Source organism: Dyadobacter sp. OTU695, from assembly GCF_038440355.1.
Classification (GTDB): Bacteria; Bacteroidota; Bacteroidia; order Cytophagales; family Spirosomataceae; genus Dyadobacter.
On record NZ_JASATN010000016.1, the window covers coordinates 57,672 to 115,342 of the forward strand.

Sequence of the window (57,671 nt, forward strand, 5' to 3'; positions counted from 1 at the left end):
TTCTGTTCAGTAGGACGCGTAACTTTCAGTTCGCTACCCTCTACTTCAACGGTGATATCGCTATCCACCGCCTGGGTAAGGGTGCCTTTCGGCCCTTTTACAGATACTACGTTATCTTCCGCAACCGACACAGATACACCTGCGGGCAAAACGATAACTTTATTTCCTATTCGTGACATTTCCTGAATAACTTTTAAATATTAATACACGAAACATAACACTTCACCACCCACATTCAGTGTCTTAGCTTCTTTATCTGTCATTACACCTTTCGATGTAGAGATGATCACTGTTCCTAAGCCGCCCAATACACGTGGCAGTGTTGATGAACCTGAATATTTACGAAGTCCAGGCTTACTAACCCTCTCCAATTTCACAATTGCAGATTGCTTTGTCACAGGATTATATTTCAAAGCTATCTTGATAACTCCCTGAGGACCAACCTCGTCGAATTTATAGCTCTGAATGTACCCTTTGTCAAAGAGTACCTTTGTAATCTCTTTTTTTATGTTGGATGCAGGTATCTCAACAACCCGGTGCTTCGCTTTGATAGCGTTTCTGAGTCTCGTCAGATAGTCTGCTATGGGATCCGTTAACATGTTTATGCCAAGTTTAAACACCCCCTTTTGAACGGGAGTGCAAAGTTAAGTAATTGAAATCAGAATTGAAAGTATTCTTACCAACTTGATTTTGTAACTCCTGGAATTTTTCCATCTGACGCCATATCGCGGAACAGAACCCGGGAAATTCCGAATTTACGCATATAACCGCGAGGTCTTCCAGTGATTTTACACCGGTTGTGCAGGCGTACAGGAGAAGAGTTACGTGGTAACTTGTCAAGACCAACCCAGTCACCGGCTGCTTTCAACTTGGTGCGCTTTTCAGCGTAACGTTCTACTAGTGCTTGTCTTTTTCTCTCCCGTGCTTTTACTGATTCTTTTGCCATTGTCGGTAAATAATCTTAGTAGTATTTTCTTATTTATTCGCGTTGGTGAAAGGCATTCCCAATGCTTTCAGCAATTCATAGCTCTCTTCGTCAGAGTTGGTAGAGGTCACGAAAGTGATATCCATACCAGTGATCTTAGCCACTTTTTCGATGCTGATCTCAGGGAAAATAATCTGCTCCTTCACACCGAACGTATAATTTCCACGTCCATCGAACCCTTTGTCGCTGATACCTTTGAAGTCACGTACACGTGGCATTGCAATGGTAGTAAGGCGGTCAAGGAATTCGTACATCTTGTCACCACGAAGCGTTACTTTCGCTCCGATAGGCATGTTTTCACGCAACTTGAAGTTGGAAACCGCCTTTTTAGAGATAGTAGCTATTGCTTTCTGTCCTGTGATCAGGCTCAACTCTTCCACACCGGTGTCAACAAGTTTCTTATCTGCCACAGCAGCTCCGATACCTTTGTTGATAACAATCTTTGTCAAGCGGGGAACCTGCATGCTTGATTTATACTGGAATTTCCCCTTCAATTGCGAAACGATTTCGCTAACGTATTTCTCTTTTAATCTAGGCGTCGCCATGTTTGAAAGTGATTATGTGGATTGCCGACCCACGCGCTTGGTTATAAAAATTAACTGCCTTTTTCGGCAAATCCGGATTATAACAAGTTTCCGGATTTCTTTGAATAGCGTTGCAGTTTTCCTTTGTCGTTCGCTTTACGGCCTGTTCTTGAAGCTTCACCTGTTTTAGGATCAACTACCATCAGGTTGCTGATGTGAATGGCGCCTTCGCGTTTTTCGATGCTACCCTGCGGATTTTGCGCATTTGGCTTAACGTGCTTGGTGATCATATTCACACCTTCCACAGTAGCTCTCTGTTTTTCTACAAGCACCTTGGTGATTACGCCGGTTTCGCCTTTTGCGTTACCTGAAATAACTTTCACGGTATCACCCTTGCGAACGTGCAATTTTGCCGGTGCTTTTTTATTTGTACTTTCCATTGAGGTATTCTCTTAACAGTTTAAAGAAATACTGATGTTTTGATTTCTTACAACACTTCTGGTGCCAGTGATACGATTTTCATGAATTGCTTCTCGCGCAACTCCCGGGCAACCGGTCCGAAAATACGTGAACCCCGTGGCTCATCGTTGTTGTTCAATAAAACTGCCGCATTATCTTCAAACCGGATGTAGGTACCATCCTTACGACGTACTTCTTTCTTCGTACGTACAACAACGGCTTTAGAAACCGTTCCTTTTTTCATATTGCTCGAAGACAGAGCGGATTTCACTGTCACGACGATCTTATCGCCCACCGAAGCGTAACGCTTTCCAGTTCCGCCCAATACCCGGATTACGAGTACTTCCTTTGCGCCACTGTTATCGGCTACTGACAGTCTTGATTCTTGTTGTACCATGATTACTTCGCTCTTTCAAGGATTTCTACTAATCTCCAACGCTTGTTTTTGCTAAGCGGACGAGTTTCCATTACGCGGATCGTGTCACCGATTCCAACCTGGTTTGTTTCGTCGTGAACCATCAGCTTGGTAGTTTTAGTCATAAACTTACCATACTTCGCGTGTTTCACTTTACGCACGACAGTGATCACACAGGATTTCTCCATTTTGTTGCTCACTACCTTGCCAACTCTCTCTTTACGTAAATTTCTTTCTGTTGCCTCCATAATTTCTAAACTGTTTACTGTTGGTTAGATTTAGCCGACAGCTCGGTTAAGAGTCTTGCAATTTCCTTACGTGAGGCGCGAATACGCAAAGGGTTCTCAATTGGAGAAATAGCATGCGCAAATTTCAACCGGAGTAAGCGCTCTCTCTCTTGGGCGATCTGCTCTTTCAGCTGATCCTGCGACAGATTCTTGATTTCTTTACTAGTCATTGCTTTAAATAATTAGCGTTCTAAATACGTTCGGACTAACTTCTATTCCTGATAATCCCGGCGTACGATGAACTTTGTCTTAATTGGCAACTTTTGTGCTGCCAAACGCAATGCTTCGTTTGCGGTATCCAGCGCAACACCAGTCGCTTCGAAAATGATAGTTCCAGGTTTAACAGGGGCTACCCAATACTCAGGGGCACCTTTACCTTTACCCATACGAACCTCTGCAGGTTTCTTGGTGATCGGTTTGTCAGGGAATACACGGATCCAAACCTGACCTTCGCGTTTCATTGCACGTGTTACCGAGATACGGGCTGCTTCGATCTGGCGAGCAGTCAACCAACCTGGTTCCAGCGCTTTTATTGCAAACGATCCAAAAGCGATCTCATGTCCGCGGGTCGCGAGACCGTTGTGCGAACCTTTGTTCTTTTGTTGCTTGCGAAATTTTGTCCTTTTCGGCTGTAACATGATTCTAATCTATTTGAACCGGTCTGATACCGGAAAGTATCTGATTACTTCTTCTTGTTCTTATTGCGTTTGCGACGATCTGCGTCACCTCCGCCTCCTCCTTCACCACGTGGAGCGCCGTCGTTTCTGTCACGACCGCCGCCTCTTCTGTCACCACGTCCGCCACGGTCATTACCGCCACGTTCGCCACCTTGTGCGCTTCTTTCAGCTCTGTCAGATGCCGCAGTTGCTGCACTTGGAGTAAGGTCACGCTTTCCGTACAATTCACCTTTGAAGATCCATACTTTGATACCGATCTTACCGTAGATAGTTTGTGCTTCGGAGATAGCGTAATCGATGTCCGCTCTCAATGTATGCAAAGGAATACGTCCTTCTTTGTATTCTTCTGTACGGGCCATTTCAGCACCACCCAGACGACCTGCCAAACGGATTTTGATTCCTTGTGTTCCTACACGCATTGCAGAAGCGATCGATTGCTTCATTGCACGACGGTAAGAGATACGAGCCTGCAATTGCTGAGCGATAGCTTCGCCTACCAGTTTTGCATCGATTTCAGGACGTTTGATTTCGTAGATGTTGATCTGAACATCTTTTCCTGTAATCTTTTTAAGCTCTTCCTTGATTTTATCAACCTCGCTACCACCTTTTCCGATCACAATACCCGGACGGGCAGTGTGGATAGTCAAAGTGATGCGTTTAAGTGTACGTTCAATAACTACTTTTGAAATCGATCCTTTCGGGATACGTGCTTTGATGTAGTTACGGATTTTTTCGTCTTCAACCAGTTTGTCAGAGAAGTCTTTTCCTCCGTACCAGCTAGATTCCCATCCTCTAACAATTCCTAGTCTTAGACCTATCGGATTAACCTTTTGTCCCATTCGAAATAGATCGTTTTACTTATGATTCGCTAATTACTGCTTCATTTACTGACACCGACGCGTCGTCTACCACGATTGTGATGTGGTTGGACCGTTTACGGATCCTGTGTGCTCTTCCCTGGGGTGCAGGGCGCAAACGCTTCAACATGCGTCCACCGTCAATGAATACGGTTTTAACGATCAGGTCAGCGTCTTCCAGTTTCGATCCTTCGTTCATTTGCTGCCAGTTGGCAACAGCAGAAAGAAGAACTTTGTGCAAAACCGGCGATGAAGCTCTCGGTTGGAATTTCAAAAGTGCCAACGCTTTGCTGACCTTCTGTCCGCGAATCATGTCGGCCACCAATCTCATCTTACGAGGAGAAGTAGGCACATCCTTTAATATAGCTCTTGCTTCCATGTTTCTTTTCAGATATCGGCTCGTCCGTTAGGACCAGCTACGTCGACAAATTATTTTCTTCCTTTATCTTTTTTAGCGGTGTGGCCACGGAAGTTACGGGTTGGAGAGAACTCGCCCAGTTTGTGTCCTACCATGTTTTCAGTTACATAAACAGGGATAAACTTGTTTCCGTTATGTACTGCAAATGTGTGCCCGATAAAATCAGGCGAAATCATTGAGCGCCGCGACCAGGTCTTGATGACAGATTTACGCGACGAGTTGTTCATCGTTTCAACTTTGGCTTCGAGACGAAAGTCGATATATGGTCCTTTTTTTAATGAGCGTGCCATGTTCTACTTATTTTTTACGACGGCTGATAATCAATTTCTCAGAATGCTTGTTGCGGTTACGTGTCTTGAGACCCTTCGCGAACTGACCATTTCTAGAACGAGGCTGACCTCCTGACGAACGGCCTTCACCACCACCCATTGGGTGATCAACAGGGTTCATAGCAACACCACGTACGCGTGGACGACGTCCCAACCATCTTCTGCGTCCTGCTTTTCCAAGCGAAACGTTTATGTGGCTAGCATTGGAAACAACTCCAACCGTTGCGATACAGGTTGAAAGTACCATGCGCATTTCGCCAGATGGCATTTTCAACACCGCGTATTTACCTTCTCTCGCAACCAGCTGCGCGTAAGCACCGGCGCTTCTTGCAAACTGACCACCTTTACCAGGCGTCAATTCGATGTTGTGTACAATCGTACCGATCGGCATTGATCCAAGAGGAAGCGCATTTCCTACCTCAGGAGCTACTGAATTTCCGGACACGATAACCTGTCCTACTTTCAGACCGTTTGGTGCGATGATGTAACGTTTTTCTTCGTCCTCAAACTGGATCAGGGCGATGCGCGCTGAACGGTTTGGATCGTATTCGATCGTAAGGACTGTAGCGGGAGCGTCGAAACGATTTCTTTTGAAGTCGATAACGCGGTATTTTCTTTTGTGACCGCCACCAATATATCGCATGGTACGATGTCCCTGGCTGTTACGACCACCTGTTCTCTTGATGGTTTCCAGAAGACTTTTCTCAGGCTTCGCCGCGGTGATCTCCTCGAACGTAGGAGCCGAGCGGAAACGCTGACCAGCACTTGTAGGTTTTAATTTTTTAACTGCCATTTGCTATTAACTCGTCTAATGATTTGAAATCGTTCAACTAGGCTTCACCGTAGATATCGATGGCTTCGCCTTCGGCTACTGTAATGATCGCCTTTTTGATAGTTGACGTTTTTCCAGTGACAAACTTACCTCCCGATGTGCGGGATTTGCTTTTACCAATGCTACGCATGGTATGAACGCTTTCTACGGTAACCCCGAACAGTTTCTCAACAGCCTTCTTGATCTCTACCTTGTTTGCAGTAAGGGAGACTTCGAAAGCGTATTTACCTTGACCACCCTGAGCCGTTACCTTTTCGGTTATAATCGGACGTTTCAGTACACTCATTGTTATTTGTTCAATTGGGTTTCCAAAATAGAAAGAGCAGATTCACTTATCAGAAGACGGTCTGCATTCATCAGGTCATATGTATTAACCGCATCCACTGTTGTAACTTTCGCTTTCGGAATGTTACGGCTAGACAGGTATACATTGTTGTCGATCTCTGGGAGGATCAATAATGTTTTGGTATTCACAAGAGAAAGTGAATTCAATACATTCAGGAAAGACTTCGTTTTTGGCGCTTCGAAAGTGAATGCTTCCAAAACCGAAACGGCGTTAGATTGCGCCTTAACAGAAAGTGCAGAACGGCGAGCCAATGCTTTTACTTTCTTGTTCACTTTGAAACCGTAGTCACGTGGACGTGGACCAAAAATACGGCCACCACCTACGAACACCGGAGACTTAATGCTACCTGCACGAGCTCCGCCGGTTCCCTTTTGGCGTTTGATTTTACGTGTAGAGTGACTTACCTCTGCACGCTCTTTTGATTTGTGCGTTCCCTGACGCTGGTTAGCCAGGTAAAGCTTCACATCGAGATAGATCGCGTGCGTGCTAGGTTCAATGCCGAAAATTTCCTCAGACACATTTACCTTCTTGCCGGTATCTTCTCCTTTTATATTTAATACGGACAGTTCCATCGTACTACTTCTCAATGATTAGAAATGAATTCTTCGAACCCGGTACTGAGCCACTCACTACGAGAATGTTTTGCTCAGGTATCACTTTCAGAATACGCAAATTCTGAATCTTTACACGATTGTTACCCATGCGTCCACCCATACGGATACCTTTGAATACGCGTGATGGGAATGAACAAGCACCAATCGAACCTGGGTGACGGGCTCTGTTGTGCTGACCGTGCGTCTGACCACCTACCCCGCCGAATCCGTGACGTTTTACAACGCCTTGGAAACCACGACCTTTGGCAGATCCTACAACGTCAACAAACTCGCCTTCTTCAAAGATGTCCTGAACGGACAGTGAAGTTCCAAGTTCATGTTCCACTTCAAATTCCTTGAACTCAACCAATTTTTGCTTGGGAGTCGTATTGGCTTTTTTGAAGTGGCCAATCAGAGGCTGGGAGGTGTTCTTTTCTTTCTTCTCACCAAAACCTAACTGGATAGCCTTATAGCCATCCTTTTCTTCGGACCTAACTTGTGTAACAACACAAGGACCAGCTTGGATCACAGTACATGCCAGAGCCTGCCCGTCAGCATTGTACAAACTAGTCATTCCGATTTTTTTACCAATTAAACCAGACATGTTTGAAATTTAAATTTAGCAGGTAAAACCCCCTTATTCTTTAAAACGGACTGCAAAGGTAGAAAAAACGATTTTAACATCCTAACAGCCCTAAAATATTTCTCGCTGATAATCAGCAAAAAAGGTCAGATGAACGAACATCTGACCTCATTTTTTGAGAAGCTGACTGATCCTTGGCATAATCCAGTGCCTGTCAGGCTTTTCTGAGCTCAGATGTGGTTTCCAGAGGAACCCGGACCTTCATCCAATTTATGTGTTGGTCTAAATCATTAGACCGGCATTTACTATACTTTGATCTCTACATCAACACCGCTTGGCAATTCAAGCTTCATCAGGGCGTCAACAGTTTTAGCACTTGTCGAGAAAATATCCACCAGACGCTTGTAAGTACAAAGCTGGAATTGCTCTCTCGATTTCTTGTTTACGTGCGGCGAACGAAGAACAGTGAATTTCTCTGTCTTTGTCGGCAAAGGAATTGGGCCACTTACCACAGCGCCTGTTGCCTTTACTGCCTTAACGATTTTCTCAGCTGACTTGTCAACCAAGTTGTGGTCGAATGACCGAAGTTTGATACGGATCTTTTGATTCATCTTACTTGTTTGTTTCCGGTTCAGAAAATCAGGCCGGTGTTACCCGACCGCCGATCCAGTGAAAGAACCATTTACTTCACTGGGCGATATCTATAAAGAATGCGTCACCTGGCTGCCCCGGTGACGCATTGAATTGCATTAAGCTTTAACGAGACCTTTCGCCTTCTCGATAACACCTTCTGCGATGTTATTAGGTACGATTTCGTAGTAAGCGAATGTCAGGGATGCAGTAGCACGGCCCGATGACATTGTACGAAGGTCAGTTACATAACCGAACAGTTCAGAAAGAGGTACGTCAGCTTTGATAACCTGGGCACCGTTACGGGTGTCCATACCGCGCATGATACCACGACGACGGTTCAAGTCACCTGTGATAGGTCCGGTGTATTCGTCAGGAGTCAGAACTTCCACGTGCATGATAGGCTCCATCAATTTCGATCCGGCGTGACGAGCAGCTTCTTTGAAACCAAGCTTCGCAGCCAATTCGAAAGAGAGTGAATCTGAATCGACATCGTGGAATGAACCGTGGAACAAACGCACTTTCATCGAATCCAATGGATAGCCTGCAAGGGCACCGTTGATCATCGCAGCTTCGAAACCTTTCTGAACCGGAGCAATGAATTCGCGAGGGATAGCACCACCTACTACTTCGTTTACAAACTGCAAACCTTGTTTCGGCTCTTTTCCTTCTTCGTTGTCATCACGTGGTCCGATTTCGAATACGATATCAGCGAATTTACCACGACCACCCGTTTGTTTCTTGTAAACCTCGCGGTGTTCGTAATTCTTGGTAAGGATCTCTTTGTAAGCAACCTGAGGAGCACCCTGGTTTACTTCCACTTTGAATTCACGACGCATACGGTCGATGATGATTTCAAGGTGAAGCTCACCCATACCTTTGATGATCGTCTGACCAGTTTCTTCGTTAGACTCAACCTGAAGGGTTGGATCTTCTTCGATCAGCTTGGTGATTGCTTTCGAGAAGTTATCGCTATCAGCCGCTTTCTTAGGCTCGATCGCATAACCGATTACCGGTTCTGGGAACACCATTGATTCGAGGATGATCGGTGCTTTTTCTTCTGAAAGGGTATCACCTGTCTTAATATCTTTGAAACCTACTACCGCACCAATATCACCTGCTTCAAGTCTATCGATTTGATTTTGCTTGTTAGCGTGCATTTGGAAAATACGGGAGATACGCTCCTTGTTTCCTGAACGGTTGTTCAATACATATGAACCTGATTCAAGTACACCCGAGTAAGAACGGATGAAGCAAAGACGACCTACGTAAGGGTCAGTTGCAATTTTGAACGCAAGGGCACAGAAAGGATCTTTTTCAGATGGCTGACGGCTGATTTCGTTACCTGTACGTGGATCTGTACCGATAATGCTTTCGCGATCCAATGGTGAAGGCAGGATAGCCATCACGTAATCAAGCATTGTCTGAACCCCTTTGTTTTTGAAAGAAGAACCACAAACCATAGGAACGATCTTCATGCTGATCGTCGCAGCGCGCAATGCAGCAAGGATTTCGTCTTCTGTGATCGAGTTAGGATCTTCGAAGTATTTCTCCATCAAACTTTCATCGAACTCAGCAACCGCTTCGAGCAATTTCTCTCTCCATTCGGTAGCTTCCTCGATCATATCGTCAGGAATAGGCACCTCGGTGAAAGTCATACCTTTATCAGCTTCGTTCCACTCGATACCACGGAAGTTAACGAGGTCAACCACGCCGCGGAAAGTATCTTCTGCACCGATAGGCAATTGAAGAGGTACAGCGTAGCTGCCCAGCATTTCTTTCACCTGCGTACAAACTTTCAGGAAGTCAGCACCGGAACGGTCCATTTTGTTTACGAAACCGATACGTGCTACATTATAGTTATTAGCAAGGCGCCAGTTTGTTTCAGACTGAGGCTCAACACCATCTACTGCACTAAAAAGGAACACAAGACCATCCAATACGCGAAGGGAACGGTTTACCTCAACGGTAAAGTCAACGTGACCTGGGGTATCGATGATGTTGATGTGGTATTTTTCGTTACGGTAGTTCCAGTTAACAGTCGTAGCAGCGGAAGTAATAGTGATACCACGCTCCTGCTCCTGCTCCATCCAGTCCATCGTAGCTGCACCATCGTGCACCTCTCCGATTTTGTGGCTTACCCCTGCGTAGTAAAGGATACGCTCCGTTGTCGTTGTCTTACCGGCATCAATGTGCGCAGCAATACCTATGTTTCTTGTTAATCTTAAATCACGTGCCATGACAGATGGTGATGTGTTTTTATATATTCAAAGTGCAATTCTATGCGAAGCGGTTTGAATTTTTCCCTCAGCGCAATCCACTGGTTTTCAAAATTCAGAGCGCAAAAGTATAAATTGTTGATTATAAAAACAATTAAGGAAAAGTTATTTTTATAAAAACCTTAAAATAAAAATCGGGAACCCGGATAAAACCGAGCTCCCGACCTTAATATGTCTGCGCTTTCGCTTAGAAACGGAAGTGCGAGAACGCTTTGTTGGCATCTGCCATACGGTGCGTATCGTCTTTCTTCTTCACAGCAGCACCTTCACCTTTTGCAGCAGCGATAATTTCGCCGGCCAGACGGTCAACCATTGTCTTCTCGCCACGCTTGCGGGAGTAATTGATCAACCATTTCATGCCCAGTGACTGCTTGCGCTCAGGACGAACTTCGGTAGGAACCTGGAAAGTAGCACCACCTACGCGACGGCTCTTAACCTCAACGGAAGGAGTTACGTTGTTCAATGCCTTTTTCCAGGTTTCAAGGCCATTTTCGTTGGTTTTTTTCTCAACCAGCTCCAATGCATCGTAGAAAATAGTGAAGGCAATGCTCTTCTTTCCTTCGTACATCAGGTTGTTAACGAATTTGGTAACCTGTACGTCCCTGAACTTAGGATCAGGGAGGATATATCTTTTCTTAGGTTTCGACTTTCTCATTTTGTCTTAATGTTTTTAACGAGGTTTCGTTTTGCAACTTATTCACCCTGGGGTAATTACCAGGATTACTTCCCTTTTATAAGAATTGAATTACTTAATAAAAGCAGAGAGAGTTACTTTTTATTTTTTCTTACCTTTTACTGGCGCTGCCGGAGCTTGTCCTGGTTTCGGACGTTTCGCACCATATTTAGAACGGCGTTGTTTACGTCCGTTAACACCGGCGGTATCCAATGCACCACGGATGATGTGGTAACGAACACCTGGCAAATCCTTCACACGACCACCGCGGATCAATACGATCGAGTGCTCTTGCAGGTTGTGGCCTTCACCTGGGATGTAGGCATTCACCTCTTTGTTGTTCGAAAGACGAACACGCGCTACTTTACGAAGTGCGGAGTTCGGTTTCTTAGGCGTAGTTGTGTACACCCGGGTGCACACGCCCCTGCGCTGAGGGCATGAATCCAAAGCCGGAGACTTGGATTTCCATGTAATGGTCTCTCTACCTTTACGGACTAATTGTGAAATAGTAGGCATTTAACAATTTGATTTTGATTCGGTTACCTAACCGATCGTTTGTTATATAAACACTTTTCCCGAAAAATCGGACTGCAAAAGTAATAATCTATCCTTGATTTACAAACCGTTAACAACTTTTTTTACTTGCCTCCCACCATTCTTTGTCAGGAATTGTCAGGTTGTGGTCAGGAGGCAGTCAGGAAATAGACAGGAAGTAACCGATGAGTTTTGGACGAATGGCTGGTTTTGGCGGGCAAATGCACCTGAAATTCCTAAAAAGCTCATTTTTTGAATAAAATTCTTCCTATATAGTATCCTGAATTTTATTTCCAATCGTTGTTTATTAGTATTGTTTTTCAGAAACCCAGTGCGCGTCGAATCGTTTGATTTTATACTCTACATTATGAAACTTTTACGGAGTTACTTTACTCTCATAGTTTGTTTTGCAATCTGTTTATACTTGTCCGGCTGCAACTCGGCGATGCAGGCATATAAAGACGGCCAAAAGAAGTTTGCGAACGGAGAATACGACCTCGCCATCAAGGGTTTCCAGAAAGCGGCCGAGGCTAATATCGAGCCCGTACAGACGAGCTACCTGATCGCAGAGTCGTACCGCCTCTCCAACCGTTTCAAGGAAGCCATTCCCTACTACAAAAAAGCCATCGACGGCGGTATTACCAATGCTGACGCACAGTTTCAATATGCATATGCATTAAAAACCGCCGGGCAATATGATGAAGCTTCCGCACAGTTTGCCGCATTTGCCAAAAGCCCGAATGTCCCGCAGAACTTGCAGGAAAGAGCGTCACGGGAAGTCGAGATCATCCGCATTGCCGACCGTTTGAAATCAACTAAAATGGAAGTCGCGCTGAAAGACCTTCCGTTGAACACTGTCGGCGCCGAGTTCGCACCCACGATAATTGGCAGCGAGCTGGTATTCTCTTCTTCCAAAAAGGAAAAGATTTATAAGAACAACGGCCAGCCAATGCTGGGCCTGTATAAAATCAACATTGCATCGGATCCCGGTAACACGCAGGGAAATCCTGTTTTGTTCAGCCAGGACATTTTCTCTCCGGATGCTAACGAAGGTTCACCGGCGTTTTCCCCGGATGGCAAGACGCTGGTTTTCGCAAGAGGAAATACCGGCAAGAAAAACAGCAGCGTCGATGTCGACCTTTACATGAGCCGCAATATCAACGGTCAATGGACGCCTCCTGCTCCCCTTCCGGTCAATGACTCGCTCGCATGGGACGGCTCCCCCGCATTTTCGCGAGACGGCAAAACACTCTATTTCGCATCCAACCGTGCAGGCGGTGTGGGCGGTATCGACATTTACCGTACCAATATGGACGCGTCCGGCCGGTTCAGCCGCCCGGTGAATATGGGCAGGGACATTAACACGGCCGGCGACGATATGTTCCCGTATGTAGCCGAAGGAGGAAAGCTCTACTTTGCTTCCGACGGCCATCCCGGTCTCGGTAAACTCGATCTCTTTTCAGCAACCAGGACACAGGGTGTGATCACGATCGAAAACATGGGGCTGCCATTTAACAGCCCGCAAGATGATTTTGGACTGGTATTTTACCAAAACCTGAAAAAAGGCTTCTTTGCTTCAAACCGCGATGGCGGCAAGGGCGACGATGACATTTATTACTTCGCGGCACCGGAAGAAGAGGATACGACAACCGTCGCAAAACATACCGACCCGAACGACCCGCTTAATCCCAACAACCCGAACTATATTAATGGTAAAAGGAAAGTAGTGCGTTACTTCCTGGCCGGAACTGTTATTGCCAATGGAGAAACACCCACCCCGATCGATTCGGCGGTGGTACGCATTCTGCCTGATACCTCGGATACGCAAATCGCGGAATTCCCAACGGCGAAAGACGGCAAGTTTGGTCGGCAGCCAGTGGAAGAAGGCCAATCTTACCAGTTGCTCGTGCAGCGTAAAGGCTATATCAGCAAACGAGAGCCGTTCTCCATGTCGGGGCGAAACATTCCGCCGATATTCCTGACGAAAGAACTGACGGATACGACATTTAATGTAACTATCAAGCTCGACAAGCTGGAATTGAACAAGACCTTCGTTTTGGAAAACATTTATTACGATTTGAATAAATACAATATTCGCCCGGATGCCGCGGTGGAGCTTGACAAACTCGTTCAAATCCTGAAAGATAACCCGACGATGACCATTGAGCTCAGCTCTCACACGGATGCGCGCGCAACAGACGCCTATAACATGACGCTCTCGCAAAACCGCGCCGAATCCGCGGTCGCCTACCTCAACTCCAAAGGTATCGAAGCCGACAGGATGGAGGCAAAAGGTTACGGAGAAAGGGAGCTCATTGTGCCGAATGCCAAAACAGAGGAAGAGCACCAGCGCAACCGTCGCACCGAATTCACAATCCTGAGTTATTGATTTATTCAACCGTAGAAAAAGCCCGTTGCGAACCGATCGATTTCGCAGCGGGCTTTTCTCATATGGCCCGAGCCATCCTGGCCATTTTTTGTATACTTGCATTTCATAATATATCCCGAAGAGTAATTATCAGTATAGTATAAATGGCCCGACGCATAATCTATTGGTTCAGGAATGATTTGAGGTTGAAAGACAACCAGGCACTTTTTTCAGCTGTGGCTGCCGCCGACGAAATCCTTCCCGTATATGTTTTTGATGCCCGTCAATTTGAAAAAACAAAGCTCGGCTTCCGCCGGACAGGCGCATTACGCGGACGATTTCTCATCGAGGCAGTAAGCGAGCTCCGCGAAAATATACGGCAAAAAGGTGGTGACCTGCTTATTCGCTCAGGCACACCCGAGACCATCATTGCCAAGCTCGCCGAAGATTTTAATGCAGACTATGTTTACACCAGCAAAGAAATTGCCCCGCAAGAAACCCGCATTGAATCATCACTGAGTAAAAACCTCAAAACGGCTAACGTCGACATCAAGCTGTTCTGGATGGACACGATGATCAACGCATTCGACTTGCCGTTTCCGGTATCCAAGCTCCCCTCCGGTTTTCCCGACTTTGAACGCTTATTGAGCAACGATCTTAAAATAAAGGATCAGTTCCCAACGCCGGAGAAGATCACATTACCGGTAGACTTCGAGGCTGGTGCCATTCCGGGGTTACCTGAGCTTGGAATCGATCCGAATGAAATACCCGCAGAAACGGCGCACGTATCACCCGGAGGAGAAACACTTGCACTCGCTGGCTTAAAGGAATATGTGGAACAATATGTAAAAAAGGACATCGCCTACCCTTCGGCCGAGCCCCTTACCGATACCCGGCTTTCCGACTGGCTTTCGCTGGGCTGCATTTCGGCATCTTACATTTATCGTAGTGTAAAAACCGCCCAGTCGCACGCGGTAACGGAAGATGCCATCATTACCAATTTGCTTAAAAGGGAATTCCTGCATTGGACATTGCTACGGTACGGGCCGCGAATGTTCAAACCGAGCGGTGTCAGACACCATTTTGACCGTCGATGGAAGAACGATAACGCCCTATTTGAGAAATGGACAAACGGAGAAACAGAAAGCGGGGCTATCAATGCTATTATCCGGAAACTTACTACAACCGGTTTCATTACGGCATCGGAGCGTGAGGTCGCGGCGAAATACCTGGTCGACGACCTGGACATCAACTGGACCTGGGGCGCGATGTATTTTGAAAGCCTGCTGCTGGACTACGAAGCGTCCGTCAACTGGGGCCGCTGGAACACCATAGCCGGTGTCGGCGAAGACTGATCCCGCACAAACAAGGTAATATCGTCTCGGGAGACCGGCTATGTAGATTTTCTAACAGATTTTGCTAGCTTTGGTCAACTTTGAATCACATTCAATAACTCTAAACTGAATATTAAAATGTCAAAAGGACTCATTGCAGTTATCGTCGTTGTTCTGATTCTCGGATTCGTTGGCTGCGGTAAATATAATGGCCTCGTACAGAAAGATGAGGTTGTAAAAGAAGCATGGGCCGGGGTAGAAAGCCAGTACCAGCGCCGCGCCGACCTTATTCCCAACCTGGTAAATACGGTGAAGGGAGCTGCCGATTTTGAAAAAAGCACATTGACAGCCGTGATCGAGGCGCGTAGCAAAGCCACGCAAACCACGATCAGTGCAGACCAGCTTACTCCCGAAAACATCGCCAAGTTCCAGGCGGCGCAGGATCAGTTGAGCGGTTCATTGTCACGCCTGCTTGTTTCGGTTGAACAATATCCTCAACTGAAAGCCAACCAGAACTTTCTCGAACTGCAAGCTCAGCTCGAAGGCACTGAAAACCGCATTACGGTGGAACGCGGCAAGTTCAATACCGTCGTGAAAGACTATAACCAGGAGGTGCGTACCTTCCCGACCAACCTCTTCGCCGGGGTGTTCGGCTTCTCCCAGAAAGGCTATTTCACCGCCGCCCCGGGTTCCGAGAAGGCGCCTACCGTACAATTCTAAGTTTAGCGCCGGGTGCCTTTCGTACCCGGCGCCGTGTTTTTCCTCAATCCGTATCAACCCGGCTCCATGGCAACCGAACCCCTATTTTTCACGGAAGAAGAGCAGCAATACATTATTGAGGCTATTCAGGAAGCAGAAAAACAGACTTCCGGGGAAGTAAAAGTGCATATCGAAAAGAAATGTCCCCTGCCGGACGTCATGGAGCGCGCCAAGGAGGTGTTCCTGTTTTTAAACCTGCACCAAACCGCGGAACGCAACGGAGTACTGTTTTATCTTGCCTACGAAGACCGGAAATTCGCCGTACTCGGCGATAAGGGGATCGATGAAAAGGTAAATCCCGATTTTTGGGACAGCACCAAAGAGCTTCTCCGAAATCATTTCAGGGCCGGGGAATTTAAGGAAGGGCTTAGCCGTGGCATTCAGGAAGCCGGTCTGCAATTGAAAAAACACTTTCCCTACCAGTCCGGCGACATCAACGAACTTCCGGATGATATTTCGTTCGGCCATTAACTATGAGGCAATTCATCATTTACCTACTGCTCGCCGTCGCGACACTAACCGGTGTGCAGGCACAGGATATTCCTCCCAAACCCGACCCGCCAAGGCTCGTCAACGATCTTGCCAACCAGCTTAACCCCAGCGAACGGCAAATGCTGGAACAAAAGCTGATCGCTTACAACGACTCCACATCCTCCCAGATCGTGATCGTAACCGTTCCGACATTGGGCGACTACCCCATTGCCGACTACGCTTTCAAACTGGGTACCGAATGGGGTGTGGGCCAAAAGGGCAAGAACAACGGTATCGTGTTGCTTTGGGCACCGAAGGAAAGAAAAGTATTCATCGCCACAGGTTACGGCCTCGAAGGCGCAGTCCCCGACGCGATCGCCAAACGCATTGTTTCGCAAGTCATCACACCGCGGTTCAAGGCCGGACAATTTTACCAGGGCCTCAGCGACGGCGTCGACATGATATTCAAGTACGCGTCGGGCGAGTACAAGGCCGATCCGAAGGAGGATAGCGGAGATGGTGGCGGCTTCCCTCCCCTGCTAATTGTCGGGATCATATTCATTATCATCCTCATCATCATGTTCCGAAACAGGGGTGGCGGCGGAGGTAACCGCGGCTATCGTGATACCGGTATTCCACCCATTTTCTTTCCCTACACCACCCATTCCGGCCGTGGGAGTTCCTCAGGAAACTGGGGCGGATTCGGAGGAGGTGACGGCGGTGGCTTCGGCGGTTTTGGCGGAGGCAGTTTTGGTGGCGGTGGCGCCGGCGGCGATTATTAGTATTTCAAACAATGGCCATTCAAAAGCGGGCAGGAGCATAGTCTTCTGCCCGCTTTCGCTTTAACACCCAGCCCTGACGTATAGTAGTGGCACGCTTTTTGGTACAGAACCCATAAATTATATCACCAAAACCTAAACAAAGTTTTATGGAAAGGAAAAGCAATACCGGTCTGGTCATAGGATTGATCCTCATGACCATCCTTGCAGCAGTGTTCGGGTACCTCTATTATAAAGAACACAACATCACACAAAAGCAGGAAACTGACCTGGAAGCACGGGTGCAAGAGTTGGCAACCTCCGAAATCAAGCTGGATTCCATCTCCAAGCAGTTGGACGCACGCATTCTCGAAGTACAAGGACTTGGCGGCGATATCGCCGAACTGCAAAAAGTGAAAGCCTCACTCGAAAGCGACCGGGCTGCATTGCGCAAAGGCAATGTGTCGATGGGTCGGAAAATCAAGGAATATGAGGAATTTCTCACCAAAAAGGACACTGAGATCGCTCAGCTCCGGGAAGAAAACCAGCAGTTGATCAGCCAGAATGAAGGCCTTACCCAAGAAAAGAACGAGTTGCAAACCAGCCGCCAGGCAGTACGCGACTCACTGAGCGGCGTAGTAGCGCAAAAGACCGAGCTCGAATCGAAAGTAACCATGGCAGCGGCTTTGCGGGCGCGTAATGTGAAAGTATACGCGGTATCGTCCAAAGGCAAGATCCGGGAGGGCGAAAATGTCAAATCCAAAAGAGTGGACAAAGTACGCGTGGACTTCATTCTCGAAAAGAACCCGCTCACGATGACCGACGACAAAACAATTTACATGCGCATTATCGATCCAAGCGGTGCGACTATCTCGGATACCAAAACCGGCTCCGGTGTATTTCAGTACAATGGCCAGGAACAGGGTTACACCATCAGCAAGGATGTAACATATACCAACAATAACCAGGACGTAAGCATCCTCTACGACCGCGACGCACCATTCACATCGGGCAAGTACACCATAGAACTCTATTCGGAAGGATTTTCGATCGGGGAAGGCTCTTTCTCCGTTAAATAACCAGTCGTCCGGACCGTTTTCGAAGCGGTAGCAGTTGATACAAACTGCTACCGCTTTTATTTTGCCTGTTGATTGATATTTACCCATAATTCCTATCTTGCACGATAAAAACGTATTGTTTACAACCCCAAAAACCAAATAAAACACTTCTCTTCTATGTCTTCACAGATTTCCCAAAAACACCCCAAAGGACTGTATGTCTTGTTCTTTGCCGAAATGTGGGAGCGTTTCAGCTACTATGGCATGCGAGCCATTCTTCTGCTTTTTCTACTTGATAACATCAAAGGTGGAATGGGAATGAGTGCGGCCGAAGGGACGGCCGTTTACGGTCTTTATACGGCATCGGTATACCTGCTCACGCTGCCCGGCGGTTGGCTGGCGGATAATATCCTGGGACAGAAAAAAGCGATATGGTATGGAGGTATCGTCATTATGCTGGGGCACATTATCCTGGCAATACCGGCGGGCTCAGCCATCTTTTTTCTCGGCCTCTGCACCGTCGCCGTTGGTACCGGACTTTTGAAACCGAATATCAGTTCCATTGTAGGTGAGCTTTATCCTGAGGGCGGTGCCCGGCGCGATGCGGCATTCTCGATCTTTTATATGGGAATTAACCTGGGCTCGTTCCTGGGTATTGCCATCGTGGGTTACCTTGGAGAAAAGATCAACTGGCATATGGGCTTTGGTGCGGCTGCGGTCGGAATGTTACTCGGCCTGATCGTATTCCGATATGGAAGCGCCACATACCTGAAAGGCCTTGGAGACGTTCCGGCGGCGAAAGATCCCGGTGAAAAAGCCGTTGAACAGGCATCGGGCAACAACAAAATGCTCGGCTACGGATTGATTGCATTGCTTGTGGTATTCCTCGTCGTGCTGCAAACAACAGGTACTATTAATATGACAACGGCCCAGGGCCTCGCGCAGGGCGCCGGAATTATCATCGTATCTATTTCCGCTGCATACTTTCTGTTTATTCTCATCGCGGGCGGGCTCACACGCGTGGAAAAGTACCGCGTAGGCGTGCTGATCATTCTCTTCCTGGCCATTGCGTTGTTCTGGGCAGGATATGAGCAGGCCGGAACCTCGCTGCAGATCTTTGCCGAACGCCATACCCAAAGGATGATCGGCGGGTGGGAAGTGCCATCCAGCTGGTTCCAGAATTTCCAGCCTACCTTTGTATTGATTTTTGCCCCGGTATTGGCCAGTCTGTGGATATCGCTTTCAGCCAAAAACCGGAACCCTTCCATTCCCGTCAAATTCGCGATGGGTTTGATATTACTGGGCCTGAGCTTTTTTGTAATGGTAGCGGCTTCCAATATTGCCGTTAAAGGTGAACTTGCTTCGCCGTTTTTCCTCACTTTTACCTACTTCCTGCATACGATCGGTGAGCTTTGTGTAAGTCCTGTCGGGTTGAGTTCGTATACTAAGCTGGCGCCTAAGCGTTACGTCAGTCAGCTGATGGGTATCTGGTTCGTGGGCGCTTCATTGGGTAATCTCATTGCCGGGATATTCGCAGGTGGTTTCGATGAATCCAACATCCTTCAAATGCCGGCGCTATTCAATCAGGTAGCCATGATCACGACTGTATTCGGTCTGATCCTGCTGGTGTTCTGGAAGCCGATCAAGGGCTGGATGGGTGGCATTCACTAAGTCATTTTATATACTTCAAAAACAAATACACAAAAAATGAAATCAGCCGCATTCCGTGTTGCCGCCCTGGCCCTAGTGGTGAGCCTGGCAGGATGTAAAAAAGAAAAGGAAGAGACCGACACCACCAAAGTACCCGGCTTCGATGTGAGTTCGCTCGACTCGTCCGCCAAAGCTTGTGACGACTTCGATGCGTATGCCAATGGTGGTTGGAAAAAGAAAAATCCGATCCCCGGCACTGAAAGTCGCTGGGGCGCATTTGGCATTCTGGATAAAGAGAACAAGGAAGTCCGCCTGAAAGGCATTATCGAAGAGATTACCAAAGTCCAGGACCGTAAGAAAGGCTCCGAAGAACAGCAGATCGCCGACTACTACCAATCGTTCCTGGACACGGCGACGGTGGAAAAACGCGCATTGGAGCCTTTGAAATCTTACCTCGACAAAATCAATGCCGTAACTTCGCTAAAAGACCTCGCTGCTGTAACCGGCGAAATGCAGAAGGTCGGTGTGGAAACCGTAACCGGCTTCGGTGTAGAGGGTGATTTGAGAAACAGCAAGGTTAATATCCTGTATCAGGGCCAGGACGGGCTGAGCCTCGGTGAGCGCAGCTATTATGATCGCCCCGATTCCAGCACCGTGAAAGTGCGCGGCGAGTTTGTGAAGCATGTCGACAAAATGTTCTCGATGGCGGGATTTCCTGATGCAAATCCAGGCCAAACGATCCTGGATTTCGAAACCAAGGTGGCAAAGCTGCAACTCACCAACGTGGAGCTACGCGACCCGGTGAAGACTTACAACAAAATGGCATTCGCCGATTTCGAAAAGCTGATCCCCGATTTTGACCAGAAGACCTTTGCGGATAAGCAGGACGTCAAGACGGATACGGTTATCGTTCAGAACAAACCTTATTTGCAAAACCTGAACAAGCTCCTGAAAACGACGCCGATCGCTACCTTGAAATTGTATACCAAATGGCACCTGCTCTCGCGCTTCGCGGGTTACCTGCCCAAGAAGTTCGATCAGGAAGACTTCCGCTTTTTCGCCACGGTAATGCGTGGTACCAAGCAGCAGAAAGGCCGTGTGGAACGTGCAATCCGTTCGACCGATGGTTTGCTGGGTATGCCGCTGGGTAAGCTGTTTGTGAAGAAATACTTCCCGGAAGAGGATAAGAAGAAGGTTTCTGAAATGATCGAGAACGTGCGTACCGTGTATGGCGAGCGTATCGATAAGCTGACCTGGATGAGTGATTCCACCAAGGCGAAGGCCCATAAAAAACTCAAAGCATTTACCTACAAAATCGGTTATCCCGACAAATGGAAGGATTATTCGTCGATCGAAATTGCGCCGGACAAGCTTTTTGAAAACGTGATCGCAGCTTCTTTTTTTGCACATAAAGAGCAAATAGAGAAAATAGGCAAGGAAGTGGATAAGAAAGAATGGCTTATGACGCCGCAGACTGTGAATGCCTATTACAACCCGCTGAACAACGAGGTGGTATTCCCGGCTGGCATCCTGCAACCGCCGTTCTACAACCGCAATGCCGACGATGCGATCAACTATGGCGGTATCATTGCTGTGATAGGGCATGAATTCACCCACGGTTTCGACGACCAGGGTTCGCAGTTCGATGATGAGGGCAACCTCAAAAACTGGTGGACCGCTTCCGACCGTGCCAATTTCGACAAGCTGACCAAACGCTATATCGACTATTTCAGCGGCATCGAAGCATTGCCCGGTTTCAAGATCAACGGCGCATTGACCATCGGCGAAAACGTAGCCGACCTCGGCGGTTTGACATTAGCCTACTATGCTTTGGAAAAATCGTTCAACGGAAAAGAACCTGCACCAATCGACGGATTTACCTGGAAACAGCGCTTCTTCCTCGGCTGGGCGCAGGTATGGCATATGAACACCACCGACGAAGCATTGCGCAACCAGGTGCAAACCGACCCGCATTCACCCGCGCGTGACCGCATCAACGGCCCGCTGCCCCATCTGAAAGAATTCCAGGCCGCCTGGATCTGTGGACCCGGTAGTAAAATGATACTCCCTGATTCGTCCCGGATTGTGATCTGGTGAAAGAGTTTATGAGTTCAGGAGTTTAGAGTTTATGAGTTGAGTATTCAAATCCAAACTCTGAACTTTAAACTCTCAACTCATAAACTCTCAACTCATAAACTCATTTGCCTGCCAGATATTTGTTCCGGTAAGCACTCGGACTGCATCCCTTAGCCTGCCTGAATTGGCGGGCTATATTTTTGCTATCCCCCAACCCCATGTCCAATGCAATTTCAAACACGGACATATCGGTATCGAGCAGTTTCTGCGTGAATTTCTCGATGCGGAGATTGAAAATGTACTTGTAGATCGGGTAACCGGTTATTTCCAGAAAGCGCTTTTCTAATGCGCGGCGCGAAAGTGGTACCTGCTTCACCACTTCATCCACATGCAGATTTTTGTCGATATTCTGGTGGATGTATTTCAATGATGAGGCAATGTGGTCATCGTTGGTCGCGTAAATGTCCGTCGAATGCCGGGTAATGACCTGTGTGGGTTTTACGATTATATCATAATACTCCGAAGTACCGTGCTTAATCATATAATCAAGCAGCTTTGCGGCATCATATCCCCCCTTCTCCACATCCAAGGCAATGCTTGAAAGCGGCGGATCGGACAGGTCGCAGATCATTTCATCGTTATCCACACCCAAAACTGCCACTTCCTCGGGTATACGTATGCCCACGTGCCTGCACGCCTCTGTGATGTGCTGGCCCTGGTTATCGTCGCAGGTCATGAGGCCGATAGGCTTGGGGAGCGATTTCAGCCAGCGGCTCAGCGAGCTGGGTTTGTAATACCAAAGCTCAGTCGACCGGGCTTTTTTATGCTCGAAGTAATGCACCTTATGCCCTTTTTTCCGCAAATGCTCTTCGAAGCCCTCTGCCCGCTCGCGTGACCATACGATGTCGTTGAAACCGTAAAAAGCGAAGTTGGTAAAGCCTTTTTTCAGGAAGTAATCGGCTCCCATTTGCCCGGCTTCGTGGTAGGCACCAGTAATGTTGGGGATTTCAGTGAAACGTTCTTTGAAGTCCTGCGCGATGACGGGTATGCCGGCGCGGATGATCTTGTCGATCTCCTTATTATATAATTGTCCGACAATCCCGTCGGCACCCCATTCCAGCGCCCATTTCAGGATGCCGTCGATACCGATCGTTTCACGGTGGAAAAGCGGCATACGGCAGAAGATCCAGGGACCGAATTCTTTGGAATACGCATTAATCCCCTTCATCAGGCTTTTGCTGTATTCTTCGGCAAAATCTAGGAGGAGGATGATTTTGTGCATAAATGTAAGTGTGTCAACTCAGCTTGAACAACTCCTTAACGCTCGAAACGGTTTCATTGTTGACCAGCGGCTTGGCCCATAAACCAATGCTGAGAATGTAGCCAAGCGGGATCAGCAGGAAAAGCATTGCGAATTGAAGCCCGACCAACTCTCCCAGCCCTCCGACGATTAACGGGACGACCGCCCCGCCGGCAATACCTGCGCAGAGAATACCAGAGAATGTCCCATGATGTTTCGGCACCGAATTTAATGCCAGTGAAAATATCACCGAGTACATAACCGACGCGAAAAACCCAGCCATCGGAAAACCGATCAAAGCAACTTCCTTTGGCCCGAATAAGGCCATTAACAGGGATACGATCCCGCCGCAGGTGAAGAAAACCAGTACTTTCCGGCTGTCGAAGATTTTTAACAATATCAATCCCAGGAAACAACCAATAGTAAGCAAGCCCCAAAAATAGGAAATTACAGAAGCGCCGGTCGTTGCCGGATCGACTCCGTGGTAGGTTTGCAGAAACTGTGAAATCCAGTTGGCAATGCCCTGCTCGGTACCCACATAGGCGAATATCCCCAGGAAAAACAGCCATACCAGCTTGTTTTTAGCCAACTCGCCGAACGATTTGCCTACATCGATCCGCTCGTCTTCCAGCAATTCCACTTTCGGGAACTTTACAACTGCAATCACCGCCACCATCGCCAGCGCGATCACGGCAAAAACCCAGTAGAGAGACACCCATTTCAGATCTGCGGGCACCAGTTTATTTAATATATCAATCAAAAAACCGGAGTTGCCCGAATGCACATTGAGCACTAAATAGCTGTAAAGCAATGGGCTCAAAAACGATGCTGCACCAAAAAACAGCTGCGCCAGGACCGAGTAAAATGCGAACTTCTCTTCCCCGCCCGAAACCCTCAGTAACGGGTTTATAACCACCTGCAAAATGGCCATTCCAATGCCGATCAGGAACAATGAAGACAGCGCTATCGAAAAGCTGGGAACCAATGCAAATAGTAATGCTCCGCCAAATGCCAGCAGGAACGCGCCGATCAGCATAATCTTTTCCCCGAACTTCTCGACCATTAACCCCGCCGGAATCGACATGACGCCGTAAGCGACAAAAAATGCGAAAGGCAGGAAACCCGCCAGACCAATGCTGAGATCGAAGCTTTTGACGATATCGGGTATGATCGGACCGAGGATGTTGGTCAGAAAGGAGATGACAAAAAAGATCAGGAAGATCAGAACGACTATGAAGATGTTCCTTTGCATGAGGGAGTGGTTTTGTTACATCAATCGTCGAGCAATGCCGCTGCACCCAGTAATGCGATGTTTTCGTTCTCGGAGAGCAGCAATGTCAGTTTTTTCAAAGACTCGGGATAGGCAAAGTCCTGGATGCTTTCCAGCATACTTTCCTGGAAAAAGCGGTTGGCCTTGGCAATGGAGCCGCCCATGACGATCGCTTCCGGATCATAGGTATACATAATGGCCTTGACCACCGCCCCCAAATGTACGCCGAATTCCTCCCAAACCTCAATGGCCTTCCTGCTTCCTTTTAATGCCGCCTCGTGTGCCGCAAATGCGTCGATACCCAGGGAGTCTTCGAAAAATCGGCTGCAAACATAGTTTTCAAGCACCGAATCCTTGTAAGGCAGCATTCCGATCTCCCCTGCCCCGCAATTCTTTCCTGCGTACAAATGGTTATCGATGATAATGCCCGAACCCAGCCCCGTCCCGATTGCCATCCCGATCACCGACCGGAACTTGCGGGCAAGCCCGAAACGGTGCTCGCCGAGTACGAAGCAGTTCACGTCATTATTCACCGAAACCGGCAGATTGAACTCCTTTTCCACAATGTCCCGCAATGCGACCTCTTCCCAGGACGGGATATTCAGTACATTATAAACAATGCCCTTGTTGACGTCCACCACCGAAGGTACGCCTATTCCGATACCTTTGACCGGATAGGCCGTTAATGGACGGATCACCTCCATCAACTGGTCGAGCGTTGCCGACAGCGAGTGTTTGTTGGCCAGTAAAGTCTGATTTTGCCGGGTAATGTGGCCACCCGATTCGATACCGGCACGAATGTTCGTGCCGCCGATATCTACACCAATGTTCATCGAAAGAGGAGTTGAGCGCTAGGCGTGCGTTATACGATTTGTTTCGTCAACGGGCTGTGATTTCACTGCTACGGCTCGATCGTCCGGCCAGATCGAAGCTTTTCAGTTTGACAGTACCTGAAACCTTCACAGGATTCTCATAAAGCTGTGATGTCTCAGTAGGCTCGGAGCCGTCGGTCGTGTAGCGGATCGCCAGGCCCGGCAGTTCCACATTCGCTTTCAGCATTCCGTTTTCTATGATCGCGCCTGGTTGAGGCAGGCGGTAATTGTAGCCCCCGTTGATATACTTTAGTCTCGGCAGATGCTTTTGGGCTATTGAATTTGCAAAAATATTCCAACCTTCGGCCATCATGGCCTTTCTGGCGGCATCATCGGCTATATTTTCCCATTTGCGTTCAGCGGCCCAGGCGCTCTCGGAGAAGCCGAGCAGCTTGGGAAGGATCGAATATTCCATCATATCGCGGCCTTTGATCGTCTCACTCCAAAGCTGGGCTTCGATACCGTAAACATTCTTGCGTGCCTCGGGCTTCATCAGCTGCTTACCCACAAATTCCTCCTTCATAGGCTTGCCCATGGAAGTTTCCTCCGTCGTGCGGAACATATTGAATGGCGCAAACGCCCAGTTGTCGCGCGTGTCGACAAAACCACCCCAATACAAGCCTGGCTCTTTCGGATCGTTGTTGTAAGACATATCGAAATAGAAGTTGGTCACATTACAAAGCACCACCTGATAGCCAGCATTAGCCAGACGATTGCCCAGATCAACGTCATACACATTATTCCAAACATAAGGGAACACCTGATGCCCCACGAACTCCGGGTTCGCCAGGTATGCCCCGGTTTCTGTCTTGTTCAATGCTACCTCTTCCCAACCGTGTACTTTCAGGTTACGTTTTTCGAGCATGGGAAGCAGTCTTCTGAAAAAATAGCTTTGCAGATAGCGGGGGCCTTTGATGTCGGGATGCTCCTGCAAAAGTTTGGAAGCCATCGGCGATTTTGTCCAAACCCCATCCGCAACCTCGTCGCCGCCGGTATGGAAAGTATCCATTTTCAAACCGGCCTGCTCGTACAGTTTAGCGATTTCATCCACCACTTTTACGAAGAAATTGTAGGTTGATTCGCGCGCCACGCTGACCACATTGTTCTTGTAACCCTGTGCCGAGATATAAACAGACTTATCGTCCGGGTCGATCAAACGGTATTCGTTCGCCTCTTTCTCTTTCCCTTCTTTCATCAACCGTTCATATCTGGCCTCCATGGACTTGATCGCCGCCAGCGCGTGGCCGGGGAAGTTCAGTTCCGGGATAATTTTAATGTGCCGCTCGTGCGCGTATTTGAGTATTTCAATAAAATCCGCTTTGGTGTAATAGCCGCTTCCGTGCTTGCCTTTCTCATTGGCAACCGGCCCCGATCCGTAGCCCGGGTGCAATGCGTTCGCATTCATACCCGACGTGTGCTGGCGTTGCGCGCCTACCTGCGTGAGTTCGGGTAAGCCGTCAATTTCGATCCGCCAGCCCTCATCCTCGGTAGTATAAAGCAGCAAATGATTGACCTTGTAACCTGCAAGCAGATCGATTATGCGTTTCACTGATTCCTTGGTCTGGAAGTTGCGCGCTACATCCAGATGCAAGCTGCGGAACTGGAACCGGGGCGCATCCTGCACCTGCACGAATCCGAAACCCACCGAAGCGACGGGTTTCTGATAGGCGTCTGTCGGCGCAAGTTGCAAAAGGCTTTGAACGCCATAGAACACGCCCGCAGCATCGCTACCCTCTATCGCAATGCCATTTTGATTGATATTTAAGGTATACGCTTCGGTTGACACGCCATTGACATTCACTTTGCCCGTTTTCAAAACAATCGCCGCCTCTTCAGAAGAAGCTTTATCCGGCAATCCGGCCCGGATCGGCAGATCGGTGCCGGTTAATGTTTTCAACTTACTGATCAGATACTTGGCCTCGCTTTCGAGACCTTCCTGATAAAACACATTCGTTTTGCCCGTAAGCATGAATGTGCCCGCGCCGGGAACGAGTTTTACCGGGCTCGGGATGATTTTCAATAACTGCTCCTCGCCCAGTTTCGTAAATGCGGCATTGGCTTTGTACCGGTTTTGCGCAGTCGGCAGTTCTTTCAAATCCATTTTACCACGCAGAATCTGTTCTTTCGTAACAAATGGCTCAATCTTGTAATCAGCCACCTGAACGATCTCCTTTTCTTTTCCTTCCTTGTCATAAAACACGAAATACAACCCCAGCGGCGCATCCGTTTCCTTTGCCACGCCTTCGGTACCGGTGTAGGTGATGGTCATCGAATCCCGCGGACGCATGATAAAATCCTTTGCGGGTACCATTTGGTACCAGTCACCATTGATATGCTCTACCACCGCAGGCTCCGGCGTTTTGTTCGATTGAATCGGCCGGGGCGACATATTCCAAAACAACTTCCAGTTAGTACCGTCCAGCGTAAAATCGCTTCCGTTGCGGATCGTAAATTGCGCTTTAAACGTTCCGGCAGGTTCGGTAAAATTGCTAACGAGCTTCCACGAAACCGCGATTTTCTCGGCCTGCTCTTTGGATACATTGCCTGATCTGTTGCAGGCTGCGAATAGCAGCACACCAAAGAGGATCAGCGAAAGCGGGAGTAGTTTCTTCATAGGGTCAAAAAAGGCTGGGAATGATTTTCCGGGTGTTCAGAATACAACTTCCTAATTACTGACAATTGCGCAAAATATACTAGTGCAGGGAGCAAAAAGCGTAAACGCCATAACCATAATCAGCTTAAAGTGAGTTTTTAAAAAGAGATTAAGCCAAAGTCTGTTTTATATTCAGCTTAAACTCATTAAAATTGCATAGATTAAGCTGACTATAAAATGACGACGATTGCAGGCCGACAAGATGAACAGGCGCAAATGAGACAATTGCTGCAAACCGGAAAATCTGAGTTTTTGGCTGTTTTGGGTCGCAGGCGTGTGGGCAAAACGTTCCTGATCCGCAATGTTTATCAAAAAGAACTGGTTTTTCAAATGACCGGGATTGCTCATGCAAACATGGCGCAGCAGCTGGCAAATTTTGCTTCGGCCTTACGGGACGCTGAGAAAAAAGACCACCCTGTAACCATCGCAGACAGCTGGTTTGTTGCATTCGAACACCTTAAAGCTTTTTTGACTAATCTTAAAGGCAGCAAAAAAGTAGTGTTTTTCGACGAGCTGCCATGGATCGATACGCCTAAATCCCAGTTCCTATCAAGCCTGGAACATTTCTGGAACAGCTGGGCGTCAACGCGGGCGGATATCGTATTGGTTGTATGCGGCTCGGCGGCGTCCTGGATGCTCAACAAACTGATCAATAACAGAGGCGGCCTGCACAACAGGGTAACGAGGCAGATCCGGCTCGAACCATTTACTTTAAAAGAAACCGAGCATTTCCTTCAAATCAGCAATGTCAATCTGGATAGGTACCAAATCATCCAGCTCTACATGGCGATGGGTGGAATTCCGTTCTATTTGAATGAAGTACAGCCTGGGTTAAGCGCATTTCAGATCATCGACAAAACGTGTTTTACCAAAGGAGGCTTACTCAGTTTTGAATATGATAACCTATACCACTCCCTTTTTTCGAAGGCTGAGAGGCATATCGCTATCATCGAAGCACTTGCAAGCAAGCCGCAAGGACTCACCAGGGACGAAATCATCCAGGCATCCCGGCTTCTGAACGGAGGTACCCTGACAACTTTGCTCCAAGAATTAGAGGAAAGCGGGTTTATTTCAAAGTCTTATCCGTTTGAGAAAAAGATCAAGACCAGTCTTTACCGGTTGACTGACCAGTATTCTCTCTTTTACCTCAAATTCATTAAAAACAAAAAAGTATCGGGCAGCGGGACCTGGATGAGCCGCATAGACAGCCCGACATGGCGTGCGTGGAGCGGCTATGCGTATGAAAACATCGTACTGGCCCATATTGCCAACGTAAAGAAGGCGCTCGGCATTAGCGGTATCTACACAGAAACCTCATCGTGGGTGAGTGCCAGAAAGGAAGCTCAAATAGACCTGCTTATCGATCGCAGAGATCATGTGATTTCAATCTGCGAAATTAAATTTTCTCAAACGCCATTCATCATCAATAAGCAGTACAAGGCAGAATTAGAGAGAAAGCTGGCTATTTTTAAAAGTGAGACTAAGTCCAATAAATCGGCTTTTCTCACCATGATCACCACTTTCGGAGCCGTCGCAAACAGTAATTCATTGGGATTGGTACAAAATCAGGTCACGATGGACGACCTGTTTCACTAATCCAATATTTTTCTTTCCTTTTCCAGTAGCCCGTCGGCAGTTGGTTCCCGTACATATCCCTATAAACGGCTGATATGAAAAACCCTTCGGGCTCATTGTCCAGATTGCTTTCACTGGACGCCATGCGCGGCTTTACGATTGCGGCGATGATCATGGTTAATTTTCCCGGGCATGAGGACTATGTTTTCCCCACGCTCCGGCATACCAAATGGAATGGACTCACTTTTACCGATCTGATCGCCCCTACTTTCCTCTTCATCGTGGGCGTTTCGATCGCATTGGCCTATTCCGGGAAACTCGACGCGCCAAAGGCGCCGCTATACCGTAAGATTATCATCCGCTCGTTGAAAATATTTGCCGTCGGCATGTTTCTCAATATGCTGCCTGATTTCAACTTCTCCGACCTGCGCTACACGGGCACGCTGCACCGCATCGCGATCGTGTTCTTCGTGTGTGCGATCCTGTTTTTGAATACTACCTGGAAACAGCAGCTCGGCATTACCATGACCATTCTCGTGCTATACTGGCTTGCATTGACGACCATTCCCACACCCGGTAGCGGTAAAGTCATGCTCGAACCGGGCATCAATCTGGCGGCGTGGGTCGATCAGCAATATCTGCCGGGCAAAATGTGGCAGGGCAATTGGGATCCTGAGGGGATTCTGAGCACATTCCCTTCCATTGCGACCACCATCACCGGCATGCTCGCTGGGCGGCTGATGCTTCTGCCGATTCTACCCAATGAAAAAAGTAATTTCCTGCTGACCGCCGGATTTGCCACCGCTGCTTTGGGCTACTTCTGGAACCTGATTTTCCCCGTCAACGAAAACCTCTGGACGAGCTCTTTCGTCCTGGTGACGTCGGGCTTCGCATCTATGCTGCTTGGCGCATTGTATTTCCTGATCGACATTCGCGGTCGCACCATGGGTATAACACCCGGCATCGTTTTCGGGGCTAATGCCATCGCTGCCTACGTGCTGGGCGATATTCTCGCTTTGATATTTTATCTCATGCCGTTAGGCGGCGATACCCTCAACCACCATGCCGTGGCCGCATTGTCACAAACAGGAATGGATCCGCGTCTTGCGAGCATGATTTATGCGCTCTTTTTTGTGTGTCTCAATTTTATCCCCGCTTACATCCTTTACAAAAAACGGATTTTTATCAAGCTCTGACCCGATTCTATGCGTTACGGAACACCTCTGCGTTTTTTTATACTACTCCTTCTGACCCTCAGGACGGGCATTGCATTCCCGCAATTCATTGATTTATCCAAAAGCCAGATATTCAGTCCGACCGACAAGGGTACTTTGCATAGAAGCATTGAAATACTACAAAATGAGGTAGAAAAGCGGACCGGCATTAAGCTTCCTGTTTCGAAAAAGCTTCCTAAAAGCGGGCATGTGATCCTGATCGCGCTGGAAAGCGAACTGGGCAAGTTACCCAATTCCTATAAAAGCGCTGTTGCCACATTGCCCGATACAAAAAACGAGGGTTTCAAATTGATCGCCGGTCCTTCAAATCATGTCGTTATCATCGGAAAAGATGCGCGGGGAATACTGTACGGCGTGGGACGGTTCCTGCGGAAAGCGGAAATGTCCCGCGGCAAGTTACAGGTCGACGACCGGTTGGCGATCAGTACCAGTCCGAAGTACCCGATGCGCGGCCACCAACTGGGTTACCGCCCCAAAACGAATGCCTATGATGCCTTCACAGTCGCCGGTTTCGACCAATACATTCGCGAATTGGCATTATTTGGGGCAAATACCATTGAAATACTTCCGCCGCGCACCGACGACGACGTTACCAGCCGGCATATGAAAATACCGGCAGCACAGATGATCGTGGAGCAATCCCGTATCTGCAAGTCCTACGGCCTCGATGTCTCGATCTGGTATCCGAATATGGGTAAAAACTACGTCCATCCCGACTCCATTTCCAAAGAGCTGGCGGAACGCGACCAGGTATTTGCGCGTTTGCCCAGGCTCGACGGCGTATTCGTCCCCGCTGGCGATCCCGGCGAACTGGAACCGGACGTACTCTTTGCCTGGCTGGAAAAAGAAGCGGCAGTGTTGCGGAAATACCATCCCAACGCCAAAATCTGGGTTTCGCCCCAGGTATTCCGGCCAACGCAGAAATGGTTCGATGCATTTTTCAGTCATGCCAACAAAGAATATCCCTGGTTTGGCGGTGTGGTTTTCGGGCCATGGGTGAAGATCCCGGCGCAAAAGATCAGGCAGATACTGAAACCAACTATCCCCATCCGCCATTATCCGGACATTACCCATAACTATTCGGCGCAATATCCGGTACCGCACTGGGACCTTGCGTGGGCGATGACGCTCGGGCGTGAGAGCATCAACCCACGCCCATTCGATGAAAAGGCTATTCACAATGCTCTGGACGAGTATGGCATTGGCAGTGTGAGCTATTCGGAAGGGACGAATGACGATGTTAACAAGTTTGTTTGGAGCGACCAGGACTGGGACCCCGAAATGTCTGTTATGGAAACCCTGCGCGATTATTCCCGGCTATTTTGGGGCCCGGAATACCAGGAAGCAGGTGCGCAGGCCATCATGGACCTAGAAAAAAACTGGCGCGGAGAAGTGCTCACCAACGAAGGCATCGATCTGACCCTCCGCCAATGGCAGTTAATGGAAAAGAATGCACCGCTGAAATTACTGCAAAACGCCCGCTTTCAGATGGGACTGATCCGGGCGTATTTTGACGCATATACACGCCAGCGGCTTGTTTACGAAACGGAACTGGAACAAAAGGCGCGTCGTGCGCTTGCGGCAGCTGCCGCAATGGGGGCCATTAAAGCCATTCGGGAAGCTGAAAATACGTTACAGAAAGCCTGGAAAGAGCCAATTCTGCCCGACTATCAGCAAAAATGCCATGATCTGGCCGATTCCCTTTACAAAAGCATCGGCGCGCAACTGACCATTAAAAAACACGGTGCGATGTCCGGTAGAGGTAATTTTATCGACCTGATCAATATGCCGCTCAATGATGCGCCTTATTTGCTGGATCAATTCAAACGGATCGAAAAATTGGCTAGCGAGGCTGAAATGTTACGCGAGATCGACCAGCTCCTGCATCGCACGGATCCCGGCCCTGGCGGCTTTTACGATCATTTCGGCGATCCTGAAAGCTGGTACCGCGTCGTACCAAACCTGTCCTGGGAGGAAGATCCCGGCAGTTTACAATCGCCAAGAATAGGTTTTGGGGTCGGTTTGGTGGGAGAAGAATGGGTGGACGAAATTCAGGCAACGGGCTTCAAAGGGCAGGTTACACCGCGCGCCTGGATGAAACAGGCCAAAACGCTTTACGACCAGCCATTGAAAATCCGTTATGACCATCTTGACCCGGACGCAACCTACCGCATACGCATTTCATACACCGGACGCTTCCGCTCGCGCATGAGAATGACCACCGATGACGGCCAGACTATCCACGATTTTATCCAGACCGGCGAACAGCCCACATTTGAATTTAATGTCCCCAAAGCGGCTACTTCCGATGGCAAAGTCACATTTGAATGGACTTGCGGTGAAGGCGAGCGTGGCTCGCAGGTAACAGAGATATGGTTGATGAAACAATGATTGAAGATCGCTCAATGGAATCTACATTACTTGAAAAACTACAAGCCGGGCACAATGTGTATGGCACATGCATTACCTCTACCGGCCCGATGTGGCCCGCGGCTGTCAAAAAGACCGGTGTAGATTTTGTATTCCTCGATACGGAGCATGTTCCGCTGGGCAGAACCGAGCTGGCCACATTATGCCAGCAATTCCGGCATCTGGGCATTACACCTATCGTGCGCATTCCCTGCCCCGACCCGTACCTTGCCTGCCAGGCTATCGACGCGGGCGCAAAAGGCATTGTAGCGCCTTATCTCGAGTCCACAGCTCAGATTACGGAACTGGTAGGTGCTACCAAATACCGGCCGCTGAAAGGTGATGTATTGCAGAACTACCTTAGCGGATCTTTACCCATGCCCGAAAATTTGCGGGATTATGTCGCGAAATATAATGCGGGGAATATCTGCATTGCCAATATTGAAAGCGTCCCGGCAATGGACAATCTGGATGCACTATTGTCGGTGCCAGGGCTGGACGCCGTTTTCATCGGCCCGCACGATCTGTCGGTAAGCCTTGGCCTGCCGGAGCAATACGATCATCCGGAGTTTGAAAAAGCAGTTTCCTACATTATCCGCGCCACGCGTGCCAGGGGATTGGCCATCGGCATTCACTTTTCGCTGGAACCGGAACGGCAGATCCAGTGGATGAAGGAAGGCGCGAATATCGTCGTACACAGCTTCGACGTGGCTCTTTTCGTGCAAAAACTCAATGCAGATTTTGACAAAATAAGGACGGCCGCAGGCGATGTGCCCGCGGCCGCCAAAAGCGATCAGACAATGGTGGTATAAGTACCTATTTCCCCTGCCACATCATCAATCCTTCGATCAGCGCGGTAAGCTGTTCGAAGGGCATATTGGGCGTAAGATAGGCATGTGGCCCCATGGGATCGTCCTGCCAGCTGTTATTACCTCCATCCAGGATGATCTTCCCTCGCTTTACTCCAAAATAAGGCTGAATGCCCCGCACCGCTACGAGCACGGCTGTCTGGTCCCAGCTCATACGGCCATCGGCATCGCCTTTGGACAACGGCATTGCCATCGCAAAAACTTCCTTTACAGGGCTTTTCAGGCTTTCGTTGGCGATTACCCGCTTACCTGTTTTAATTTCCTTACCTATTTCCAATCCGCTGAAAAGGATTTCAGTGGGCCATTCCGTAAAAACTTTCGCGGAGGCAACAGAGTCTACCAACACATTATACTCACGGCCTTTTGGAAAATGACCTGCCATCGACACAAGCTGCTTCACTTTTTTGCGGACAAGGTTGCTACCCGAAAGTGATGAGTTGGCGTCCGGCCCGGAGTCCAGCAAATCTGCCAGATTCGTCAGAAAACCAATGGTGACGATGGTAACGCTTTGGTCGGGTTGTTTGGCCAGGATCTTACGATAGGTCTCGATCGCATTGGGCGCGTCCGATGTTTTGGCGATTTTATGCGGGTATTTCTCAACCAGCATTTCAGGCCACTTTTGCGTTGCTCCGAAATTTGCTCCTTTCCCTTTCGGAGCACCGGTAGGCAATTCGGGCCGGCCAAAGTAGGTATTCAGGATTTCGATCGTAGGTACCACCAACTCATTTTTATTGGAAGAAATTACCGCCAGGGGCTTCACTTCTCCCTTATCGGCCAACGCGTGCATTACCGCCATCGCGCCGACATCGTCGTAATCAGGACCGATGTCGGTATCCAGGATCAGTGTATTGCCCGGTCTGCCGGTTTGAGCGTAGGAATTGGAGAGATAAAAGAGGCAAAGGATTAATAAAACTTTGTTCATGACATTCATTATTCAAATGCGGTCTGTTGTAAAGCTATTCGCTTTTCCCCGCTAAGATGCTGCACGGGGAATATCTTTTTAACGATAGCAAAGGTTACATCAGTTTTTCAACACCTGGAATGCCTGTTTCGTTTCCCCGTTGACTACTTCCAATACATACATACCTTCTTCAAATTCCCTGCCTGACAGATCTACCATACGTTTCTTTTCCGGGTTCAATGCGTCGCCGGCGAGCTGCTTCAAAATCCTGCCGTGCAGGTCGTAAACGTTCACCGATACCGACCGGCTTGCGGGCACATCGTCGCCCAGGTAAAACACGCCTTTGGATGGATTGGGATAAACCGACCACTCTGAGTGCCCCTCGAACGCCACCGTCCGCACGCGGGAGTATTGATAGGTGCTGTCGATGTCCATCATTTTCAGCCTGTAATATAGGTTACCCCATTTGCCTGGCGTCTGGTCCACATATTCATATTTCCTGCCACTTTTCAAATTACCTTCTCCGAAAACCTGCGCCAGCCTCACAAATCTTCCCTGCTTGTAAGCCTCGTCGCCCACGGCCACTTCGACATCGAAATGGTCGAAATTTTCTTCCGAAGCCGTTTCCCATTCTACGATAACATCTTTTGAATATTCATCATCCTGCTTTTTCCGGGCATTGAAGCTCACCAGCTCGACCGGCAAAGCTCCCGGGTTTCCGACAAACCCCTTCGAAAGCCAGAATTCAGAGAAAGTTTTTATCTTCATTTCGGCATAATACCCTTTATCGTAGGGAACTATCACAACTTCGCCGGCCGGGTGGAACGACCATCCGCCTTCGGTACTATTAGTCAGTGAGCCGTCTTCCTTCGGAATATTTGCTGCATTACGGTATTTGGAAATACCCAGTTCAAATGCATTTACCGGCTTACCACACGTCCCGCAACCCACCGCGTTGATCAGTGCTTCGCTTTCAGTTTCGAGGAAGTAGAACCGTACGGTCGCTAAATTGGCCAGTTCGCCGTTTGCCGGTTTTATCGTGAAACTTCTGTCGAGATAGTACTGGCCGTTTCCGTTTCTGACACCGGCCGTGTTCAAATACGTTTGCACCTCGGTGTTACCCATATTCTGGCCATTGGGATTAATGGCGGCCATCAATTTTCCATTGCTTGTAAAATTCACCCACCCCGAACCGGATACCTGCAGGCTGGCCACTCCGCCGGCATTGTCCAGTATGGGCGATGTTTTGTCGAAAATGTGAATGTCGTCCAGTGCAATGCCTTCCCGGTGCGTAAACCCGTCGGAAATCAGGACAAAACGTAATTTGAGATTGACAAATCCGGCAGGCAAAGGCATACTTGCCACGTGCCACCTCAGGTAATCCTGCATAGCCCAGGCCCCATTGCCCGAGTAGGTTTTGTTGTACCAGTTGGTACCCTGCCCCACCGCGCCCAGGCGTGTCCACGGGCCGCCATTTCCTGAATACTCGATGTACACGTAATCACAGGGCGTGGGTTCGCATACTTCGAGGTCGATGGCCACGCTGAAACTCAGCGTAGGCGCCGCCAGACTGCTGATATCGAAGCAGGGTGAATACAGATACGATTGTTCCTTATCATTATATCCTCCTGCCAGATTCGTCTTCCATACTTTCGTTCCGCTGGCCGCTTTGTTCAATCCTCCTGATGTTGGTGTACCCCACTTCCATGAGCTGTTCGCCCCTTTGGCACTCCAGAAACCATCACTATTTTCAAAATTTTCAAGATAAGGGAACGTGCTCAACACCGGCGCGTTGAAAACTTTGACCGACAGCGTGTCGTTGTCCCGAAAACTATCAGTTGTCAATTCCGACCATGCTTTGAGGTTTAATGCCCCGATCGCGGAAAGATCAGCCTTAGGCCCGAAAGTGAAATCGATGGTCGTACGCTTGGCGAGAGCAGAAATTGTATCACGGAGAATGGTCCCGTTCGGCAGGGACAATGCCACGGGCAGGTCGGTAATATCCCGCGCGGAGCTATTGCGGATACGCACCGAGATTGTTTCCGCATTACTTAATCCGCAGCTCTCGGTAGGCGGTGCGAGCAGCGCCAGCATTTGAATATCATCCGTTACCGAAACAATGCGGATATCATCAAAAGAATATCCCGCCCCGTTGCTGTAATCGGAAGTGATCATTTTGCCCCACTGCCCCCAGCGAACCTGAAAGCTTGACGAGAAGTTCTCCGAATTGGCCGAAAGTAGCGCGCTTATTTCAAGCGGAACGGTTGTCTTGTACCCCTCCGTGGTGAGGTTCTGGTTGGCAAAAAGATCATAAGTCTCTATCCAGGCGTCGGTATCTTTGCCTCTTATCCACACCTTGTTATTATCATTCGCCTTTTGTCCGTGATTTTTATAAGAGAATATCAGACGAAGGTCATCTGTATTGATATTATATCCCGCCAAATTGAAAGTACCCGTCAGGTAACTCGTATTGCCGGCTGAATAAGCACGGTTCGCATCGAGCGTCAGCGCCTTCTGGCCGGAGGCCGCAAAACCCGAATTGATAAACGTCCTGATCCTTCCGGCATCGGTATTAGCGCTGAAATCGTAGCGTCCATCACCCGTAAGGCCCATTTGCGCCACGGTTACATTTTGCGCGGGGAGGTTTTCCATATTATCATTAAATGGCAACGCCAGCTGATCATTAGGCAATTGTCTGAAAAGCTTTGCCAATGAATCGTTAGCAGTAACTATGTCCGCGTTACTGTGGATGAACACTTTAATATAATAATCCCCAGGATTGGACAAATTGGCCCCTACCGCGAATGTATGATCGTAAGTCTTTCCTTTTTCGATGAAAGGGGTGATCGTCTCGACCGGTACCGCCACGCCATTGAGCGTATACCCCACATCCAGCGACCCGTTGAAATCCACGTCGTCGAGGTTTTTAATCCTCATTTTAACAAAAACCGCCCCGCTCAGTTCCGTCGAGGTATTTTTCCTCCCCGACGACGCCGGCGTTACAATGGATTCCACTTTTAGATCATTATCCGAAATACTACCGGCGCACGTTCCGCTATCCGGCTTGCGCGAAATGGCCAGTGCCCGGCGCCCGGCTTGTCCATTCACCCGTGCCCGCACGGAAACATAGTAAGTCGAATCTTTCAGCAATCCGCCCAAAGTATAGGTGATACCGGCGGTTGTCGCCACGGGCACCATCTCTTTTCCTTTCAACATCATCACTTCATAGTCGGTAGCACCTGTCACCGCTGTCCAGTCCAGGGAAATGTAGCCTTCGCATTGCAGGGCCGACAACGTAACGGCCGGAACGCCGATCACCGTGAAAGGTTCGGAAATACTCTGGACACCCGTGCTGTTCTGAATCACCCGCACGCGCACTTTATCCGACCGCAGGCCCACAGGAATTGGCCATGCGAGTTGGCTGGTCCCCGCCGCAGCCGTCGATATATTTGCCCACGATACTCCGTTATTGCCGCTGTACTGCACGGTAAAAGTACTGGCACTGTTACCGAAAGCATCCCATGAAATATAAATCGGGTCGCCGTCTTTCAGGCGTTCCCCGCCGATCGGGTTAGTGATGGTGAGGGAATTGGGGATGATGTCATAAACCACGAAATACTCCTGGGACGGCGCCTGGCCTACCGTGGTGCCTTTGACGGAAATCGTGTAGTTCCCGGCACCCGGACTGTTGATCACAACCTGCTCCATATTATTGCGGTTATCGACACCCGTTGTAGCCACATTATTTACATTGGCGGCTGCGGGGTCCAGTATCCGTGGTAGCACTATATTCGAGGAGGGATTGGTTACCTGAAGGTCAAGATTGTGAACCAGGTTCTGCGACGCCAGCGTACTGCCTGCGGGATCATTCCAATAGAGCATTACTTTAAGCTGGGCCGTATTTGCTGGAACATCAATGGAAAAATTATTGGTTGCCTGATGCGCGACCTGCGCGGTGGTGTAGCTCTGGGATTCGAGCATTTTAACCGAACGGAGCAAATTAAGCCATCCGTACCCATATCGGTAATCAGGGCCTTCGTTACCTTTATCGACCGCTCCGTTCACCAGCAACGCTTTCATCAAACCGTTCTTGGGGTTCTGGTTCCCATTTAGCTGCCTGTACCGCTCGTAAAGCAGCGCAAGCCCTCCTGATACCGCTGGCGCAGCCATACTTGTCCCACTTCCGTTGCCATACAGGTTTACCGGAATCGTGGAAACAATCCCGTTTCCCTGCGCAGTAATTTCCGGCTTCAATCTGCCGTCCTTAACCGGCCCGCGACTGGAACTACTTATAATCCCGCCGGTCTCGCCGGTGGCCCCGACGGTAATGACGTTCTTTGCCGTCTGGTAACCTCCCAAAACAGTCCCAAAACCCACTGCGAAAGGTGCACAAGTAGTAATCCCGCTGTTTCCGGCCGCAAAAACGTGTTGCAAATAAGGCATTTCGAACGCCTGCTGATCTAAAATATAGGAATACAGGTCGTAAGTCCCGTTTGTTTCGCAGGTAATCACATCCGAGCCGTACGAATTGTTCGTAATCACCATGCCAAAATCCTGTACATATTGGGGCGAATACGCCAAAATCGACGAGTAACTTTGGGCTACCACGGTCGCCTTGGGCGCATAACCCGCATAACGCTCGTCCATAATGCCCGCGCCTGCCATCGTACCCATTACGTGCAGCCCGTGCGAACCTGCTTCGATAGGCGCCCTGTTGATGATCCGGGTATTGAAGTCAATGTGTCGCAACGGGTTAGACTCGTCTCCGATCCCTACGACCACACCCGCTCCGGACAAGTTTCTATTACCTGGCAAGGCCGATTTCAGGACATTGGCACGCCCGTTTGTCGTGCTTTTATTGTTCAACTGGCGATCTGGCTGCGGAATTGCCTGCACATACTGCACAAACGGCTGGCCTGCAAGCTTTTTAAGTTCCTTTATGGGCACCCTCACCGTAAGTATCTGGTAATTTTTGTATTGATCTGAAACAACTTCGTAGCCTTTGCTTTGCAATGCCGCCTGTACCTCGTCATAGCTGAAAGATTTGGGATAACTGATCCACAAATCGACGGTCGAAGGGCCGGTAAATGCATGGGAAGGAATATTGCCGGCGGCGAGTCCGGGCTGCATTTTTTGTTCCGCGCTAAGTTCTACAATCGCCCTTCCTTTCGTTCGGGCAATTGCGCCGGGGTTGCTGCCTGCGGCTATGGTAGCCGTGTAGGCGTAATTCGGAATGTATTCGAGTAATTCGACACCTTCCGCTTTCAGTTGGCGCCGCTCATCTGCGGAAGGAATCTCGTCGAACTGAATTATCACGAAGGATTTCTGACCGGCTGTCGAGAGCCTGAATGCCGCATTGGCACGACCGGTTGCGGATGAAATATTTCGTTCAGGGACAATTGAGCCGCTTTTCAGAAGGATTTGGTAGTCCTGGCGCTTCTGTCCTGTGGCATTACCAATCAGCAGACTGGCCAGCCCTAGTGTGTAGTAAAGATTTTTCCACTTCATAATTTTTGGTACAGATAAAGGATAGGTAATTCTACTTCATTTAACCTAATTATGCAAAATAATTCGGGCATAGTTTAATATAAATTAACCCGTGCGGGAAACTAGTTGACTCACAGCTTCATGGGCCTTATCTCGGTGTGAACCTTGAATCGCATACGTGAATTTACAAGGCCCTAATTCCGTACGCATTTGTAATTAGCTGGTGGCTGGTATAACTTAGCGGCCTCAATTTTTACCGTCGCTACACGCATCCCTATGAACTTATACGGCTTGATCGGATTCCCCCTTACACACTCTTTTTCAAAGCGGTATTTCACGGACAAATTCACACGAGAAAAGATCAAGGAGAGCAGCTATGAGCTTTTTGAGATGAAATCGCTGGAAGAATTGCCCGAGTTGCTGAAACAGAAGCATGGTCTCCGCGGGTTGAACGTCACGATTCCCTATAAAAAGGATGTCATTGCCTACCTCGATGACCTGGATGATGCATCGGCCGAACGCATTGGCGCGGTGAATACGATCAAAATTTACGCCGACGGCAGTACAAAGGGCTTTAACACAGATTACTACGGCTTCCAGCAGTCGCTGGTGGAGTGGCTCGACAAACGCGGCGAATCCTGCGCGAACTTCAAAGCCCTGATACTGGGCAACGGTGGTGCCGCAAAGGCCGTTCAAGTCGCTTTGAAGGACCTGGAAATGGAATACACGCTGGTATCCCGCCAGAACAGCGATGATTGCGTATCCTATGAAGGTCTTACGCAGGAAGTGATGGCCAGCCACCGGCTGATCATTAATACAACTCCTTTGGGTACCTATCCCAACACAGAAGAATGCCCGCTAATCCCCTACCAGTGGGTAACAAGGCAGCATTTTCTCTACGACCTCGTGTATAACCCGGCCGAAACTTTGTTTCTTAAAAAAGGCAGTGAACAAGGTGCTGCCACGATGAACGGCCTGAAAATGCTTGAATTGCAGGCAGAGAAAGCCTGGGAGATTTGGACGACCGAGGAAAACCTCTGGAGCGTTTAAAGCCGGCTGAAAAAAGTCCACAAATCGTCACCAATTTGCTCCGAGCCTCTGAATATGCCACGGGGTGCGGGCGCGATTACCCCTTCGCCGATCGTGAGTTTGCCCTGGCAGCGGCGGATCTCATCCCACTGGCCATTTTCAAAAAATGCATTAATGACCGCGGCGCCGCCTTCGACCAGTACGGAATGTATTTTACGGCCGTGCAGCCCTTCCAGGAGCTGAGTTATTTCCTCCCGCTCCCGGTCTATTTTCAGGTGAGCCGTCGAAGGCGATGCATAGCGCTCGGGCTCGGTGGGCATTTCGGTACCCTGATCGTAGTTCACGACGATCGTGCTTTGGGAGTTATCCAGCAAATGAAGATGCTTTGGCAATTGGAGACGCCTGTCGGTTACAATCCTCACCGGGTTAGTTCCTGTCCAGTGACGTACATTCAACCGTGGATTATCCATTAAGGCCGTTTTATATCCCACCATAATGGAATCTTCTTCCGTACGCCACTTGTGGACACACATGTTGGACAAAGCGCCACTGATCTGGACCGGGTTACCTGCGTGACGACCCAAAAAACCGTCGGCAGTTTCGGCCCATTTGAGGATCACATAAGGCCTTCCCAGGTTCATCGCCGTAAAGAACCGCTTGTTTAATTCCAGTCCGCATGCTTGCAGCACATTGCATTCCACTTCAATGCCCGCCTCGCGCAAGCGGCGAATGCCCCTTCCTGAAACCAACGGATTGGGGTCGTTATTACAAATGACTACTTTTTTCAGTCTGCGGCTCACGAGCAGATCCACGCAGGGGGGCGTTTTGCCCGTGTGCGAGCAGGGTTCCAGCGTAACATACGCAGTGGCTTGTGGCAGCAAACGCGAATTGCCCTTCTCGTCGGCATCCTCGATCGCCCGCACTTCCGCATGCGGGCCGCCGTATGCGCGGTGCCATCCTTCACCGATAATCCGGCCTTCATGGACGATCACACAGCCCACCATCGGGTTCGGGCTCACCGCTCCGCGGCCGTATTCGGCGAGCTGCAAGGCCCGTTCCATCCATTGATTGTGCGTCTCCATGTGGCAAAAATACAAATGCCCTTTTAAACTCAACTTTCGGGAGTTCCTATAATTTGCTAACTTTCCGACATTGGATCAAAATCAGTGAAAATGACTTCTGCACGCCAGCTCTATTTATATATAGTAAAAAACATCACAGTTTATCCGCAAAAAGAAGCGCAGGCAATTGCATTCATGCTTTTGGAGCATTACATGCGGCTCCGCAATATCGACGTGCTGGTGGATCGCCCCATTCCTGAAAACAGTACGCAACCCGACTGGGACGGTATTATCAAACGCCTGAACAACAACGAACCTGTTCAGCACATCATCGGCTCCACCGAGTTTTGCGGCCTCGAATTCCGCGTTTCTTCGGCAGTACTCATCCCCCGCCCCGAAACGGAAGAGCTCGTACAAATGGTGACGCGCGATTATGCAGAGCCCGATAAAAACATTTCGATCCTCGACATCGGAACGGGCAGCGGTTGCATTGCGATCGTGCTCGCGCGCTTTCTGCCGCATGTGAGCGTACATGCGTGGGACGTTTCCGACGAGGCATTGGCCGTAGCCAAAGAAAACGCCCGCCAGCTCATCGCCGACGTTACGTTCGCAAAGCAGGATATGCTCGATGTAACTTTCCCGCTTCCGGGCAACATCGTTCAGTTCGATTGTCTGGTGAGTAACCCACCCTATGTGACTTATTCCGAGGCCGAAAGCATGCGCCCGAATGTGCTCCGCTTTGAGCCGCACGAGGCATTGTTTGTAGAGGACAGCGATCCGCTGCTTTTTTACAAAGCCATTGCCGATTTTGGTGTACACCATCTAAAACAGCACGGCAAATGCTATGTCGAGATTAACGAGCATTTCGGTGCTGAAACCAAGCAGGTTTTTGAAGAAAGGAATTACAAAAAAGTAGAGATCCTTCGTGATATCAATGGTAAGGACCGCTTCGTGAGAGCTATCTGGGCCTGATCCATTTCTAAAATTTTACCCAATTTCATGTATATAGAAAAAATCAGGGAGGTTCTGGACGAGATGGGCAAGGTAGTCGTGGGGCAGGATAAGCTGCTGAACCGGCTGCTGATCGGCCTCTTCACCGGCGGCCATATTCTGCTCGAAGGCGTCCCCGGGTTAGCCAAAACGCTGACCATTAATGTAATGGCCAAAGTCCTCCATCTGGAATTCAAACGTATCCAGTTCACACCCGACCTGCTGCCGGCAGATTTGATCGGGACGATGATTTACAAGCCCAAAATAGGCGATTACGAAGTCAAAAAAGGACCTATTTTTTCCAATTTGATCCTGGCCGATGAGGTGAACCGCTCTCCGGCCAAGGTGCAATCCGCATTGCTGGAAGCAATGCAGGAAAAGCAGGTGACAATCGGCGACGAAACTTTTCTGCTCGACCGCCCCTTTGTAGTACTCGCCACGCAAAATCCGGTGGAACAAGAGGGAACCTATCCGTTGCCCGAGGCCCAGATCGACCGGTTTATGATGAAAGTCTATGTCGATTACCTTGACAAGATGAAGGAACTGGAAGTAATGCGCCGGATGTCGGATATCAACTATGAATACAAAATCCGGCCGATCCTGAACAAGGAGGACATTTTCGCCATCCGGGACAATGTCAACAAAGTCAATATCTCCGATACGCTCGAACGCTATATCATCGAGTTGGTATTTGCCACCCGCCGGCCGCTGGATTACGGGCTGCGTGATGAAGCACGTTACATTCAGTTCGGCGCCTCGCCCCGGGCTACGATTTACCTCAACCGCGCCGCAAAGGCCCTGGCTTATCTGGAAGGACGTGATTATGTGCTGCCCGAGGACATCAAGGAACTCGCACCCGACATTATGAACCACCGTATTCTGCTGAACTACGAGGCGGAGGCTGACGGCGTGCGCACGACGACCATTATCGACTCTATTCTCCGTAAGGTTGCGATCGGATAGTTCAAGGCACCGGGTCGTGACCGTGACCGCCCCAGGGATGACAACGCGCGAAGCGCTTCAGCCCCATCCAGCCGCCTTTCAAAGGGCCGTGTTTCTGTACGGCCTCGATCATATATTGCGAACAGGTAGGCGTATAACGGCACGAATTGGGCAAGTAGGGCGAAAGTGCCGCCTGATAAAACCGCACGAGGGCTATGAGTAAAAATTTCATTTCGCGTCTTGTCTCATATTAGTATATTTGGTCATTAACATCACAAACGCATGCTTTCATATATTATGTGGGACGTCAGTCCCGAAATATTCACCATTCCGGAAATCGCCGGTTTTGGTCCCTTCCCTGTCCGTTGGTATGGTCTTCTCTTCGCAGCCGGTTTCCTGATCGGCCAGCAAATTATGATCTATATTTTCAAGAAAGAAGGAAAGTCGCTGGAAGATATCGACTCGCTGACGCTTTATATGGTGCTCTCGATCGTCATAGGCGCCCGCCTTGGCCATTTCCTTTTCTATGAACCCGAAGTGCTGTTCAAAAATCCCCTGGAAGTAATATTACCTCCTTACGCGGGCCTTGCCAGCCACGGCGCCGTGATCGGTACTGTCATCGGGCTCTGGCTTTACTCGCGCTCGCGTGAGGGCACAGGGCAAACGTTCTTCTGGGTAACCGACCGCCTTACGATCACTTTCGCATTGGGCGGCTCGTTCATCCGTTTTGGTAATCTGATGAACTCCGAGATCGTCGGAAAACCTTCCGATGCACCCTGGGCATTCATTTTCAGGCAAAACACCGAGTTTCTGCAAATCCCGCGTCATCCGGCGCAGCTCTACGAGTCCATTAGCTGTTTTATTCTCGCATTCATCCTGTTCGCAATCTGGAACAAGTACAAGGCCGCTACCCCGCGCGGGCTGATGGTCGGCGTGTTCCTCGTATGGGTATTCACGCTGCGCTTCCTGTATGAGTTCCTGAAAGAAAATCAGGAAGCATTCGAAGCCAACTATGCACTGAACATGGGGCAAATCCTGAGTATCCCTGCTGTGCTGCTCGGGCTGTTCTTCATTATCCGCTCGCGGCAGAACCCGACCGAGGTAGCCAGCTGATTTCCTCCGCGGAAGTAGGCGTGCATCAGTGCGGTGTTTTCATTACATTGTAATTAGTTTGAAACAACTCTAACAATTGTCAGATGAAAACATCCTTTATAGCCGCATTTCTTTCGTGCGCCCTGCTCTTAAATGGTTGCGGCAGCAAACAGGAAGAAAAAGAAGCCGAAGAAAAAGCCGCCAGTGACAGCCCGGCCGACGCTCTTCAGGCCATTGCCGATAAAGCCAAGGAAATGGGCGACCGCGAAGCCGTCGATCCGGTGGATTTCCGGAAGCTGAAAGACCTCCTGCCCGAAACCCTGGCCGGTATGAGCCGCACCGAAGCGACAGGCGAGAAAACCGGGGCAATGGGTTTTACCGTTTCGACGGCCCAGGCCAAATATAAAGGAAGCTCGAACGAAACACTGAATGTAGAAATCGTGGACACGGGAGGCATTGCCGGCGTTTCGACGATGGCGCTCGCAGCCTGGTCGATCGCCGAAATAGATAAGGAAACGACCAACGGTTACGAAAAAACCACAAAGGTCGAAGGTTACAAAGCTTTCGAGAAATACAATAACGAAAGCAAGTCCGGCGAAATCAATGTATTGGTAGCCGATCGTTATGTGGTGAATGTCGAAGGCGACAATTTGACCGTCGATCAGCTCAAAGAAGCCCTGAAAGCGATCGACCTCGGCAAGCTGGGCGATATGAAATAGGCCACAAAAAGAGAAAGCAGAAGCGTAGGTGCTTCTGCTTTTCCAGGTTTTAGGAATATACAATTCTGAGCTAACTTGGGTGCTATATCGTCGCCAGATCTACCTTTTCACGCAGGATCTGTTTGGCCTTCACCAACTGGTTCTTGACAGTATTCTTCGATATTCTTAAAAACTCCGCTATTTCCTGATAGGATTTTCCTTCTTCAATATTCAGTTTCAAAATCTGGCGCCGCTTGATCGACAACGATTCGACAGCCGCCTGCACGACGCTCAGCCTTCTTTCGGCTTCCTCCTTTTCGTCTTCTCCTGCCACACGGATCGCTTCCATATAGTGCTTCCGCAGTTGTTCGTTCTTTTCGAGTTTCTTGAAATGGTCGAACGCCATGTTGCGCAGGCAGGTGAACAGGTATGAATTGAAATTATAGTCCGGCTTGATCTGGGTGCGTCTTACCCAGATTTTGATAAACACATCCTGAACCATGTTCTCGGCTTCTTCCTCGTCTTTGAGCAATGAAACCGTAAACCGCAGTGCAGGCGTTTTGTAGTGATTATACAACGCTGCAAAGGCCGCTTCGTCGCCTTGCGTCACTCTGATCAGGGTATTTTCGTCGGGGTAGGCCACAGTCGTACAGTTTAGCTTTTATAGAAAAGGGGACTAGGTAAAGAAATTATAGAATTGATTAAAAAACTTTTATTCTTGGTTTGATCCTATTTACTATCCGGCATCAAATCGCTTCTTATATTAGTAGGTAATCAGTCAGGTACTAAAATAAAATTATTTCCAACATCACCCCGGCAGGGGAAAATTCTGCCTTCGAAACAATCGGCGATGCTTTCTATTGAGCGGCGTATTTCTAATTGTTTGATAAATCTACGCTTCTGATTCTAACATTTGAATCGCAAACTGCGTAAAAATATCTTCATTTTGCGCAACGTTGTACGATTTAATCATAACATAATAGTAACTTATCATTAATCACATATTTGCTCATTACCAGCGACTTCTTAGCGTAAAATACGATGAAATAACCGGCAGCTTTCCGCCCCTTTTACAGGCAGCGGATTTAACATTTTTGTAACATTTGGCGCAAATCGCGTCACCGACGATAGCCCTCCTTCCCGCAACAATCGTATTACCCTCAAAAAGCTCAATATCCATATCCATTTTATCCTAAATCCAGACCAACCTTTGCTCATGGATCAAAGCCGCATCAATCAGATCTTGGAGAAAATCTCCGCCGTTCGCGTCGCCGTATATGGCGACTTCTGTCTAGATTCCTACTGGGTCATGGACGACCGCACTTCCGAAGTGTCCATTGAAACCGGTTTGCAGGCCCAGGCAGTCGCCCGCCATTATTATACGCCGGGAGGGGCAGGGAATGTCGTGGCCAACCTTGCCGCACTGAGACCAGCCGGTATCCGGGTTATCGGGGCTGTGGGCGACGATATGCAGGGACGGGAACTGACGGCCCAACTTCAACAACTGGGAGCAGATACGACCGCATTCATTATTCAGAAGGAAAACTTCGATACATATAGCTATCTCAAACGACTTGTCGACGGCCGGGAAGAGCCGCGCATTGATTTTGGGGTATATAATGAAAGGAGCATAGATACCGACAAGCAGCTCGTTGCCGCGCTGGAAAAGGCTTTGCAGGAATGCGATGCGTTGATTTTTAACCAGCAAGTGACCGGGAGCATTACCAATGCCTCGTTTATCGACCAAGTAAATATCCTGTTCAATAAGTATCCCGATAAGATTGTCATGCTGGACTCACGGCATTTCAACGACAGTTTCCAGAATACTTACCTGAAATGTAACGATCGCGAAATCGCCTCTTTGAACGGCCGGAACGTTACACCGGAAGAAAATGTACCCGTGAGCGATGTGAAAGGTTATGGTGCGGAAATATTCGGCCGTTACCGTAAACCGGTATTTGTCACCTGCGGAGAGCGCGGTATTATCGCATTCGACGAAGCGGGTTACCACGAAGTGCCGGGCATTCAGTTGAAAGGCAAACTCGACACCGTCGGCGCGGGTGATACGGCGATCAGCGCCATTACCCTCTGCCTGGCAGCCGGATTGTCGCCCGCCGAGGCCGCGCTGTTCGGCAATTTTGCCGCGGCCGTGACGGTGCAAAAGTTATTTACAACCGGCACGGCAACGGGTGAAGAAATCGCCGTCGTCGCCAAAGACCCCGATTACATTTACAATGCCGACCTGGCCGAAAACGAGCGCTCCGCCACCTATTATCCCGAAACTGAATTCGAAATCTGTGTCCCCGAGATCCTTGACAAGCTTGGACATATACGCTATGCCGTTTTCGATCACGACGGTACGATCAGCTCGCTCCGTCAGGGATGGGAGGAAATCATGGAACCGGTCATGATGAAATCGATTTTGGGCGAACAATATGACACGATCGATGCCGGTACATTCCATAAAGTGCAGGCAGAGTGCAAAGCATTCATTCATAAAACCACCGGTATCCAGACCATTTACCAGATGGAAGGATTGGTAAATCTTGTGCGCGAGTTTGGTTTTGTCCCCGAAGACCAGATCCTGGACAAATTCCAGTACAAGGAAATTTACAACGATGGCCTGATGGAAATGGTGAACAAGCGTATGGAAAAGCTGGCCAAAGGCGAACTCGGTCAGGAAGATTACACGATGAAAGGCGCCGTCGAATTCCTGAGACAGCTCAAAGAACGAGGCGTGACCATGTACCTCGCGAGCGGTACCGACGCGGATGATGTGAGGAATGAAGCCGAAATGCTTGGTTACGCCGATTTGTTCGACGGCGGCATTTACGGGGCATTGCGGGATTATACCAAGTTCTCGAAGAAAATGGTGATCGAGAAAATCATCCGTGACAACAACCTGCAAGGCAAGGAACTGGCAGTATTTGGCGACGGCCCCGACGAAATCCGCGAAGGACGTCGTGCAGGAGGAATTTCGGTGGGTATCACCAGCAACGAAGTGCAGCGTTTCGGGCACAACCCGGCCAAACGTCCACGGCTTGTAAGGGCGGGCGCACAACTCCTGATCCCCGATTTTTCGCAGCACAAAAAACTGATCGGCCTGCTGTTTCAGGAGAGCGAAAATTACGCGGAAGCCTGATGCGACGTTTTGGAAAACAACCGATTGCCTGGCTGATTTGCGGCTTCCTGCCGTTGCTTTGGTGCTGCCGGAATGATAACACTGTCGCCGAAGAGCCGACCTTTTACCAGGATGCGCGGTTCTCACAGGAATATCACGACGCCTATCCCATGGAGGGCAACGACGTAAGGGCTGTACTCCCCGACCGCAACGGAAACGTGTGGGCAGCCACGGCAAATGGTGTTTTTCGTAAAATGAAAGATTCCTGCAACTGGGTAGCGATGTTCAATGGCCACGAGAATGGCCCTTCCTTCGCTTTGGCGCAGGACTCTGCCGGTACCATCTGGCTCGGCACCTGGAACGGACTGCACCAGTACCGGGACGGTTCTATTACCAAAGTACCAGGCCTCAAAGGCCCGATCTCGGCTATTTGTACAAACGCGGGCACGGTCTATGCGATCGGGCCGGGTGGTTTCTGGGCAGGTAACGAGACGAGATTTACAGTACAAAAAGCCGTCATCGCCAGGTCTGTACGCGATGTAATAAGCGACGGGAAAGGCGGGTTGTGGATAGCCTCCGATGTGGGGCTTTACCACTGGACGCCCTCACATTTGGAACACACCTACAAAACCGACGCATTGATCGCCGCTTACACCAAAGGCTTAGCCTACCATCATGACGGGAAGCTCTGGATAGGTGGCCTGGGCGGGGTTACTATTCAAAATAATGGTAGAAAGGAATCTGAACTAAGGACAAGCGACGGTATACCGTCAACCTACGTCACAGCTGTACGCCTCGCACCCGACAGCGCTATGTGGATCGGTACGCAAACGGGCGTTGTGCGTTTCCGAAAAGATGGCAACCGTTCGCTGCTATTTTCGAGAAGGTGGTTGCTGGACGATCAGGTCAACGACATCGCTTTTGACAATGAGGGAACTGCCTGGATCGCGACGCCGAAGGGTGTGAGCGCCATCAAAAAGCGGGACATGACGTTGGCTTCGAAAAGCACATTCTTTTATGATGTGTTAATGAAAAGACATATCCGCGCGCCGTGGACCGCCGGGCAGGCACATTTGCGCATTCCCGGCGATACGACCAGCTGGGAGCCCGAGGATGACGATAATGACGGCGAATATACCGGCAACTATCTGGCCATGGAAAGCTTCCGGTACGCAACGACCAAAGACCCTGTCGCCAGAGAGAATGCTAAAAAAGCATTTGGGTTCCTGAAAATGTTGCAGGAAGTTACCGGTACGACTGGCTTCTTCGCACGTACGATTATACCCGCGACATGGACGCACATGCACGACGGCAACCGCACGTATACGGAACGCGAGCGCGCGGACGAGCTCGTGAAAGAGCCGCGTTTCAAGCCAGTGGAAACGCGTTGGCATTTGTCCGACGATAAAAAGTGGCTCTGGAAGGGCGATACGAGCAGCGATGAAATGTGCGGGCATATGTTTGGCTACTACTATTATTATACACTCGCCGCAGATCCGGCAGAAAAAAAGGTGATCGCCGCACATGTAAGCAGAATCGTCGACTACCTCATGCAGCATAAGCTGAACTTCGCGGATGTCGACGGTAAGGCTACACGCTGGTCGGTATGGTCGCCGGACCATCTGAACCGCGACCCGGAATGGCTCCCTGACCGCAACCAGAATTCAATGGAAATGCTGGCATTTTTGAAACTGGCGCATTTCATGACGGGTAATGCCAAATACCAGAAAGAGTACCTCAGGCTGATCGAAAAGGAGCATTACCTCGATAATATGAAAGAGGTGACGAAGCAGAACCCGGCCTGGTTTATCTATTTCGATGTGATATTGCAAGCATACCTCTACCCGATCCTGATTGGCTGTGAAAAAGATCCGGAGCGTTTAAAATTCTATAAAAGCCATCTCGAAGAGTGGTTTCAGAAGCGCAAAGACGATCACAATCCGCTGATCAATTTTATTTACAGCTATTGCCTGAATACAAAAGCGGAGTTGAAAAACTCGGTCGATTTCCTGATCGACACGCCGCTGGATCTGGTGGACTGGCCGATCGATCACAGAAAGCGGGAAGATATTCAGGTCGTGCGGACGCCTGCACTCGAAGATGAGCAAGTGAGCGAATTGCAGCCAGCCAGCATCCGGCTTACCGTCCGTTGGGACAAAAACCCGTGGACATTGGCTGGCGGCAACCCGGCCGTAGAACGCGAGCCGGTTTTCTGGCTGCTGCCCTACTGGATGGGCCGGTACCTTGGAATGATTTCGAAATAGAACCAAAATTCGACATGAAAACCTATCTTTTGCTCATCAACCTGCTATTATTGATCATGCAAGAAACATCAGCACAACAGACCTATGCCGAAAAGCTGGGCTGGCCGAAAGGCGCGAAAGTCATCATCTTCCACGTCGACGACGCCGGAATGTCGCACTACTCGAATGAAGGTGCCAAGAAGTCCATACAAAACGGCATCGCAACCTCGTGCAGCATTATGATGCCTTGTCCCTGGGCAGCCAGTTTTGCCAAATTCGCCGTTGCTAACCCCGGAATGGATGCGGGCCTGCATTTGACGCTCACTTCGGAATGGAAAGACTACCGCTGGCCGCCGCTGAATGGCATTGCGCATTCAGAAGGACTGGTGGACGACGAGGGCTGCATGTGGCACGAAGTAGAAGAGGTGATCAAACACGCAAGCCCGGATGTGGTGGAACAGGAAATACGCGCGCAGCTGAGCCGGGCATTAAAACTGGGATTGAAGCCAACACACATGGATTCGCATATGGGCACGCTGTTCGCACACATTCCGTATTTGGAAAGATATATTAAGGTCGGGGCAGAATATGGCATTCCTGTCATGTTTCCGGGAGGGAATAATCAGCTTTTGAAAGAATGCCTTAACAACCCACTAGTCAAAAAGCTGAAAGCCGAAGGCAAATGGAAAGAAGGAATGGAGCTCCCTGAACCTGAGATTACCCAACGTTCGGCCGAATTCGGGCAAAAAATATGGGCAGCTGGACTTCCCGTGCTGGATGACCTGCACACGATCAGCGGCGATTGGAAACCGGAAGGCAACGAGGTAACACCCGCGCAATGGGGTAAATACAAAGCACAAAAATTTATTGAAACGATCGGCAAAATGCGGCCCGGCGTAGCGATGATGATCGTCCATAGCAGCGACGTCACCGATGATTTCAAATACATCAGCGCCTCGGGCGGATCGCGGTACGCCGATATGCTCTCGATGCTCGATCCCGAGTTGAAAAGCTTCATCCAGTCGGAGGGGATTATCCTCACTACCTGGAAAGAAATGATGGAAAGAAGGAAGAAAGTCAAATAACCAATCAATACAATGCAAAAGCCCATTTTATTATCCCTCCTGCTACTCACCAGCATTACGCTCACGCTGGCGCAGGTGCAACCTGTCTACAAAGACAAGCCGTACTTGCAGGATTTCAGCGTCAAATATTATGCTGACACCACCCAAACCTCGCTAATGCAAATTGCCGCCGACCGCAATGGCGTTATCCAGATGCTCGCCAGGGAAGGCCTCAGGCAACCCCATGCGGGCCAATTTCTATATCCCGGCAAGGTAGTCACCGACCGGAACTACCGGTACATGAAAGATAAACAAATCAGCGCCCTCAGTTCCTACGAAAATCAACTCGTTTACCTGACAGACCAGGTTGTGTTCAGCAATGCCTGGGCCGGAACGTTGTTTTCAAAACACAATCTTCCCAAAGCCAGTTTGTTCGCAGGCGGCAGGGATTTCACATTCCTGGTTTCGGACGGCGCCTCGTTGGAGCTCATCAAGGATTCAAAAAGCCTCTGGAACGGAAAGCTGCCCGATGATTCCGTCATTGCACTGGCATTTCAGGCCAATGCAAACCAGTTCTGGATTTTAGGAAGTAAATCACTTTACAAAATAGGTATTCAGGACAAAAAGCTGGCCAAGGTGCTCACTGGCAGCAATTTTACCGCATTTGATATTACTTCGAAAGAGACAAGGATCGTCATCGGCACACTTGATGGCTTTCTTTCTTTTGACATACCAACCGGAAAGCAAACCGGCAGCATTAATCGCAAATTGCCCGCTACCAAAATCACGGCGGTAAAAGAAGTGAACGGCAAAGTTTGGTTCGGCTCCGACCTGGGAGCATTTGCGTTACGCACCGACGGCAAATTCGATTACTACTTCGGCGAACGCTGGTTGCCCGGCAACGTCGTTACCGATATTGAACAAGGCCCCAAAAACTCGGTACTCGTGCTTACCACGAAAGGTTTAGGCCAAATTCAGTTTAAATCCATGACGCTTGAAGACAAAGCGAAGCTTTTTGACGAGCAGGTCCGCCTGCGCCACATCCGGAACGGGTTCAACTCACAACTTACGGGCCTGAATCATGGCGATTTGTCGACCGGCTTCACAGAAGATTCCGACAACGACGGGCTGTGGACGGCTATGTACCTCGGCGGCCAGATTTTCCGATATGCAGCCACCAAAGATGCCGACGCGCTGCAAAACTGCCGCGAATCGATGGACGCGATGGAGCGGCTTTACACCGTGAACCCCGTTGCCGGCTTTCCGGCGCGTTCCTTTGAACGTTCGGGGCACATCAATGAGCTGCATGATATCGAGCGCTGGCAGCATTCGCCCGAAAAAGAATGGGACTGGAAAGCGACTACGAGCAGTGACGAGGTAATCGGCCACATTTTCGCGTTCGGCGCAGCAGCCGAGCTAATCGACGACCCGAAGATCAAGAAACAGGCTATTATGCTCATCGATACCGTGATGTCGCACATTTTGAAGAATAATATGTACCTGATCGACTATGATGGCAAACCTACCATGTGGGGTAAATGGCATCCCGACTACGTGAATTCGTTTCCGATTAACGTGGGCGACCGCAAACTGAATTCTTCCAACATTGTAGCCATGCTGCAAACGGCCTACCATTTCACCAAAAAGGAGAAATACAAGGCAAAAGCATTTGAGCTGATGAACAAACACGGCTATTTCGAGAATATGATGCGTTCGATGAATATCATCGGTCGTGCGCCGGAAGATGCCGACGAACACGCGAAGCACATGTCCGATGGATGGAACCATTCGGACGACGAAATGTATTTCCTTGGCTACTGGGGCCTTTACCGCTATGCGCTCAACGATACACTTAAAGCCAATTACAAAAAGCAGATCATCGATCACTGGCAGGCGGAACGCCCGGAGAAAGAAGGAGCCTGGAATATTTTCACGGCATTAACCGGAACCAAAGAATTCGACCTGAATGAATCTGTCTGGTATTTGCAGGAACATCCGATGGACCTGATCGACTGGGTGATTAAAAACAGCCATCGCAAGGATATTGACAAATTGGAGCCCAATTTCCGCAAACAATCCACGAAGGAAGTTCTGCCGCCGGATGAACGCCCTGTTCAGCGCCACAACGCCAACATGTTTAACCTAGACCGGAACGGCGGCAATGGCACCGGCGAACATAGTGCCGGGGATATCTGGCTCCTGCCTTATTGGATGGGACGCTACCTGGGCGTTATCAGCAGTCCGCAAAAGTAGATTTGCCTATGAGACTTGTTTCTATCCCGGTTTTATCGTTATTAATATTTCTAAGCATGCAATCCTGCCAGACCGACACCGCAGAAAAACAGATCACGCACGATCTGAGTTACCATCACGACCTGGACAATAACGACAACTTTTCACCGGACGGCCGATGGCTTGTATATGACACCCGGACCGACGAGGGAGGGATAGCGGAATCGGCCCGGATTGAGCGGGTAAACATTGAAACGGGAGAGAAACAAGTCCTCTTTGACATTAAAAACAACGGGGTTTGGGGGCCGGGTGCCGGGGCTGTAAGTTATAGTCCAAAAGAGCACGCAGTCGTATTCATTCACGGCCTTACCAACAGCACCAAAGAAAATCCCTACCAGCAATGGCGACGCACGGGCGTGATCATCCACGACGACCGCCCGAATGTGCCCGTGTACATGGACGCACGCGACGTGACGCCCCCGTATACCCCCGGCGCATTACGCGGGGGCACGCACAGGCATGAGTGGAGCGGCGACGGACAATGGATCGGTTTCACCTACAATGACGCCATCCTGAAAGCACTGGAAGATTCAACCGGGCAGAAGCATAACCTGCGGACAATCGGTGTTTCCAAAAAGGTCAGGGCTGTTAAAGTTGATGAAACTGCTGAGAATCTGTCTGGTGAATGGTTCAGCGCGCTGGTGGTACGGGTAGTTCCAAATCCGGCACCGGGAAGCGACGAGATCAGCCATGCAGCCAGTGACAGCTGGGTGGGGACAACTGGTTATCTCATTCAAAGCGGGGTCAGGCAAATCGCCCGTGCATTTCTGGGCACTGTCAAAGACAAAAACGGCAACGACGTTCCCGAAGTTTTCATCGTCGATATTCCCGAAGACATTACCCAACCCGGGCCGCTCGGACCACTGGAAGGTACCGATAGCGATTTCCCCATGCCTCCGAAAGGAACCACCCAACGCCGTCTGACTTTCACTGCCAATACAGCCCATCCGGGCTGTTCCGGCATTGTTCGGTCTTCCCCGGATGGCAGTCAGCTCGCATTTCTGGCCAAAGACGCGAAGGGTATCAGCCAGATTTTCACCATTTCACCCAACGGCGGCAAGCCACGTCAAATCACTGAATGCACTTCCGACGTTACCGGCAACCTGCGCTGGCATCCCGATGGGAAACATATTACCTATGCTCATGAAGGAAGTATTGTGCTTTGCGCCGTCAATGATGCACCGTTTGAGGAGAAAACTCAGGTGCTAACCGAGCCGTTGGAGGCTGTTCCAAGTAACCTGGTTTGGTCGGCGGATGGGAGGGTACTCGCGTTTAACCGGCTGGTAAAAAATGAGACTGGGAAGGCAACGCAGCAGGTATTTGTGCTAAGTTTAAAATAATGCAGTTGCCGGATTCCGCCTATGAATGGGCTCTTGGACGGCTATCCGAAAAGCATTAACTTTGATATAAACCATTCAGAGTTATGGAAACTTTCATCGTACAACCCAAAAACCAGGGCGAGCGCGACGCGCTGGAAGCGTTTTTCAAAGAATTGAATATTTTGTTCAAAACGGAAGAGCGCGAAAGCCTCTACGATCCCGAATTTGTTGCGAAAATAAAACGTGGCGAACAGGATGCAGCAGCAGGACGCACTACAAAAGTAACCCTGGATGATATATGGAAATAGAGTTGACCTCCGACGCTCTGGATGATTTGCAGCATTGGAAGAAAACGGGCAATGAGCGAATATTAAAAAGGGTCAGGCAGCTCTTGGAAGCCATTCAAGCTTCACCATTCCAAGGCATCGGCAAACCGGAAGGTCTGAAAGGCAATCTCTCCGGCAAATGGTCGAGAAGAATTGATCAGGAACACAGATTAGTTTATTCCGTAAACGACGACAAAATCGTCGTTTTTTCTTAAAAAGGGCATTATAAGCTTAAAAATTGACCCTTCGGTAAATCTCCTTAACAGATAGCTCTGCATTGAAATAAGGAAGCCTGATCACATCTTCCATTTTATCATAAAACTCAACATACCATCGTTCGCCGTCGCGGATGTATATTTCAACGAAGCATTTGGTCTGTTCAATTATCAAATAATACATTAGCGACGGTTCGGAGGAATATTCGCGAAGCTTGTCGACGCGATCGGTTTTTGCTGTGCTCTCAGATAATACTTCGACTATCAGCAGCGGCAAAGTAGTGTATCGGACAGCGTCACCCTTTTCTTCACAAATCAGAAAATCGGGAATACGGACGACTTTGCCGTCTTCCATCCGCAATTTTACCGCATTTTGATAGAGCTCATATGGACTATCCTGCAAAATTCCCCGCAGATAGAAATGAATATTCCCGGCAATCCGATTGGAAGTAGTAGTTTCTCCAGACATCTCAATGATTTCTCCGTTGACGAATTCAAACCGGCCTTCGTGAGTTTCACAAAAGGCGAAGTATTCTTCCAGTGAATAGAGTCTTTCAGCCACAGCTTCCATATTTCTGCTTTGTTTTCAAAAATAATGAATTACAGGAGAATGCCATTGGCAAACGTTGAATGTAATGCAATTTACAAATTCTGCAACCGGATTGATGACCTTCTGATAATCAGTTCCGAGCGCAGAATAATTGGTTCTGAGTGATCGATGGCTTTGGTTCCATTTAATTGGCCGATCATCGTAGTCATGGCTGTCTTACCCATCTGGTAGCCGGGGTAAAAAACAGTGGTAAGCTGGGGCGA

The 57,671-nt window shown here is 49.2% G+C and carries 55 protein-coding genes (2 of these 55 cut by a window edge); 24 read left to right on the top strand and 31 right to left on the bottom strand.

The window, feature by feature from the left end; translation table 11 throughout:
* The 20 genes from rplF to rpsL all read right to left on the bottom strand — a co-directional run.
* Positions 1 to 179 carry the beginning of a 50S ribosomal protein L6 gene (gene rplF, locus AAHB90_RS24590; RefSeq protein WP_342087891.1) on the bottom strand. It extends 379 nt beyond the left edge of the window, so only the first 179 of its 558 coding nucleotides appear in the window; the start codon lies at positions 177 to 179; the stop codon falls past the left edge of the window.
* Positions 180 to 200: 21 nt separating this feature from the next.
* Entirely contained in the window at positions 201 to 599 is a 399-nt protein-coding gene (rpsH, locus tag AAHB90_RS24595; RefSeq protein ID WP_026350532.1) for a 30S ribosomal protein S8, read from the bottom strand.
* Positions 600 to 676: 77 nt separating this feature from the next.
* A complete protein-coding gene (gene rpsN / locus AAHB90_RS24600) occupies positions 677 to 946 on the bottom strand; it encodes a 30S ribosomal protein S14 (RefSeq protein ID WP_031528741.1) in 270 nt (89 codons plus the stop codon).
* 29 nt (positions 947 to 975) lie between these two features.
* Complete coding sequence (gene rplE, locus AAHB90_RS24605; RefSeq protein WP_019941743.1) at positions 976 to 1,530, bottom strand: 50S ribosomal protein L5; 555 nt, start codon at positions 1,528 to 1,530, stop codon at positions 976 to 978.
* A gap of 77 nt (positions 1,531 to 1,607) precedes the next feature.
* Positions 1,608 to 1,949, bottom strand: coding sequence for a 50S ribosomal protein L24 (gene rplX / locus AAHB90_RS24610; RefSeq protein ID WP_223401956.1), 342 nt, complete (start codon positions 1,947 to 1,949; stop codon positions 1,608 to 1,610).
* 47 nt (positions 1,950 to 1,996) lie between these two features.
* Positions 1,997 to 2,365, bottom strand: a complete 369-nt coding sequence (rplN, locus tag AAHB90_RS24615; protein ID WP_015813798.1) for a 50S ribosomal protein L14 — start codon at positions 2,363 to 2,365, stop codon at positions 1,997 to 1,999.
* 2 nt (positions 2,366 to 2,367) lie between these two features.
* Complete coding sequence (rpsQ, locus tag AAHB90_RS24620) at positions 2,368 to 2,631, bottom strand: 30S ribosomal protein S17 (RefSeq protein ID WP_188934912.1); 264 nt, start codon at positions 2,629 to 2,631, stop codon at positions 2,368 to 2,370.
* 14 nt (positions 2,632 to 2,645) lie between these two features.
* Positions 2,646 to 2,840, bottom strand: a complete 195-nt coding sequence (gene rpmC, locus AAHB90_RS24625) for a 50S ribosomal protein L29 (protein WP_015813796.1) — start codon at positions 2,838 to 2,840, stop codon at positions 2,646 to 2,648.
* A gap of 42 nt (positions 2,841 to 2,882) precedes the next feature.
* Positions 2,883 to 3,308 carry a 50S ribosomal protein L16 gene (gene rplP, locus AAHB90_RS24630; RefSeq protein ID WP_342087892.1) on the bottom strand — a complete coding sequence of 142 codons (426 nt, stop codon included), beginning with the start codon at positions 3,306 to 3,308 and terminating at the stop codon, positions 2,883 to 2,885.
* Positions 3,309 to 3,352: 44 nt separating this feature from the next.
* Positions 3,353 to 4,186 (bottom strand): 30S ribosomal protein S3, encoded by an 834-nt coding sequence (gene rpsC, locus AAHB90_RS24635; RefSeq protein WP_342087893.1) that lies wholly within the window; start codon positions 4,184 to 4,186, stop codon positions 3,353 to 3,355.
* Between the two features lie 19 nt (positions 4,187 to 4,205).
* Positions 4,206 to 4,583, bottom strand: a complete 378-nt coding sequence (gene rplV / locus AAHB90_RS24640; protein WP_188934916.1) for a 50S ribosomal protein L22 — start codon at positions 4,581 to 4,583, stop codon at positions 4,206 to 4,208.
* A 50-nt stretch (positions 4,584 to 4,633) separates the two neighbouring features.
* Positions 4,634 to 4,912: a 30S ribosomal protein S19 gene (rpsS, locus tag AAHB90_RS24645; RefSeq protein ID WP_015813792.1), complete on the bottom strand. Its 279-nt coding sequence runs from the start codon at positions 4,910 to 4,912 to the stop codon at positions 4,634 to 4,636.
* A gap of 7 nt (positions 4,913 to 4,919) precedes the next feature.
* Positions 4,920 to 5,744: a 50S ribosomal protein L2 gene (gene rplB / locus AAHB90_RS24650; RefSeq protein WP_342087894.1), complete on the bottom strand. Its 825-nt coding sequence runs from the start codon at positions 5,742 to 5,744 to the stop codon at positions 4,920 to 4,922.
* 37 nt (positions 5,745 to 5,781) lie between these two features.
* Complete coding sequence (gene rplW / locus AAHB90_RS24655; protein ID WP_015813790.1) at positions 5,782 to 6,069, bottom strand: 50S ribosomal protein L23; 288 nt, start codon at positions 6,067 to 6,069, stop codon at positions 5,782 to 5,784.
* Between the two features lie 2 nt (positions 6,070 to 6,071).
* The gene (gene rplD, locus AAHB90_RS24660) at positions 6,072 to 6,701 is read right to left on the bottom strand and encodes a 50S ribosomal protein L4 (protein WP_342087895.1); all 630 of its coding nucleotides are present in this window, start codon (positions 6,699 to 6,701) and stop codon (positions 6,072 to 6,074) included.
* A 4-nt stretch (positions 6,702 to 6,705) separates the two neighbouring features.
* The gene (gene rplC / locus AAHB90_RS24665; protein ID WP_015813788.1) at positions 6,706 to 7,326 is read right to left on the bottom strand and encodes a 50S ribosomal protein L3; all 621 of its coding nucleotides are present in this window, start codon (positions 7,324 to 7,326) and stop codon (positions 6,706 to 6,708) included.
* 284 nt (positions 7,327 to 7,610) lie between these two features.
* On the bottom strand, positions 7,611 to 7,916 hold the full coding sequence (gene rpsJ / locus AAHB90_RS24670) for a 30S ribosomal protein S10 (protein ID WP_015813787.1): 306 nt from the start codon (positions 7,914 to 7,916) through the stop codon (positions 7,611 to 7,613).
* 138 nt (positions 7,917 to 8,054) lie between these two features.
* Positions 8,055 to 10,175 (bottom strand): elongation factor G, encoded by a 2,121-nt coding sequence (gene fusA / locus AAHB90_RS24675; RefSeq protein WP_342087896.1) that lies wholly within the window; start codon positions 10,173 to 10,175, stop codon positions 8,055 to 8,057.
* A 226-nt stretch (positions 10,176 to 10,401) separates the two neighbouring features.
* Complete coding sequence (rpsG, locus tag AAHB90_RS24680) at positions 10,402 to 10,869, bottom strand: 30S ribosomal protein S7 (RefSeq protein WP_342087897.1); 468 nt, start codon at positions 10,867 to 10,869, stop codon at positions 10,402 to 10,404.
* A 120-nt stretch (positions 10,870 to 10,989) separates the two neighbouring features.
* Entirely contained in the window at positions 10,990 to 11,403 is a 414-nt protein-coding gene (gene rpsL, locus AAHB90_RS24685) for a 30S ribosomal protein S12 (RefSeq protein ID WP_026350530.1), read from the bottom strand.
* A gap of 442 nt (positions 11,404 to 11,845) precedes the next feature.
* Between rpsL and AAHB90_RS24690 the strand changes: the two genes are divergently transcribed.
* The 8 genes from AAHB90_RS24690 (at position 11,846) to AAHB90_RS24725 (ending at position 21,916) form a co-directional block, all read left to right on the top strand.
* Entirely contained in the window at positions 11,846 to 13,810 is a 1,965-nt protein-coding gene (locus tag AAHB90_RS24690) for an OmpA family protein (protein WP_446717926.1), read from the top strand.
* Positions 13,811 to 13,953: 143 nt separating this feature from the next.
* Complete coding sequence (locus AAHB90_RS24695; protein WP_342087898.1) at positions 13,954 to 15,144, top strand: deoxyribodipyrimidine photo-lyase; 1,191 nt, start codon at positions 13,954 to 13,956, stop codon at positions 15,142 to 15,144.
* Positions 15,145 to 15,261: 117 nt separating this feature from the next.
* Positions 15,262 to 15,843 carry a LemA family protein gene (locus AAHB90_RS24700; protein WP_342087899.1) on the top strand — a complete coding sequence of 194 codons (582 nt, stop codon included), beginning with the start codon at positions 15,262 to 15,264 and terminating at the stop codon, positions 15,841 to 15,843.
* A gap of 66 nt (positions 15,844 to 15,909) precedes the next feature.
* Complete coding sequence (locus AAHB90_RS24705; RefSeq protein WP_342087900.1) at positions 15,910 to 16,353, top strand: TPM domain-containing protein; 444 nt, start codon at positions 15,910 to 15,912, stop codon at positions 16,351 to 16,353.
* Positions 16,354 to 16,355: 2 nt separating this feature from the next.
* Complete coding sequence (locus AAHB90_RS24710; protein ID WP_342087901.1) at positions 16,356 to 17,135, top strand: TPM domain-containing protein; 780 nt, start codon at positions 16,356 to 16,358, stop codon at positions 17,133 to 17,135.
* Positions 17,136 to 17,281: 146 nt separating this feature from the next.
* Positions 17,282 to 18,190 (top strand): hypothetical protein, encoded by a 909-nt coding sequence (locus AAHB90_RS24715; RefSeq protein ID WP_342087902.1) that lies wholly within the window; start codon positions 17,282 to 17,284, stop codon positions 18,188 to 18,190.
* A 156-nt stretch (positions 18,191 to 18,346) separates the two neighbouring features.
* Positions 18,347 to 19,840, top strand: coding sequence for a peptide MFS transporter (locus tag AAHB90_RS24720; RefSeq protein WP_342087903.1), 1,494 nt, complete (start codon positions 18,347 to 18,349; stop codon positions 19,838 to 19,840).
* 36 nt (positions 19,841 to 19,876) lie between these two features.
* Positions 19,877 to 21,916, top strand: coding sequence for a M13 family metallopeptidase (locus AAHB90_RS24725; protein WP_342087904.1), 2,040 nt, complete (start codon positions 19,877 to 19,879; stop codon positions 21,914 to 21,916).
* A 100-nt stretch (positions 21,917 to 22,016) separates the two neighbouring features.
* On the opposite strand, the gene AAHB90_RS24730 is transcribed toward AAHB90_RS24725, so the two are convergent.
* The 4 genes from AAHB90_RS24730 to AAHB90_RS24745 are packed head-to-tail and all read right to left on the bottom strand — an operon-like array spanning position 22,017 to position 27,951.
* Entirely contained in the window at positions 22,017 to 23,177 is a 1,161-nt protein-coding gene (locus AAHB90_RS24730; protein ID WP_342087905.1) for an AraC family transcriptional regulator, read from the bottom strand.
* Between the two features lie 13 nt (positions 23,178 to 23,190).
* On the bottom strand, positions 23,191 to 24,447 hold the full coding sequence (locus AAHB90_RS24735) for an MFS transporter (protein WP_342087906.1): 1,257 nt from the start codon (positions 24,445 to 24,447) through the stop codon (positions 23,191 to 23,193).
* 20 nt (positions 24,448 to 24,467) lie between these two features.
* Complete coding sequence (locus AAHB90_RS24740) at positions 24,468 to 25,298, bottom strand: ROK family protein (RefSeq protein WP_342087907.1); 831 nt, start codon at positions 25,296 to 25,298, stop codon at positions 24,468 to 24,470.
* A gap of 46 nt (positions 25,299 to 25,344) precedes the next feature.
* On the bottom strand, positions 25,345 to 27,951 hold the full coding sequence (locus tag AAHB90_RS24745; protein ID WP_342087908.1) for a family 20 glycosylhydrolase: 2,607 nt from the start codon (positions 27,949 to 27,951) through the stop codon (positions 25,345 to 25,347).
* Between the two features lie 216 nt (positions 27,952 to 28,167).
* On the opposite strand from AAHB90_RS24745, the gene AAHB90_RS24750 reads away from it, so the two are divergent.
* From AAHB90_RS24750 to AAHB90_RS24765, 4 genes are all read left to right on the top strand, one after another.
* Positions 28,168 to 29,586 (top strand): AAA family ATPase, encoded by a 1,419-nt coding sequence (locus tag AAHB90_RS24750; RefSeq protein WP_342087909.1) that lies wholly within the window; start codon positions 28,168 to 28,170, stop codon positions 29,584 to 29,586.
* 74 nt (positions 29,587 to 29,660) lie between these two features.
* Positions 29,661 to 30,761, top strand: coding sequence for an acyltransferase family protein (locus tag AAHB90_RS24755; protein ID WP_342087910.1), 1,101 nt, complete (start codon positions 29,661 to 29,663; stop codon positions 30,759 to 30,761).
* A 9-nt stretch (positions 30,762 to 30,770) separates the two neighbouring features.
* A complete protein-coding gene (locus AAHB90_RS24760; RefSeq protein ID WP_342087911.1) occupies positions 30,771 to 33,191 on the top strand; it encodes a hypothetical protein in 2,421 nt (806 codons plus the stop codon).
* Positions 33,192 to 33,205: 14 nt separating this feature from the next.
* Positions 33,206 to 34,021 carry an HpcH/HpaI aldolase family protein gene (locus AAHB90_RS24765; RefSeq protein ID WP_342087912.1) on the top strand — a complete coding sequence of 272 codons (816 nt, stop codon included), beginning with the start codon at positions 33,206 to 33,208 and terminating at the stop codon, positions 34,019 to 34,021.
* A 4-nt stretch (positions 34,022 to 34,025) separates the two neighbouring features.
* Here the strand turns inward: AAHB90_RS24765 and AAHB90_RS24770 are convergent, their stop codons facing one another.
* Both AAHB90_RS24770 and AAHB90_RS24775 read right to left on the bottom strand, forming a co-directional pair.
* A complete protein-coding gene (locus AAHB90_RS24770; protein WP_342087913.1) occupies positions 34,026 to 35,000 on the bottom strand; it encodes a nucleoside hydrolase in 975 nt (324 codons plus the stop codon).
* A 99-nt stretch (positions 35,001 to 35,099) separates the two neighbouring features.
* The gene (locus tag AAHB90_RS24775) at positions 35,100 to 40,487 is read right to left on the bottom strand and encodes a S8 family serine peptidase (protein WP_342087914.1); all 5,388 of its coding nucleotides are present in this window, start codon (positions 40,485 to 40,487) and stop codon (positions 35,100 to 35,102) included.
* Positions 40,488 to 40,742: 255 nt separating this feature from the next.
* Between AAHB90_RS24775 and AAHB90_RS24780 the strand changes: the two genes are divergently transcribed.
* Positions 40,743 to 41,516, top strand: coding sequence for a shikimate dehydrogenase family protein (locus AAHB90_RS24780; protein ID WP_342087915.1), 774 nt, complete (start codon positions 40,743 to 40,745; stop codon positions 41,514 to 41,516).
* Here AAHB90_RS24780 and ribD read toward each other — a convergent pair.
* Positions 41,513 to 42,577 carry a bifunctional diaminohydroxyphosphoribosylaminopyrimidine deaminase/5-amino-6-(5-phosphoribosylamino)uracil reductase RibD gene (gene ribD / locus AAHB90_RS24785; RefSeq protein ID WP_342087916.1) on the bottom strand — a complete coding sequence of 355 codons (1,065 nt, stop codon included), beginning with the start codon at positions 42,575 to 42,577 and terminating at the stop codon, positions 41,513 to 41,515. The genes AAHB90_RS24780 and ribD overlap by 4 nt on opposite strands.
* A gap of 90 nt (positions 42,578 to 42,667) precedes the next feature.
* Here ribD and prmC point away from each other — a divergent pair, with 90 nt between their 5' ends.
* A complete protein-coding gene (gene prmC, locus AAHB90_RS24790) occupies positions 42,668 to 43,528 on the top strand; it encodes a peptide chain release factor N(5)-glutamine methyltransferase (protein WP_342087917.1) in 861 nt (286 codons plus the stop codon).
* A 27-nt stretch (positions 43,529 to 43,555) separates the two neighbouring features.
* Positions 43,556 to 44,509, top strand: coding sequence for an AAA family ATPase (locus AAHB90_RS24795; RefSeq protein WP_342087918.1), 954 nt, complete (start codon positions 43,556 to 43,558; stop codon positions 44,507 to 44,509).
* Position 44,510: 1 nt separating this feature from the next.
* Here AAHB90_RS24795 and yidD read toward each other — a convergent pair whose 3' ends face one another.
* On the bottom strand, positions 44,511 to 44,720 hold the full coding sequence (yidD, locus tag AAHB90_RS24800) for a membrane protein insertion efficiency factor YidD (RefSeq protein WP_342087919.1): 210 nt from the start codon (positions 44,718 to 44,720) through the stop codon (positions 44,511 to 44,513).
* Between the two features lie 50 nt (positions 44,721 to 44,770).
* On the opposite strand from yidD, the gene lgt reads away from it, so the two are divergent.
* Together lgt and AAHB90_RS24810 are read left to right on the top strand one after the other, a co-directional pair.
* Positions 44,771 to 45,601: a prolipoprotein diacylglyceryl transferase gene (gene lgt, locus AAHB90_RS24805; protein ID WP_342087920.1), complete on the top strand. Its 831-nt coding sequence runs from the start codon at positions 44,771 to 44,773 to the stop codon at positions 45,599 to 45,601.
* A gap of 83 nt (positions 45,602 to 45,684) precedes the next feature.
* Positions 45,685 to 46,299 carry a hypothetical protein gene (locus AAHB90_RS24810; RefSeq protein ID WP_342087921.1) on the top strand — a complete coding sequence of 205 codons (615 nt, stop codon included), beginning with the start codon at positions 45,685 to 45,687 and terminating at the stop codon, positions 46,297 to 46,299.
* An 82-nt stretch (positions 46,300 to 46,381) separates the two neighbouring features.
* Here the strand turns inward: AAHB90_RS24810 and AAHB90_RS24815 are convergent, their stop codons facing one another.
* Positions 46,382 to 46,921 (bottom strand): RNA polymerase sigma factor, encoded by a 540-nt coding sequence (locus AAHB90_RS24815; RefSeq protein WP_342087922.1) that lies wholly within the window; start codon positions 46,919 to 46,921, stop codon positions 46,382 to 46,384.
* A 573-nt stretch (positions 46,922 to 47,494) separates the two neighbouring features.
* On the opposite strand from AAHB90_RS24815, the gene AAHB90_RS24820 reads away from it, so the two are divergent.
* From AAHB90_RS24820 to AAHB90_RS24850, 7 genes are all read left to right on the top strand, one after another.
* Complete coding sequence (locus AAHB90_RS24820) at positions 47,495 to 49,420, top strand: PfkB family carbohydrate kinase (protein ID WP_342087923.1); 1,926 nt, start codon at positions 47,495 to 47,497, stop codon at positions 49,418 to 49,420.
* Positions 49,420 to 51,663 (top strand): ligand-binding sensor domain-containing protein, encoded by a 2,244-nt coding sequence (locus tag AAHB90_RS24825; protein WP_342087924.1) that lies wholly within the window; start codon positions 49,420 to 49,422, stop codon positions 51,661 to 51,663. Before AAHB90_RS24820 ends, AAHB90_RS24825 begins: the two co-directional genes overlap by 1 nt.
* Positions 51,664 to 51,677: 14 nt before the next feature.
* Positions 51,678 to 52,727, top strand: coding sequence for a polysaccharide deacetylase family protein (locus tag AAHB90_RS24830; protein ID WP_342087925.1), 1,050 nt, complete (start codon positions 51,678 to 51,680; stop codon positions 52,725 to 52,727).
* Between the two features lie 12 nt (positions 52,728 to 52,739).
* Positions 52,740 to 54,959, top strand: coding sequence for a hypothetical protein (locus AAHB90_RS24835; protein WP_342087926.1), 2,220 nt, complete (start codon positions 52,740 to 52,742; stop codon positions 54,957 to 54,959).
* Positions 54,960 to 55,015: 56 nt separating this feature from the next.
* A complete protein-coding gene (locus AAHB90_RS24840; protein WP_342087927.1) occupies positions 55,016 to 56,338 on the top strand; it encodes a DUF3748 domain-containing protein in 1,323 nt (440 codons plus the stop codon).
* 83 nt (positions 56,339 to 56,421) lie between these two features.
* The gene (locus tag AAHB90_RS24845; RefSeq protein ID WP_342087928.1) at positions 56,422 to 56,625 is read left to right on the top strand and encodes a DUF2683 family protein; all 204 of its coding nucleotides are present in this window, start codon (positions 56,422 to 56,424) and stop codon (positions 56,623 to 56,625) included.
* Positions 56,616 to 56,858, top strand: a complete 243-nt coding sequence (locus tag AAHB90_RS24850; RefSeq protein ID WP_342087929.1) for a Txe/YoeB family addiction module toxin — start codon at positions 56,616 to 56,618, stop codon at positions 56,856 to 56,858. The genes AAHB90_RS24845 and AAHB90_RS24850 overlap by 10 nt, the downstream gene beginning before the upstream one ends.
* Before the next feature lie 16 nt (positions 56,859 to 56,874).
* Here the strand turns inward: AAHB90_RS24850 and AAHB90_RS24855 are convergent, their stop codons facing one another.
* Together AAHB90_RS24855 and AAHB90_RS24860 are read right to left on the bottom strand one after the other, a co-directional pair.
* Positions 56,875 to 57,429 carry a Uma2 family endonuclease gene (locus tag AAHB90_RS24855; RefSeq protein ID WP_342087930.1) on the bottom strand — a complete coding sequence of 185 codons (555 nt, stop codon included), beginning with the start codon at positions 57,427 to 57,429 and terminating at the stop codon, positions 56,875 to 56,877.
* A gap of 71 nt (positions 57,430 to 57,500) precedes the next feature.
* Positions 57,501 to 57,671 carry the 3' end of a LacI family DNA-binding transcriptional regulator gene (locus AAHB90_RS24860; RefSeq protein ID WP_342087931.1) on the bottom strand. It continues 858 nt past the right edge of the window, so 171 of the gene's 1,029 nt are visible here — the last part of the coding sequence; its start codon lies off the right edge, out of view — the gene reads right to left on this strand; it ends in the stop codon at positions 57,501 to 57,503.

Bases quoted from the DNA above. Each gene is read 5' to 3' on its own strand.
- AAHB90_RS24845 (WP_342087928.1), top strand. From the start codon at position 56,422: ATGGAAACTTTCATCGTACAACCCAAAAACCAGGGCGAGCGCGACGCG.
- AAHB90_RS24735 (WP_342087906.1), bottom strand. From the start codon at position 24,447: ATGCAAAGGAACATCTTCATAGTCGTTCTGATCTTCCTGATCTTTTTT.
- AAHB90_RS24710 (WP_342087901.1), top strand. From the start codon at position 16,356: ATGAGGCAATTCATCATTTACCTACTGCTCGCCGTCGCGACACTAACC.
- AAHB90_RS24855 (WP_342087930.1), bottom strand. From the start codon at position 57,429: ATGGAAGCTGTGGCTGAAAGACTCTATTCACTGGAAGAATACTTCGCC.
- AAHB90_RS24760 (WP_342087911.1), top strand. From the start codon at position 30,771: ATGCGTTACGGAACACCTCTGCGTTTTTTTATACTACTCCTTCTGACC.
- AAHB90_RS24740 (WP_342087907.1), bottom strand. From the start codon at position 25,298: ATGAACATTGGTGTAGATATCGGCGGCACGAACATTCGTGCCGGTATC.
- rpsL (WP_026350530.1), bottom strand. From the start codon at position 11,403: ATGCCTACTATTTCACAATTAGTCCGTAAAGGTAGAGAGACCATTACA.
- rpsH (WP_026350532.1), bottom strand. From the start codon at position 599: ATGTTAACGGATCCCATAGCAGACTATCTGACGAGACTCAGAAACGCT.
- rpsS (WP_015813792.1), bottom strand. From the start codon at position 4,912: ATGGCACGCTCATTAAAAAAAGGACCATATATCGACTTTCGTCTCGAA.
- rplV (WP_188934916.1), bottom strand. From the start codon at position 4,583: ATGGAAGCAAGAGCTATATTAAAGGATGTGCCTACTTCTCCTCGTAAG.
- yidD (WP_342087919.1), bottom strand. From the start codon at position 44,720: ATGAAATTTTTACTCATAGCCCTCGTGCGGTTTTATCAGGCGGCACTT.
- rplP (WP_342087892.1), bottom strand. From the start codon at position 3,308: ATGTTACAGCCGAAAAGGACAAAATTTCGCAAGCAACAAAAGAACAAA.
- rplW (WP_015813790.1), bottom strand. From the start codon at position 6,069: ATGAGTGTACTGAAACGTCCGATTATAACCGAAAAGGTAACGGCTCAG.
- AAHB90_RS24765 (WP_342087912.1), top strand. From the start codon at position 33,206: ATGGAATCTACATTACTTGAAAAACTACAAGCCGGGCACAATGTGTAT.
- AAHB90_RS24730 (WP_342087905.1), bottom strand. From the start codon at position 23,177: ATGCACAAAATCATCCTCCTCCTAGATTTTGCCGAAGAATACAGCAAA.
- rplN (WP_015813798.1), bottom strand. From the start codon at position 2,365: ATGGTACAACAAGAATCAAGACTGTCAGTAGCCGATAACAGTGGCGCA.
- AAHB90_RS24825 (WP_342087924.1), top strand. From the start codon at position 49,420: ATGCGACGTTTTGGAAAACAACCGATTGCCTGGCTGATTTGCGGCTTC.
- rplC (WP_015813788.1), bottom strand. From the start codon at position 7,326: ATGTCTGGTTTAATTGGTAAAAAAATCGGAATGACTAGTTTGTACAAT.
- AAHB90_RS24715 (WP_342087902.1), top strand. From the start codon at position 17,282: ATGGAAAGGAAAAGCAATACCGGTCTGGTCATAGGATTGATCCTCATG.
- AAHB90_RS24720 (WP_342087903.1), top strand. From the start codon at position 18,347: ATGTCTTCACAGATTTCCCAAAAACACCCCAAAGGACTGTATGTCTTG.
- AAHB90_RS24775 (WP_342087914.1), bottom strand. From the start codon at position 40,487: ATGAAGTGGAAAAATCTTTACTACACACTAGGGCTGGCCAGTCTGCTG.
- rpsG (WP_342087897.1), bottom strand. From the start codon at position 10,869: ATGAGAAAGTCGAAACCTAAGAAAAGATATATCCTCCCTGATCCTAAG.
- rplB (WP_342087894.1), bottom strand. From the start codon at position 5,744: ATGGCAGTTAAAAAATTAAAACCTACAAGTGCTGGTCAGCGTTTCCGC.
- AAHB90_RS24840 (WP_342087927.1), top strand. From the start codon at position 55,016: ATGCAATCCTGCCAGACCGACACCGCAGAAAAACAGATCACGCACGAT.
- fusA (WP_342087896.1), bottom strand. From the start codon at position 10,175: ATGGCACGTGATTTAAGATTAACAAGAAACATAGGTATTGCTGCGCAC.
- AAHB90_RS24705 (WP_342087900.1), top strand. From the start codon at position 15,910: ATGGCAACCGAACCCCTATTTTTCACGGAAGAAGAGCAGCAATACATT.
- AAHB90_RS24695 (WP_342087898.1), top strand. From the start codon at position 13,954: ATGGCCCGACGCATAATCTATTGGTTCAGGAATGATTTGAGGTTGAAA.
- rpmC (WP_015813796.1), bottom strand. From the start codon at position 2,840: ATGACTAGTAAAGAAATCAAGAATCTGTCGCAGGATCAGCTGAAAGAG.
- rpsQ (WP_188934912.1), bottom strand. From the start codon at position 2,631: ATGGAGGCAACAGAAAGAAATTTACGTAAAGAGAGAGTTGGCAAGGTA.
- rplX (WP_223401956.1), bottom strand. From the start codon at position 1,949: ATGGAAAGTACAAATAAAAAAGCACCGGCAAAATTGCACGTTCGCAAG.
- AAHB90_RS24820 (WP_342087923.1), top strand. From the start codon at position 47,495: ATGGATCAAAGCCGCATCAATCAGATCTTGGAGAAAATCTCCGCCGTT.
- AAHB90_RS24850 (WP_342087929.1), top strand. From the start codon at position 56,616: ATGGAAATAGAGTTGACCTCCGACGCTCTGGATGATTTGCAGCATTGG.
- AAHB90_RS24725 (WP_342087904.1), top strand. From the start codon at position 19,877: ATGAAATCAGCCGCATTCCGTGTTGCCGCCCTGGCCCTAGTGGTGAGC.
- rplE (WP_019941743.1), bottom strand. From the start codon at position 1,530: ATGGCGACGCCTAGATTAAAAGAGAAATACGTTAGCGAAATCGTTTCG.
- AAHB90_RS24835 (WP_342087926.1), top strand. From the start codon at position 52,740: ATGCAAAAGCCCATTTTATTATCCCTCCTGCTACTCACCAGCATTACG.
- AAHB90_RS24750 (WP_342087909.1), top strand. From the start codon at position 28,168: ATGACGACGATTGCAGGCCGACAAGATGAACAGGCGCAAATGAGACAA.
- prmC (WP_342087917.1), top strand. From the start codon at position 42,668: ATGACTTCTGCACGCCAGCTCTATTTATATATAGTAAAAAACATCACA.
- rpsN (WP_031528741.1), bottom strand. From the start codon at position 946: ATGGCAAAAGAATCAGTAAAAGCACGGGAGAGAAAAAGACAAGCACTA.
- lgt (WP_342087920.1), top strand. From the start codon at position 44,771: ATGCTTTCATATATTATGTGGGACGTCAGTCCCGAAATATTCACCATT.
- AAHB90_RS24795 (WP_342087918.1), top strand. From the start codon at position 43,556: ATGTATATAGAAAAAATCAGGGAGGTTCTGGACGAGATGGGCAAGGTA.
- AAHB90_RS24755 (WP_342087910.1), top strand. From the start codon at position 29,661: ATGAAAAACCCTTCGGGCTCATTGTCCAGATTGCTTTCACTGGACGCC.
- AAHB90_RS24745 (WP_342087908.1), bottom strand. From the start codon at position 27,951: ATGAAGAAACTACTCCCGCTTTCGCTGATCCTCTTTGGTGTGCTGCTA.
- AAHB90_RS24780 (WP_342087915.1), top strand. From the start codon at position 40,743: ATGAACTTATACGGCTTGATCGGATTCCCCCTTACACACTCTTTTTCA.
- rplD (WP_342087895.1), bottom strand. From the start codon at position 6,701: ATGGAACTGTCCGTATTAAATATAAAAGGAGAAGATACCGGCAAGAAG.
- AAHB90_RS24770 (WP_342087913.1), bottom strand. From the start codon at position 35,000: ATGAACAAAGTTTTATTAATCCTTTGCCTCTTTTATCTCTCCAATTCC.
- rpsJ (WP_015813787.1), bottom strand. From the start codon at position 7,916: ATGAATCAAAAGATCCGTATCAAACTTCGGTCATTCGACCACAACTTG.
- AAHB90_RS24700 (WP_342087899.1), top strand. From the start codon at position 15,262: ATGTCAAAAGGACTCATTGCAGTTATCGTCGTTGTTCTGATTCTCGGA.
- rpsC (WP_342087893.1), bottom strand. From the start codon at position 4,186: ATGGGACAAAAGGTTAATCCGATAGGTCTAAGACTAGGAATTGTTAGA.
- AAHB90_RS24810 (WP_342087921.1), top strand. From the start codon at position 45,685: ATGAAAACATCCTTTATAGCCGCATTTCTTTCGTGCGCCCTGCTCTTA.
- AAHB90_RS24830 (WP_342087925.1), top strand. From the start codon at position 51,678: ATGAAAACCTATCTTTTGCTCATCAACCTGCTATTATTGATCATGCAA.
- ribD (WP_342087916.1), bottom strand. From the start codon at position 42,577: ATGGAGACGCACAATCAATGGATGGAACGGGCCTTGCAGCTCGCCGAA.